55 protein-coding genes, 1 tRNA gene and 4 pseudogenes (2 of these 60 cut by a window edge) are annotated in these 57,439 nt (G+C 38.7%); 28 read left to right on the forward strand and 32 right to left on the reverse strand.

Translation table 11 applies throughout. From position 1 onward, the window contains the following. The 3 genes and pseudogenes from moaA to HPB14_RS02850 all read left to right on the forward strand — a co-directional run. Window positions 1–392, forward strand: the 3' portion of a protein-coding gene (gene moaA / locus HPB14_RS02840) for a GTP 3',8-cyclase MoaA (protein ID WP_014658447.1). 574 nt of this gene lie to the left of the window's left edge; only the last 392 of its 966 coding nucleotides appear in the window; its start codon lies off the left edge, out of view; its stop codon occupies window positions 390–392. A 248-nt stretch (window positions 393–640) separates the two neighbouring features. Then, window positions 641–1,078 (forward strand): annotated as a pseudogene (locus tag HPB14_RS02845) (hypothetical protein); the annotation flags it as partial. A gap of 424 nt (window positions 1,079–1,502) precedes the next feature. Next, window positions 1,503–2,102: an NYN domain-containing protein gene (locus tag HPB14_RS02850; RefSeq protein ID WP_001016948.1), complete on the forward strand. Its 600-nt coding sequence runs from the start codon at window positions 1,503–1,505 to the stop codon at window positions 2,100–2,102. Between the two features lie 219 nt (window positions 2,103–2,321). Here the strand turns inward: HPB14_RS02850 and ftsY are convergent, their stop codons facing one another. Beyond that, window positions 2,322–3,200 (reverse strand): signal recognition particle-docking protein FtsY, encoded by an 879-nt coding sequence (gene ftsY, locus HPB14_RS02855; protein WP_000481593.1) that lies wholly within the window; start codon window positions 3,198–3,200, stop codon window positions 2,322–2,324. 6 nt (window positions 3,201–3,206) lie between these two features. Continuing rightward, the gene (locus HPB14_RS02860) at window positions 3,207–3,764 is read right to left on the reverse strand and encodes a hypothetical protein (protein ID WP_001220405.1); all 558 of its coding nucleotides are present in this window, start codon (window positions 3,762–3,764) and stop codon (window positions 3,207–3,209) included. Window positions 3,765–3,861: 97 nt separating this feature from the next. Between HPB14_RS02860 and HPB14_RS02865 the strand changes: the two genes are divergently transcribed. Both HPB14_RS02865 and rny read left to right on the forward strand, forming a co-directional pair. Beyond that, window positions 3,862–4,530: a 5-formyltetrahydrofolate cyclo-ligase gene (locus tag HPB14_RS02865; RefSeq protein ID WP_080011969.1), complete on the forward strand. Its 669-nt coding sequence runs from the start codon at window positions 3,862–3,864 to the stop codon at window positions 4,528–4,530. Next, window positions 4,508–6,019: a ribonuclease Y gene (gene rny / locus HPB14_RS02870; protein ID WP_041199476.1), complete on the forward strand. Its 1,512-nt coding sequence runs from the start codon at window positions 4,508–4,510 to the stop codon at window positions 6,017–6,019. The genes HPB14_RS02865 and rny overlap by 23 nt, the downstream gene beginning before the upstream one ends. Here rny and HPB14_RS02875 read toward each other — a convergent pair whose 3' ends face one another. From HPB14_RS02875 to HPB14_RS02945, 15 genes are all read right to left on the reverse strand, one after another. Next, window positions 6,020–7,336 (reverse strand): MATE family efflux transporter, encoded by a 1,317-nt coding sequence (locus HPB14_RS02875; RefSeq protein ID WP_267470966.1) that lies wholly within the window; start codon window positions 7,334–7,336, stop codon window positions 6,020–6,022. Then, window positions 7,336–8,649, reverse strand: coding sequence for a Na+/H+ antiporter family protein (locus HPB14_RS02880; protein WP_000892611.1), 1,314 nt, complete (start codon window positions 8,647–8,649; stop codon window positions 7,336–7,338). The genes HPB14_RS02875 and HPB14_RS02880 overlap by 1 nt, the downstream gene beginning before the upstream one ends. 126 nt (window positions 8,650–8,775) lie before the next feature. Beyond that, entirely contained in the window at window positions 8,776–9,654 is an 879-nt protein-coding gene (locus HPB14_RS02885; RefSeq protein ID WP_000562715.1) for a carbon-nitrogen hydrolase, read from the reverse strand. Window positions 9,655–9,657: 3 nt separating this feature from the next. Next, window positions 9,658–9,780: a hypothetical protein gene (locus HPB14_RS08540; protein WP_000656194.1), complete on the reverse strand. Its 123-nt coding sequence runs from the start codon at window positions 9,778–9,780 to the stop codon at window positions 9,658–9,660. A gap of 25 nt (window positions 9,781–9,805) precedes the next feature. Continuing rightward, window positions 9,806–10,465: a tRNA threonylcarbamoyladenosine dehydratase gene (locus HPB14_RS02895; protein WP_001294089.1), complete on the reverse strand. Its 660-nt coding sequence runs from the start codon at window positions 10,463–10,465 to the stop codon at window positions 9,806–9,808. Between the two features lie 52 nt (window positions 10,466–10,517). Further along, the gene (locus HPB14_RS02900) at window positions 10,518–10,757 is read right to left on the reverse strand and encodes a hypothetical protein (protein ID WP_001087775.1); all 240 of its coding nucleotides are present in this window, start codon (window positions 10,755–10,757) and stop codon (window positions 10,518–10,520) included. Beyond that, the gene (gene fliS / locus HPB14_RS02905; protein ID WP_001199084.1) at window positions 10,744–11,124 is read right to left on the reverse strand and encodes a flagellar export chaperone FliS; all 381 of its coding nucleotides are present in this window, start codon (window positions 11,122–11,124) and stop codon (window positions 10,744–10,746) included. Before fliS ends, HPB14_RS02900 begins: the two co-directional genes overlap by 14 nt. A 40-nt stretch (window positions 11,125–11,164) precedes the next feature. Continuing rightward, window positions 11,165–13,222 (reverse strand): flagellar filament capping protein FliD, encoded by a 2,058-nt coding sequence (fliD, locus tag HPB14_RS02910; RefSeq protein WP_014658450.1) that lies wholly within the window; start codon window positions 13,220–13,222, stop codon window positions 11,165–11,167. Window positions 13,223–13,238: 16 nt separating this feature from the next. Further along, entirely contained in the window at window positions 13,239–13,598 is a 360-nt protein-coding gene (locus tag HPB14_RS02915; protein ID WP_000245957.1) for a FlaG family protein, read from the reverse strand. Window positions 13,599–13,690: 92 nt separating this feature from the next. After that, entirely contained in the window at window positions 13,691–14,893 is a 1,203-nt protein-coding gene (locus tag HPB14_RS02920) for a murein hydrolase activator EnvC family protein (protein WP_000277254.1), read from the reverse strand. Then, window positions 14,886–15,692, reverse strand: coding sequence for an FtsX-like permease family protein (locus tag HPB14_RS02925; protein ID WP_001094190.1), 807 nt, complete (start codon window positions 15,690–15,692; stop codon window positions 14,886–14,888). The genes HPB14_RS02920 and HPB14_RS02925 overlap by 8 nt, the downstream gene beginning before the upstream one ends. Next, complete coding sequence (locus tag HPB14_RS02930; protein ID WP_000111126.1) at window positions 15,679–16,350, reverse strand: ABC transporter ATP-binding protein; 672 nt, start codon at window positions 16,348–16,350, stop codon at window positions 15,679–15,681. The genes HPB14_RS02925 and HPB14_RS02930 overlap by 14 nt, the downstream gene beginning before the upstream one ends. Continuing rightward, window positions 16,347–17,528, reverse strand: coding sequence for a tRNA (guanosine(46)-N7)-methyltransferase TrmB (trmB, locus tag HPB14_RS02935; RefSeq protein WP_001119891.1), 1,182 nt, complete (start codon window positions 17,526–17,528; stop codon window positions 16,347–16,349). The genes HPB14_RS02930 and trmB overlap by 4 nt, the downstream gene beginning before the upstream one ends. A 10-nt stretch (window positions 17,529–17,538) precedes the next feature. Further along, a complete protein-coding gene (locus HPB14_RS02940; protein WP_000731295.1) occupies window positions 17,539–18,786 on the reverse strand; it encodes a fibronectin type III domain-containing protein in 1,248 nt (415 codons plus the stop codon). Then, a complete protein-coding gene (locus HPB14_RS02945; protein ID WP_001174333.1) occupies window positions 18,749–19,732 on the reverse strand; it encodes an RluA family pseudouridine synthase in 984 nt (327 codons plus the stop codon). The genes HPB14_RS02940 and HPB14_RS02945 overlap by 38 nt, the downstream gene beginning before the upstream one ends. A 133-nt stretch (window positions 19,733–19,865) precedes the next feature. Between HPB14_RS02945 and HPB14_RS08250 the strand changes: the two genes are divergently transcribed. From HPB14_RS08250 to HPB14_RS02960, 4 genes are all read left to right on the forward strand, one after another. Continuing rightward, window positions 19,866–20,294, forward strand: a complete 429-nt coding sequence (locus HPB14_RS08250; RefSeq protein ID WP_000399491.1) for a GTPase — start codon at window positions 19,866–19,868, stop codon at window positions 20,292–20,294. Window positions 20,295–20,362: 68 nt separating this feature from the next. Then, window positions 20,363–21,064 (forward strand): YcjF family protein, encoded by a 702-nt coding sequence (locus tag HPB14_RS02955; RefSeq protein ID WP_229018045.1) that lies wholly within the window; start codon window positions 20,363–20,365, stop codon window positions 21,062–21,064. 22 nt (window positions 21,065–21,086) lie between these two features. Next, entirely contained in the window at window positions 21,087–22,232 is a 1,146-nt protein-coding gene (locus HPB14_RS07900) for an FtsW/RodA/SpoVE family cell cycle protein (protein WP_014658452.1), read from the forward strand. After that, window positions 22,194–22,270, forward strand: a tRNA-Ile gene (locus HPB14_RS02960). The genes HPB14_RS07900 and HPB14_RS02960 overlap by 39 nt, the downstream gene beginning before the upstream one ends. Before the next feature lie 12 nt (window positions 22,271–22,282). Here the strand turns inward: HPB14_RS02960 and HPB14_RS02965 are convergent. The 6 genes from HPB14_RS02965 to HPB14_RS02990 all read right to left on the reverse strand — a co-directional run bounded on the left by HPB14_RS02965 (window position 22,283) and on the right by HPB14_RS02990 (window position 27,589). Continuing rightward, window positions 22,283–23,239, reverse strand: a complete 957-nt coding sequence (locus HPB14_RS02965) for a ribose-phosphate pyrophosphokinase (protein ID WP_000647438.1) — start codon at window positions 23,237–23,239, stop codon at window positions 22,283–22,285. Between the two features lie 64 nt (window positions 23,240–23,303). Continuing rightward, on the reverse strand, window positions 23,304–23,789 hold the full coding sequence (locus HPB14_RS02970) for an HIT family protein (RefSeq protein WP_001164403.1): 486 nt from the start codon (window positions 23,787–23,789) through the stop codon (window positions 23,304–23,306). A gap of 9 nt (window positions 23,790–23,798) precedes the next feature. After that, a complete protein-coding gene (locus HPB14_RS02975) occupies window positions 23,799–25,280 on the reverse strand; it encodes a Mur ligase family protein (RefSeq protein WP_001191362.1) in 1,482 nt (493 codons plus the stop codon). Then, window positions 25,267–25,992, reverse strand: coding sequence for a lipase EstV (gene estV, locus HPB14_RS02980; protein WP_001129468.1), 726 nt, complete (start codon window positions 25,990–25,992; stop codon window positions 25,267–25,269). Before estV ends, HPB14_RS02975 begins: the two co-directional genes overlap by 14 nt. Beyond that, a complete protein-coding gene (locus tag HPB14_RS02985; RefSeq protein WP_000393672.1) occupies window positions 25,993–27,036 on the reverse strand; it encodes a D-alanine--D-alanine ligase in 1,044 nt (347 codons plus the stop codon). It abuts the gene before it with no gap. Window positions 27,037–27,112: 76 nt separating this feature from the next. Further along, window positions 27,113–27,589 carry a phosphatidylglycerophosphatase A family protein gene (locus tag HPB14_RS02990; protein ID WP_000357307.1) on the reverse strand — a complete coding sequence of 159 codons (477 nt, stop codon included), beginning with the start codon at window positions 27,587–27,589 and terminating at the stop codon, window positions 27,113–27,115. Between the two features lie 146 nt (window positions 27,590–27,735). Between HPB14_RS02990 and HPB14_RS02995 the strand changes: the two genes are divergently transcribed. From HPB14_RS02995 to sabA, 13 genes and pseudogenes are all read left to right on the forward strand, one after another. Continuing rightward, window positions 27,736–28,845, forward strand: coding sequence for a pyridoxal-phosphate-dependent aminotransferase family protein (locus tag HPB14_RS02995; RefSeq protein WP_000924058.1), 1,110 nt, complete (start codon window positions 27,736–27,738; stop codon window positions 28,843–28,845). Between the two features lie 8 nt (window positions 28,846–28,853). Then, window positions 28,854–29,315, forward strand: a complete 462-nt coding sequence (locus HPB14_RS03000; protein ID WP_000559424.1) for a phosphoribosyltransferase — start codon at window positions 28,854–28,856, stop codon at window positions 29,313–29,315. 1 nt (window position 29,316) lies between these two features. After that, window positions 29,317–30,636 carry a 30S ribosomal protein S12 methylthiotransferase RimO gene (gene rimO / locus HPB14_RS03005; protein WP_001165865.1) on the forward strand — a complete coding sequence of 440 codons (1,320 nt, stop codon included), beginning with the start codon at window positions 29,317–29,319 and terminating at the stop codon, window positions 30,634–30,636. A 92-nt stretch (window positions 30,637–30,728) separates the two neighbouring features. Continuing rightward, the gene (locus tag HPB14_RS03010) at window positions 30,729–31,238 is read left to right on the forward strand and encodes a GTPase (RefSeq protein WP_041199477.1); all 510 of its coding nucleotides are present in this window, start codon (window positions 30,729–30,731) and stop codon (window positions 31,236–31,238) included. Further along, entirely contained in the window at window positions 31,235–31,912 is a 678-nt protein-coding gene (locus HPB14_RS03015; protein WP_041199430.1) for a hypothetical protein, read from the forward strand. The genes HPB14_RS03010 and HPB14_RS03015 overlap by 4 nt, the downstream gene beginning before the upstream one ends. A gap of 13 nt (window positions 31,913–31,925) precedes the next feature. Then, window positions 31,926–32,579, forward strand: a pseudogene (locus tag HPB14_RS03020) (apolipoL family protein). Next, window positions 32,576–34,285: a LeoA/HP0731 family dynamin-like GTPase gene (locus HPB14_RS03025; RefSeq protein ID WP_000787443.1), complete on the forward strand. Its 1,710-nt coding sequence runs from the start codon at window positions 32,576–32,578 to the stop codon at window positions 34,283–34,285. Before HPB14_RS03020 ends, HPB14_RS03025 begins: the two are co-directional and overlap by 4 nt. A gap of 115 nt (window positions 34,286–34,400) precedes the next feature. Continuing rightward, window positions 34,401–34,706, forward strand: coding sequence for a hypothetical protein (locus tag HPB14_RS03030; RefSeq protein ID WP_000491652.1), 306 nt, complete (start codon window positions 34,401–34,403; stop codon window positions 34,704–34,706). Window positions 34,707–34,714: 8 nt separating this feature from the next. Continuing rightward, the gene (locus HPB14_RS03035) at window positions 34,715–35,782 is read left to right on the forward strand and encodes an HP0729 family protein (protein ID WP_001016067.1); all 1,068 of its coding nucleotides are present in this window, start codon (window positions 34,715–34,717) and stop codon (window positions 35,780–35,782) included. Between the two features lie 35 nt (window positions 35,783–35,817). Then, window positions 35,818–36,834 carry a tRNA lysidine(34) synthetase TilS gene (gene tilS, locus HPB14_RS03040; RefSeq protein WP_000126878.1) on the forward strand — a complete coding sequence of 339 codons (1,017 nt, stop codon included), beginning with the start codon at window positions 35,818–35,820 and terminating at the stop codon, window positions 36,832–36,834. 90 nt (window positions 36,835–36,924) lie between these two features. Next, window positions 36,925–37,911: a tRNA dihydrouridine synthase gene (locus tag HPB14_RS03045; protein WP_000346151.1), complete on the forward strand. Its 987-nt coding sequence runs from the start codon at window positions 36,925–36,927 to the stop codon at window positions 37,909–37,911. Then, the gene (locus HPB14_RS03050) at window positions 37,881–38,798 is read left to right on the forward strand and encodes an outer membrane beta-barrel protein (protein WP_000532461.1); all 918 of its coding nucleotides are present in this window, start codon (window positions 37,881–37,883) and stop codon (window positions 38,796–38,798) included. The genes HPB14_RS03045 and HPB14_RS03050 overlap by 31 nt, the downstream gene beginning before the upstream one ends. 215 nt (window positions 38,799–39,013) lie before the next feature. Then, a pseudogene (gene sabA, locus HPB14_RS03055) lies at window positions 39,014–40,967 on the forward strand (Hop family adhesin SabA/HopD). 139 nt (window positions 40,968–41,106) lie between these two features. On the opposite strand, the gene HPB14_RS03060 reads toward sabA, so the two are convergent. Next, on the reverse strand, window positions 41,107–42,159 hold the full coding sequence (locus HPB14_RS03060) for a type II asparaginase (protein WP_001242257.1): 1,053 nt from the start codon (window positions 42,157–42,159) through the stop codon (window positions 41,107–41,109). Between the two features lie 75 nt (window positions 42,160–42,234). On the opposite strand from HPB14_RS03060, the gene HPB14_RS03065 reads away from it, so the two are divergent. Next, on the forward strand, window positions 42,235–43,566 hold the full coding sequence (locus HPB14_RS03065) for an anaerobic C4-dicarboxylate transporter (RefSeq protein ID WP_014658456.1): 1,332 nt from the start codon (window positions 42,235–42,237) through the stop codon (window positions 43,564–43,566). 74 nt (window positions 43,567–43,640) lie between these two features. Here the strand turns inward: HPB14_RS03065 and hopQ are convergent, their stop codons facing one another. The 3 genes from hopQ to HPB14_RS03080 form a co-directional block, all read right to left on the reverse strand. Further along, on the reverse strand, window positions 43,641–45,566 hold the full coding sequence (gene hopQ / locus HPB14_RS03070; protein ID WP_041199431.1) for a Hop family adhesin HopQ: 1,926 nt from the start codon (window positions 45,564–45,566) through the stop codon (window positions 43,641–43,643). A 323-nt stretch (window positions 45,567–45,889) separates the two neighbouring features. Then, a complete protein-coding gene (locus tag HPB14_RS03075; RefSeq protein WP_000709616.1) occupies window positions 45,890–46,351 on the reverse strand; it encodes a sialic acid-binding protein in 462 nt (153 codons plus the stop codon). A 28-nt stretch (window positions 46,352–46,379) separates the two neighbouring features. Next, a complete protein-coding gene (locus tag HPB14_RS03080; protein ID WP_001254626.1) occupies window positions 46,380–46,802 on the reverse strand; it encodes a DUF1104 domain-containing protein in 423 nt (140 codons plus the stop codon). 264 nt (window positions 46,803–47,066) lie between these two features. Here HPB14_RS03080 and HPB14_RS03085 point away from each other — a divergent pair, with 264 nt between their 5' ends. From HPB14_RS03085 to HPB14_RS03105, 5 genes are all read left to right on the forward strand, one after another. After that, a complete protein-coding gene (locus HPB14_RS03085) occupies window positions 47,067–47,699 on the forward strand; it encodes a LysE family transporter (protein WP_000498386.1) in 633 nt (210 codons plus the stop codon). A gap of 66 nt (window positions 47,700–47,765) precedes the next feature. After that, window positions 47,766–49,529 (forward strand): DNA polymerase III subunit gamma/tau, encoded by a 1,764-nt coding sequence (locus HPB14_RS03090; RefSeq protein ID WP_001197474.1) that lies wholly within the window; start codon window positions 47,766–47,768, stop codon window positions 49,527–49,529. Continuing rightward, window positions 49,526–49,927 (forward strand): tRNA (adenosine(37)-N6)-threonylcarbamoyltransferase complex ATPase subunit type 1 TsaE, encoded by a 402-nt coding sequence (gene tsaE, locus HPB14_RS03095; protein WP_001202505.1) that lies wholly within the window; start codon window positions 49,526–49,528, stop codon window positions 49,925–49,927. The genes HPB14_RS03090 and tsaE overlap by 4 nt, the downstream gene beginning before the upstream one ends. A 12-nt stretch (window positions 49,928–49,939) precedes the next feature. Next, window positions 49,940–50,662, forward strand: coding sequence for an LPS export ABC transporter ATP-binding protein (gene lptB / locus HPB14_RS03100; protein WP_000353252.1), 723 nt, complete (start codon window positions 49,940–49,942; stop codon window positions 50,660–50,662). 2 nt (window positions 50,663–50,664) lie between these two features. Continuing rightward, a complete protein-coding gene (locus tag HPB14_RS03105) occupies window positions 50,665–51,909 on the forward strand; it encodes an RNA polymerase factor sigma-54 (protein ID WP_000996414.1) in 1,245 nt (414 codons plus the stop codon). 11 nt (window positions 51,910–51,920) lie between these two features. On the opposite strand, the gene HPB14_RS03110 is transcribed toward HPB14_RS03105, so the two are convergent. The 5 genes and pseudogenes from HPB14_RS03110 to HPB14_RS08570 all read right to left on the reverse strand — a co-directional run. Beyond that, on the reverse strand, window positions 51,921–52,625 hold the full coding sequence (locus HPB14_RS03110) for a Fic family protein (RefSeq protein WP_001106872.1): 705 nt from the start codon (window positions 52,623–52,625) through the stop codon (window positions 51,921–51,923). After that, window positions 52,625–53,845: an HD domain-containing protein gene (locus HPB14_RS03115; protein WP_000270555.1), complete on the reverse strand. Its 1,221-nt coding sequence runs from the start codon at window positions 53,843–53,845 to the stop codon at window positions 52,625–52,627. Before HPB14_RS03115 ends, HPB14_RS03110 begins: the two co-directional genes overlap by 1 nt. Window positions 53,846–54,052: 207 nt before the next feature. Continuing rightward, window positions 54,053–56,038, reverse strand: coding sequence for a porin family protein (locus HPB14_RS03120; protein WP_001228467.1), 1,986 nt, complete (start codon window positions 56,036–56,038; stop codon window positions 54,053–54,055). Between the two features lie 233 nt (window positions 56,039–56,271). Then, a complete protein-coding gene (locus HPB14_RS03125; protein WP_000751285.1) occupies window positions 56,272–57,174 on the reverse strand; it encodes an SAM hydrolase/SAM-dependent halogenase family protein in 903 nt (300 codons plus the stop codon). 145 nt (window positions 57,175–57,319) lie between these two features. After that, a pseudogene (locus HPB14_RS08570) lies at window positions 57,320–57,439 on the reverse strand (hypothetical protein); it runs 65 nt beyond the window's last position.

Consider the following 57,439-nt stretch of genomic DNA (forward strand, 5'->3'; position numbering starts at 1 on the left):
CGCATGCTAAAAGTTTGGTTAAAGGCTTGAAAGAGGAAGAAATTTTAGATTTGATCGCTCAAAAATACAAAATAATGGAGACAGAAAAACCCAAACAAGGGTCTTCTAAAATCTACACGCTAGAAAATGGCTATCAATTTGGCATTATCGCTCCGCATAGCGATGATTTTTGCCAATCTTGCAATCGTATCCGCTTGGCTTCTGATGGCAAGATTTGCCCATGTTTATACTATCAAGACGCCATAGACGCTAAAGAAGCGATCATAAATAAAGATACAAAAATGATGAAAAGGCTTTTAAAACAATCTGTCATCAATAAACCAGAAAAAAACATGTGGAATGATAAAAACAGCGAAACTCCCACAAGGGCGTTTTACTACACAGGGGGGTAGGGGAGTAAAATATTTATCATTTTAAACCTTTTTATTAAAAATAAAGCGGTTTGCTTAGGATTTTTGGTTATAGTGGCTAGGATCAAACAATAAGGAGGTCTTTATGGAAAAAATCCTAGCGTTTTTTAGTCCTAGTCTTTTATTTCTAGCTTTTCTGGGGGGGGGGTTACTTATAAGCCTACCCTAAACCTTTTAAAATCCCCAAAATCTCTCGCTTTTTTTAAATCCCTCTTTTTTGGAGTTAGGTCATGAAAAAAGATAGAGAAAAAAAACAAAAATACAACAACATTACAGACGCAACCATCATGGGTTCAACTGGCGAAGAAAGTGCACTTCATGCTAGTGCCAATAGAGAGCATTTTTCTGCCTTTGATAGATTAGAAGAGATCTCAAAAAGGAAGGTAAACCCTAACTATATTAAACAAAATATCAACCAACAGGCGGGGTATTCTGCTGAAATCAAAGAGCAAGCCCATGTTAATGCGCATAATATCCTTGCAGGAAAAAGAGAAAGGATAGTGCAGTATGACAATCTTTCTAGTGGGCAAAAGGCTCAGATTAAGAATCTTTGCCCAAACTATGCCACGCCCAGTAAGAACCACGAAATCGTGGATTATATCAGTGTGGATGAAAAGGGGAATGTCATTCCTGGCACGCTCACGCAGCATCTCGCATCAAGCAGGAATGAACGCCGCACAAAGTCTTATTATTAAAAAAAGGGGTTTTAGTTATTCTATTTTATGATAAAACTCATTCTCTTAAGGGGATAGGGGTATTTTGAAATAATTCCCCCTACAACCCCCAACTAAAAACCCCTAATTCAAGAAGACCGCTTTTTAGAGCTATCACTTGACTAGCATCAAGCTCTTTACTATTGATTGTAAAAAATGCTAATAACTTTTTAAATTTGGTTATTGATACCCTATAAAAACAAACCCTATTTCACCAATGTGTTCTATAGATTATAAGCAATAATTAATTGAAGCATAAAAAATCTATAAGTTTGACTTCTTACAAAAAATTTATTATAATAGACAGCATATTACTCAACTAGGGCATTCTTTCTTTAATCCTGTAACCCTAGTTGTCCACATAAAAAGGATAAAAATTATGAACCATACACAAAAAACAGCAATTTTCGTTGATTTTGAAAATTTGAGAGTAGGTGTTTTTAACAAAACATGGAAAAAGAAAAGACTCTTTTTTGATTACAACAATAATCCACAGAAAGTTGTAGATTTTTGTAATTTATGTGTTTTTGACAGTTACCATGATAAAGACTTGTTAAATCTATATAGAATATTCTTTTACACAGCAAAACCACTAGATAGCCATTCTAAAAAGAAAGATATACTGAATTTTTTGTCAACACTAGAATGTTTAAATCATACTGCTTTGAGACTTGGGAAACTTGTTAAGCGTGGTGATGTGGAAGTTCAAAAACAAGTAGATATGCTCCTTGGGATAGACATGCTAGAAATTTCCTTAAAACATTTTGTAGAAAAAGTAGTTTTAATAGGATATGACTCTGATATGTCTCCGGCTTTAAAATTGGCTAGAACAAATGGAATTCAAACAGAAATTATCCTTTTTGAAGATCTCGAACAAAAAATAGAAAGTAGCCTTACTAAACATTGTGATTTTATCAAAAAAGTAAGAATAGAAAATATATATAATAAATTAGGCATTAAAAACGACAATATTAATTAATAGGTGTTCAGAATAAGGTTATAGGAGTTTAAAACTCCTATTTTACTATATTGGTAATAACTTCTATATTATTTTTGCAATGTTTTAATCTTAATTCTTCGAATAAATCTTTCAAAAGGTGCTTTATCATCGCTCTTATAGAAAACATTGAACTCATCATAAAGTTACTTGACCATACTGTTTATGTTATACTCCATGTTCCTGGCATGGTTGTATTTTTTATTGTTCCACAAACACCGCATCAACCAAGTCTGCTATAAAGCGTTCTTCATCAAAAGCGATCAAATCGTCTTCTTTTTCGCCCATTCCTAAATAAAGAATGGGTAATTTCAACTCATACAGCACGCTTAAAATCGCTCCGCCCTTAGAAGTGCCATCAAGCTTAGTCATGATCACGCCGTCTAACGCCAAAGTCTCATGGAAAATCTTGGCTTGCGTTAGCCCAGAACTCCCTTGCGTACCGTCTAAAATAAGGAATTTATAAAAGGGGGCGTCTTTTAAAACTTTAGAGCAGGTGCGAGCGATTTTAGAAAGCTCGTTTTTAAGGTTGGTTTGGTTGTGCAGCCTCCCGGCGGTGTCTATAAAAACTTCATCTATATTTTTAGCAATCGCGCTTTCTATGGTGTTGTAAGCTAGAGAGCTTGGATCGCTCCCTTCTTTAGCGCTAATGACTTGAATGTTAAGCTTTTCACCCCATAATTGCAGCTGTTTGACTGCGGCCGCTCTAAAAGTATCGCCTGCCCCTAAAAGCGCTTTTTTATGCTGTTTTAAAGAGAGTTTGGCTAATTTAGCGATCGTTGTGGTTTTACCCGCCCCATTAACCCCCACGATTAAGTGCACTAAGGGTTTTGTGGTGATAGTTTTTAGGCGGGTTTTATCATAATAGCTTTCCCCTCGCACAAAACGCAACAAAGCGACTTCTAATTGCTTGGGCGTAATTAAATCGCCTAAATGCTTTAATAGGCTCTCTATCAAATCGTATTGGATGTCAAAGCCAATCAAAATTTCTTCTAATTCCTCTTTAGGGATACTTTCACGCTTTTTTTCTTTCTCTTCGCCCTTAATCTTATTGACAATTTTTTTGAAAAAATTAAACATGGTTTTTTAATCCTTTAAATGGGAAATATCAAATTGGAGCATTTCTGCTGGCACAATCCCCTGATACATTTTAATCAATTGGTGTTTGTCATATAAGAGCATGTTAAAAGAATGGTTTAAAGCGTCATGGTTTAAATGATCAAAAAGAGCGGTATCTTTAGGGTTTAAAATCATCAAATCAGTTTGAGAAGGCGCAATAAAGTCTTTGATTGCATCGCTTGAATAGGGTTTATTGAGTAAAATAAGCACCCTCAAACGATCTTTAAAAGTTTTTTTTAAGATGTTAAAGGTGGGAGAGTAATTTTTTAAAAAATCGTCTAAAGCGCTTAAAACTAATAGGGTAGGGGTGTTGGAATCCGGGCTGATGTTTAGGGAATCTAAATCGCCTGTAATCGTGTATTCTTGGTTATTCAAATCCATAGCGGTGTAGGTTTTAGGGCTATCTTGTTGGGTGGTATTGTTTTGAGAATCTTGAGATTTTTGAGAATTTTTACAAGCGCTAAAACCCAACAAAACGATAAAAACCAGCGCGATAAAACGCAAAAAATAAGCCTTAATTCTCATTATAAACACATCCTTAAGAATAATAAAATGGTAACTAATAACCTAAAATTATACTATAATGTAAGTCTAAAATTTAAGGATTATAACCATTAAAACGATTTTTAGAGATTTTTGTAAAGAACGCTTGAAAAGGGCTAAAGCAAAAAATAAAGTCAGGGATAAATTGGCTTGCAAGCTTTTGTTTTGGAAACTCAAAGATTATCAAAATATTTTATTGTATAGCCCATTAGGGCATGAGCTTGACATTAGGCCTTTGATTTTGAAGTTAAGACAAAAAAATAAGCGCGTGTGGTTGCCTAAAAGCATCAAAAAAGGCACTGATTTTTCTAAAGAGGGTTTTACTATCTCGCCCTTTAGGTTGCCCTTAAAGCGTTTGGGGTGGTTTGATGAGCCGAGTTTATCGCGTTGTTATAAGCGGGAATTAGATTGCATTGTCGTGCCGATTTTAGGAATGGATACAAGCTTTAGGCGCGTGGGTTTTGGGCTAGGCATGTATGATAGGAGTTTGCCAAAATTGCTCAAAAAGCAACTAAAACGCCCCTTAATCGTGTTTGTGAGTAGGGAGTTAGCGATCGCTAATGGTATCCTTACAGACGCTTATGACATTGAAGCGAATCTTTACATGAATGCTCGTATCGTTATGAAGAATGATAAAAGGAAACATTATGAGCAGCGGGTTAATTTACATTTCATTAGAAGTTTTGGTAGCGTGTTTGATCACCGCTCTAGTCATGTATTATGTGATGAAAAAGATCTATTATGCTAGAGGGCAAGCCATTTTAAAAGGCGCTTCAGCTAAAGCCAAATTAATGGAGTTTCAAGCGAAATCTTTTGTGGAAGCTGAAGAGATGCGCATGAAAAGCCAAGAATGCAAGTTGCAACAGCAATATGAAAATAAGAATTTGCAACTCCAAACCCATTTTGATAAAAAAGAAGCGCATTTGAAGCATTTAGAAGCGCAACACAAAGAATTTGTAAGAGATGAAAAACGCTATTTGGAAAAGGAAAAAAAAGAGCTTGAAAAAGAACGCCAAATTTTAGAACAAGAAAAAGAAAATTTTAAAAAACAGCGCGCTATTTGTAAAGAAGCTCAAGCCAAAGCGCTAGACGCAATGCTCAATTACATGGCTTATACCAAAGATGAAATTAAAAGCATGATCTTAGAGCAATTAGAAGAAGAATTAGAAGCGCAAAAAAGCGCCTTAATTAGGCGTTATGAAAAAGAAGCCAAAGAAGAGGGCAAGAAAAAATCGTATGCCATTTTAGCGGAAGCGACAGCCCGTTTTGCGGGCGATTATGCGACAGAGAATTTAACAAGCCGTATCGCTTTGCCTTGCTCAGATTATGTGGGTCGTGTGATAGGAAAAGACGGGAAAAACATTGAAGCGTTTAAAAAGATTAGTGGGGTGGATATAGAATTTAGCGAAGATAGCAGCGAATTGTGCTTGTCCAGTTTCAATATTTATCGGCGTGAAGTGGCGAGCGAGACGATTAAAATTTTAATAGAAGACGGCCGTATCCAGCCTAACAGGATTGAAGAGGTTTATCACAGAGTCGCACGCAACATGGAAAAAGAACTGCTTTTTGAAGGAGAGAGCGTGGTGCTAGAATTAGAGCTTGGGGCTATGGAAGATGAGCTTAAAATTTTAATAGGCAAAATGCGTTACCGCTCCAGTTTTGGGCAAAACGCCTTACAGCATTCTAAGGAAGTCGCTCTTTTAGCCGGCTTGATTGCAGAACAGCTTGGGGGGGATAAAAAGCTCGCTAGAAGAGCGGGTATTTTGCATGATATTGGTAAAGCGCTCACCCAAGAGCTTGGGAGAGACCATGTGAATTTAGGCGTTGAGGTGTGCAAGCGCCATAAAGAAGATCCGGTTGTGATCAATGCGATTTATGCCCACCATGGGCATGAAGAGATTTTGAGCGTGGAGTGCGCGAGCGTGTGCGCGGCTGATGCACTTTCAGCAGGGCGTCCTGGGGCTAGAAGAAAGAGCGATGAAGAATACGCTAAACGCATGCAAGCTTTAGAAGAGATCGCGCTAGAATTTGATGGGGTGGAAAAGGCGTATGCGATGGAGAGCGGGCGAGAATTAAGAGTGATTGTCAAATCCAACCAAGTTAGGGACAATCAAGTGCCTATTATTGCCAGAAAGATCGCTAAAAAGATAGAAGAGAGCGCTCAGTATGTGGGCGAAGTGGGTGTGCAAGTGGTGCGAGAAAGCCGTTTCAAAACGACCGCTACGCTCAAGCAATGATTAAGCCTTTTTCCCGCACCTTTTCCATATGCCTTTAGAAAAAACTTTATAATAGATGAATGAGCGCAAAAAAGTTTCTGATGCGATCACTACAAAAATAAATTCCACCTTAAAATGATGAATTAAAAGCAAGTAAATGGGCATGATCCTTAACCCCCATAAGCTTAGGGTGTTAATATACAGTGAGACTTTAGAAATGCCAGCCCCCCTAAAAACTCCATCTAGCACAAAATACCCAATTAAGGGGGCTTGAGAGAGACCCACAGCGATCAAATAAGATCGCGCCACTTCTAAGACTTCTTCATCTTGAGAAAAAAGGCTCGCAAATTCTTTAGCGAATAAGACTAAAACAATCCCTAAAACCCCCATTAAACCCATAGAGATTTTTAAAATCAAATGCGCGTATTCTGTGGCGATCTTTGGCTTGTTCGCCCCTAAATTTTGCCCTGTTAAAACCATCGCTGCGATCATAAATCCAAATCCGGGCATGAACGAAAAGGTTTCCACCCTAATGCCTATTTGCATGCCCGCTAACACCTTATCCCCATAGCTCGCTACAAATTTAGACAAGAGTATTAAAGAAAATAAGCTCAATAAACGCTCAAACCCGGCTGGCCAACCCACTCTAAACATGGTTTTTAAAAAAGAAAAATGAAAGGTTATTTTGAATTTTAAAGGGATTTTTTTGATTTGTATCCAAAGACTAAGCGCGAGTAATTCCCAATAAGAGACAACCACATTCGCTAAAGCAGAGCCTACAATCCCCATTTCTTTAAAACCAAAATCCCCAAAAATCAAGGCTTGATTCAAAAAAATGCATGCGATGACCATGATGATTTTGACAATAAAGGGGGTTAGGGTGTCTGAAAAACTAGCGAGCGCTGAAACTAAAACATTTTTTAAAAAAATACTCGGTAGCGCGATAACTAAGATTTCTAAATAATCTTGCGTCAATTGGCGTGAAGGATCTTGTAATTGCATCCAATTCAAAAAAGGCTCAATCAAAAAATAAGAAACCAACAGCACGCCCAAACAGATCATAAACGCCCCTATGAAAATACTTGAAAAGGCGTGATTGATTTGAGCAAAATCCCTAGCCCCCACAAGCCTAGAAAGAATAGCGTTAGTGCCGGTGTATAAAATCGTATTGATCCCATAAAAAAGCATCAAAAATTGCAAGCCTACCCCTAAAGCCACAATGTGATGGTGCGAAATCTTACCCACAAAAAAAACCGAGAGCGCGACCACCAGCACATCTAAAAAAGCATTGACCCCAGAGGGTAAGGCTAAAGAAAAGATTTTCTTAACTTGATAGATTAGCCTAATAGTAACGCTCCAACCACCCCAAAAACAATCAAAGGGAGATTATAGACTAAAAAAGTCGGCACGCATGTGTCATAGATATGATTGTGTTGGTTGTCTGCGTTAAGCCCGCAAGTAGGCCCCATGGTGCTATCGCTAGCCGGTGAGCCTGCATCGCCTAAGGCTGCGGCTATGCCGATGAGTAAAATCATAGATTCTATGCTAAAACCTAATTTCGCGCATAAAGGGACATAAAACACAGCGATAATAGGAATAGTGCCAAAAGAAGTCCCTATCCCCATAGTGATAAAAAGCCCTACAACAAGCATTAAAAAAGCCCCTAAAAACTTCCCTTGGATCACGCTTGTGATCGCATTCACTAAGCCATCTATCGCATGCACTTTTTGCAACACTTCTCCAAACCCGCTAGCCACTAGCATCACAAAAGCGATAAACGCCATCATTTTCACACTATCATCCATAAGCGAGTCGGTTTCTTTAAACTTAATACCACGCCCTAGTAAGATGATCGCTAACGCTAAAAAGGCGGCTAAGGGCATCGAATCGGTGGCTAATTGGATCACAAACGCCACGACAATCCCTATAAAAGTCAAATAGTCATGGTAGTTTAATTGAAGCGAGGCGTAATCTTCTATATTAAAAGATTTTTCTTGGTAGTGTCTGGGTTTTTTGTATAGCGTTAATACGGCTAAAAATAGCCCAACGACCATCGCTAATCCCGCTATCCACATCACTCCCGTGATTTGCGCTATGGTGGTGCTAACGCCATTGGCTTTCAATTGCTCTAAAATGGTGGTTTGAAAAATCAAGCCAAACCCTACAGGAAGCACCAAGTAGGGGGCTTGCAAGCCAAAGGTTAAAGCACAAGCGACCGCTCTTCTATCCAATTCTAGCCGGTTCATCAAATGCAAAAGAGAGGGGATTAAAATAGGGATAAAAGCGATATGCACCGGCACTAAATTCTGCGAAAAGCATGCGATGAAAGCGATCAAAAAGCAAAAAGTGGATCGCTTGTAATCCATTAAGCCTATTAATTTATTCAAAGCGACTTTAATGAGGTTGCTTTTAGCGATCGCTACCGCTAAAGCCCCTAAAAGGATGTAGCTTAAAGCGATGTTTAAATTGCCTTTCATACCGTCTATCATCGCATTAAAACTCTCTGTGATTCCAAGCCCTCCCATAAGCCCTGCTATGAGAGTCGCGCTAATCATAGAAAGCATGACATTGAGCCTTAAAAGGCTAAGAACGCACATGCAAATGATGGCCACAAAGGCAGGATTGCTCCATACAGAGCTATTTTCTAGCATTTTTGCTCCTTGTTAAAATGAAAATACCGCGCAAAAATGATAGAATTTTTGCGCTTGTTTAGCGCAAAAAATTGCATCTACCATGTTTAACCCTTTCTAACTTTAAATCTTAAATTGATTGACTGATTAAATATAGCGTTTCAACAAATCGTTATAAAAATCAATGCGCCTGTCTCTTAAAAACGGCCACATTCGGCGCACTTCTTCGGTGCGTTCTAAATCAATTTCCGCATACAAAATCTCTTCTTTATCGCTCGCTTTAGCTAAAAACTCGCCCAAAGCCCCCACCACAAAACTAGAGCCAAAAAAAGTAATGCCCCCCTTAATCGCGCCACTAGGATCTAACTCTACGCCCACTCTGTTAGTCGCAATCAAAGGCAAGCCATTAGCGATCGCATGCCCTCTTTGGATGGTCTCCCATGCGTTTTGCTGACGCTTTTTTTCTTCATTAGAATCTTCTTCTAAAAACCCTATCGCGCTAGGATAGATTAAAATTTCTGCCCCTTTTAAAGCCATGATCCTTGCTGCTTCAGGATACCACTGATCCCAGCACACCATAAGCCCTAATTTCCCCACGCTTGTAATAATAGGCTCAAAGCCCAAATCCCCCGGCGTGAAATAAAATTTTTCATAAAACCCTGGGTCATCAGGAATGTGCATTTTGCGATACACTCCAGCGATTGAGCCATCTTTTTCAAACACAACCGCGCTGTTGTGATACAACCCTTTAGCGCGTTTTTCAAATAAAGAAGCGACAAGCACCACTTGAAATTTTTGAGCTAAAGCGCTAAAAAAAGCCTTATCTTCTTCAAAATACTCGCCCAAATCAAAAAATTTAGGGTTTTCGCTTTGACAAAAATAACTATAAGGGTTCAATTCTTGCAACACCACTAAATTGGTTTTAGGGTGTTTTTTTAGCGCTTGTTCAAGCAAGTTCGCTGTATGCTCTATGGTTTTTTTTCTAGAGCCGCAATAAGCATGCTGGAGGATGCTCGCACAAATCATTTTTCACTCTTCTTCATAATCAGAGTTATAGTCTTCATAATCGTCATCATCATAGACATTCTTATAATCCCCATACTCTTCATCTTCTTCTTCAAAATCTTCCAATTCGTCTTCGTAATCTTTCATTCCACTGCCTTTCGTTGTTAATATCTTATTTGATAATATCTTGCACGACTTCACTCGCTATTTGCAAACCAAAACTCGCCGTAACTGCATTAAAACTCCCAAGCTCTATGCAATGCGGGACTTCAGGGCTAAAAACCACTTTAAAATCCCCTTTAAAACGGCGTTTTTTTAAAAAATCCCTAAATTTACGCCCGAATTTATCGCCATAGCTTTCCCACACGCTCCTTACTTGGATGTGTTTAGGGTTCAAACGCTTCGCACTCCCCATAGAGCTGATAAATTTCCCGTAAGCGAAATTCTGGCATTTTATCGCCAAGCTTGTTTTAATAGGCAAATCGTCCATGCAATCTAAAATGTAATCATAATCTCTAAAATTAAATGAATTTAAAAACGCTTCATCTATGCGATAATTCAAAGCTTGAATGCCCTTATAGAGATCCTGCAACACCAACACTTTAGATTCTCCTATCCTTTCTGAGCCAATCTGGCGGTTTTGATTGGTAACATCAAACACGTCCTTATCAATAATAGTGATTTGCCCTATCCCCACACGATACAAAGCGTCTAGTGCAAAGCCCCCAACGCCCCCCACACCACAGATTAAAACCCTTTGTTGGCGGATTTTTTCAAAATCGTTTTTAAACAACCACCTTATGCGCGTGAATCTATCTATGGGTTCAGACAATCTTTAGCCTTCAATAAAAATAGTGCTTTTATTGTATCGTAGTTTAAAAAATCTAAGACAAAAATTTTTGAATCTTCTTAGCCTTATGCATTTGCGATTGCAGTTCTTCTTTTTCTTTTTCTAATAGTTCAATGCTTTGGGCTATCATTTCCTTAAGGCTTAAAAGCGTGTTTAAATCTGAGCTTTTTATTTGCTCTAAAGAAAGGCGCTCTATCAATGAAAAGGCGAGTTTGGAATCCTTTTTAACAAGAGCGATTTTAAAGGAATCTAATAACGCATCAGGCGAGTTCATCTGAATGGATTTCCCTCCATGCCTCTAACAACCCCCTAGCCACATTCAACACCGAATCAATCTTACTCGCATCATTTTCCACATTGGCCTGCGTTAAAACTTTGATTTGATGGGTGTATAAGCCTGTAAGATACACCGCCACTTCCCCCCCTTTTTCATAATCTAAAATATTCAACAACTCCGTGAAAATATCCGTAACCCTATTAATATAATAGATTTTTTTTTCAATGTCTTCATTTTCAATACAGCGTTTGGCTTGCGAAGAAAATCTCAAAATCCCTTCATAAAGCATTTCAATGAGTTTTGCCGGAGATTCCACACTCACTCTGTTATGCTGGTAGGCTTGATAAGCGTTAGCGTATTGCATAATGTTCCTTTATCCTTTAAAATTGATAACTCTCTGTTTTTTAATTCTTTTTAGCCGCCGCTTGATCGATCATCATTTGCACGGAATTGAATTTTTGATTCGCTTTAGAGATTTGACTATCATAAGCCGCGAAGCGCTCCGCCATGATGTTGTAGCGGGTTTTTAAAAGCTCTTGAGCGTTTTCTTTGTCTTTGGTCAGGCTTTTAGCGTCTCTGTCTAGGGAATCTTCATAAATTTTTAATTTAGCGTTCCCTCCATCTATGAGATTGGCGATGACTTGATTGAATTTAGAAAAAATGCCCTCTTGGTGGATTTCTCTGCCCCCCATATCCTTGCTATCGCTCCCATAGAAAAAATCTTGAGTCGCTTTAGGGTTAGAATTTAGCGCACTTGATAATTTAGCTTCATCCAAACTCATCACGCCCTTATCGTCTAAACTAAGCCCGTATTTCATCAAGCTTTCTACCCCATTATCCGTATGCACGCTATAAGAAAACACATTATTAAGAGAGGATCTAATGGTGCGAATATCGCCCACGCCGTTAAAAATCCCAGCGATTTTAGTGTCAGCGTCATAACGCGTGTCTTCGTCTAATTTAGGGATAAGCTCATTATAAGCTTTGACAAATTCCTTAAGGCTGTCTATAATGGCTTGATTGTCTCTGCTCACGCTGATAATAGCAGGTTTATTAGGCTCTGTGGTTTGCTCTAAAGTGATATTAACCCCGCTAATCACATCATTGACCTCATTAGTGGGGCGCGTGATGCTCACCCCATTATAAGTGAATTCTGAATCGCTCGCTTTTTGCAAATTCTTAGACATAAAAAGCGTGTTTTGTGAAGCTTCATAAGATTGCACCATGCCAGCGCTCAAACCCAAATCCTTCAAACTATTCTTGCCTAAAGCGTCTTCGCCCTTAATGGTGAGCATTCCGGTTTTAGAATTGATCACAAGCTTGCCTTCGGCGTTTTTAAACGCATTCAAGCCTTCTTTAGTGTTGATCGCCTGAATGATAGCGTCTGTGTTTTCTTCGCTGGTGTTGCTCTCTTTGGTTAAGGCTTTTAAATCCAGTTTTTGGCCATTCAAGCTAACCACCCCTTCTAATTTACCCTCTTTTATCGTGCGAGCGCTTTTTAACAAATCGCTTTCTTGGGTGGTGGTTTGCAAAAACCCAAGCTCTTTAGCCTTACTCCCTTTAATTTCAATGTTTCCCCCACGCCTGTCATTAATGATTAAAGATTCCCCCCCATGAAGAGTGTCTATGGAAATATCCCCATTAGCGATCAAGTCTTTAAAATTAGGGTCGTTTTCTAAAGCCTGCTCCATAGCCTTTTGGATCGCCGCGTTTTTTTGCTTGATAGAAGTGCTTTCAGGGAGCTCTAGCATGATAGGGACTTCATGCATGCTCCCATCAGCCCCCTTTAAATTCAAACTCACTTCACTTTTCCCGCTTCCATCAACCCCCAAAGAAAGGGCGTTTTTGTTAGTGAGCGTGGATTGGAGATGTGAGCCAAAATAGACTCGGTTGTCTTCGCCGGTGTTTTTGGTATTCACCATTAATTGGTAGGGGTCATTCCCTCCTGTTTTCATCACAATGCCCATCACTTCGCCATTGGTAGCGTCCGTGATGCTTTGAGCCACATCGCCTAAAGTCATTCCTGCTTTAATATCAACGGCGTAGTCCTTGTTTTGCGTGTAAAATTTGAGCGTGGTATCCACTTGGCTAAAAATATCATCTCTTGAAGAAAATTTCGCCCCTAATTCGTTAATATCGCCTTGCGCTAAATTTTGCACATCCACTTTAATATCTTGAATAGGCACGCCAGCCCCCACGCTCGCGCTCAACGCATCGCCTGTAACATTGCTTTTTCGGCTGATATAAGTGGAATAATCTGAAAGCGTTTTAACCGGGCCTTTTAGAGATGAAAGGAGCGTTTTAATTTCTACAAGGGCTTTTTGTTTTTCAACATTTTGCTCCATTTTCTTGTCTAAAGGGGCGATTAACGCTTTTTCATCAGCATCCTTAAGCTTGTCAATCACATCGTAATTCAAAACCTTACTGCCAAGCCCTAATGAGCTTAATGAACCTATTGCCATGTTTTACCTCTAATGTTTAGCCTCTCTTATCAAAGATAATGCCTATCACATCGCGCATTCTTTGCATAAGCTCCACGGCTTCTTTAGAGGGTATTTCTCTTATCACTTTATCCCCATTAGCGTCTTTGACTGAAACCACTAACCCTTTGATCGTATCGTTATAACTAAAATTAATATCCGTGCCAATGCGTTTCATTTCTTCATTCAGACGCTCGCTCAATAATTCTAGCTTGGGTTTGTATTGATCAGGGTCTATTGTTGTCTTAGATTCATCAATAGTGTTTATCGTATTTGTGCGACTGATCTCTTTTGTGGGGGTTGTTTGAACGCTTGTGTGAGATGTGGGAATCCCAATCCCTTGAACTTCATTGACCATAAAAACCTCCAAATTTTTCCATGCCTACAAGTATAATGATTTATTTGTTTGCATAAGCTCTTTAGCCAATATCGGCAATAAAAATGATTTGTTTAATTGCGTGCGATGAGTTCTAAGGGGTTAATGTGCTTTTCTCTCATGGTAACTTCAAAGCCCAAGCGTTGATCAATGCGCCCTAAAACATAGCCTTTTTGGATCCGCATGCCGCTTTTAATGGTGGGGGCGATTTTATCCAATTGAGAATAAATCGTGCGGATGCCGTTTTTATGCTCAATGATAACGACTTTTTTAAGCATGTTGATTTCTTTAGCGAACACGATTTTTCCGTCTAAAACATTACGCACCAAAGCGTTTGGGGTTTTTGACACTAGCGTAATAGACTCGCTAAAAATTTTTAAATTATAAACTGGGTCAATATAGGGGCCAAATTTTTGCACCACTTCATAATCGTTCAAAGGAGCGATCGTTTTTGGTCCGTTATAGCTCGTGGTGTTGATATTTTGATAAGAGCTAGCCACTTGTTTGACTTCTAAGGCTTGAGAAGATTTTTTCAAACTGACCCTCTCTTCATTTTCCCTATTTTGTTTGATGATATTCAAGCGTTTTAAAAGAGCGTTTAAATTTTGGCGCTCTTTTTCTAAAAGGGTTAATCGTTGGTTATAGATCGCATAGTCTTTTTGCATGCTCAAAATGAGCTTATTTTGTTCGGTTTGCAAGGATTTTAAGGTTATTTCACGAGTTTTTTGCTCATCTATGACAGATGAGATTTTTTGAATACTGCTTTTGACTTTTAAAGCTTGCGTATTGAGATCTTTTTCTTCTTGGCTCAATTGCGACATTTTAGACAGAGTGCTTTGGTGCAAGTTTTCAAACGCCACTTGCAAAATCACATCATTAGAAGAGGCTAAATTCTGCCCCTTTAGGGCTTGTGAAAAAAGAAAATCCTCTAAAAGCGTATCAAACACCCTCTTTTGTAAAAACGATCGTTGTTTTTGCAAATGATCTAAAGACTTGCGGTAGTTGGTTAGGACTTTTTCTTGCGCCAAACTTTCGTTACGATTTTTTTCAAGACTCTTTTTTAAGGCAACCATTTGGCGCTCCATCTCAGCTTTTTGAAGCTCTTTAGATCGGATCGCTTCACCTAAAGAACTCAAACGGCTGTTTAGTTGGTTTTTTTCTTCATGGGTTTTTTTTAAAAGGGTTTCTTTGTGCTGAATGTCTTTAGCAATATCGCTCACTTTTTGCGTGTTAGCTGATAGTAAGATGGCTAACAAAAATATTCCTAATTTATACATGTCTAGTCCTCCAAGCTACAAGTAAAACAGAAACAAATGAGACCACAAGGCTAAAAAGCAGTCCCCATAAAAAATGGTTTAAAACAAACACGCCTCCTATAATACCCAAAGTATCCATCGTTTTTTCAAAACCTTTTTGCGAAGTGATATAAAGCATGAGCATGGGGGCTAAAAAACTAGCGATTAAAGAATCCATTAAAGCTATTTTATACAAAAACCCGTTTTTAAAAGACACCGAAGCCCCTAATAAATCCATGATCTCCAACCTCTCATGGTATTGATAGATCCAGATGCGGACTTGCTTAAACATCAATAAAACCGATAAAACAAAGACCACTAACGCAAAGATATAGACCGCTGCTTTAATAAAACTCAAGAGATCATACACTTGCATGTAAGTTTTAGCAAAGACTTCAACTTTTTGAACGCCAGGGATTTTGAGCAATTTTTCTTTAATGTTTTCTAAACGCTCTTGAGTGGGGAATGTGGAAAGTTGTAAAGAATAAAAAAAGGGTAAATTCTTTCTTAATTCCTTAAGCCCGTCTGTGCCTAAAGTTTTTTGAAGAGGCTCTAAAGAATAATTAGGATCAATCTCTTTTAAAGCCGTGATTTCACTAAAATTTTGACGCAACAATTCCAAGCCTAATTTTTGCGTGCTGGCCAACACGACTGAATAATCTTCAATCAATTTTTTTTCTTTCTGTTCGATCGCTTGATTGATAAATAACACGCACTCCAAGCTAAACAATAACGCCACTAGGGGAATGATAAAGGCTAAATGCTTTTTAAGAGTATTCATAAACTTCCCCATCTTCTATGTAAAATTTTCGGTGATAAGCGCTAAAATTTTTAGGGAATTTGTGCGTAACCACCACGATCGTAGCGTTTAATTGCGTGTTCATGCCCCTTAACAAGCTCCAGATTTTATCGCTAGAATAATCGTCTAAATTCCCGGTAGGCTCATCGGCTAAAATGAGTTCAGGGCAGTTCGCCATAGCCCTAGCCATAGCCACTCGCTGTTGTTCGCCCCCACTGAGCTCTTTGGGGTAGCGGTTAGCCTTATGGCGTAAATCAATATGCCCTAAAAGTTTTTCCAGCTGCAAGTGGCATTCTTCTTTTTTAACGCCACAAATAATCATCGGTAGTTTGATGTTTTGCTCAATCGTGTAATCTTGGATCAATTTATAATCTTGGAAAACCACGCCAATATTTTTACGCAAATCCAAAATTGTCGTTTTTGAAGCGTTGTTCATGTTGATATTGCAAACTTCTAATTTACCGCTAAAAAGTTTTAAATCCCCATAAAACGATCGCAAAAGCGTGCTTTTACCGCTCCCGCTAGGCCCTGAAATGAACACAAAATCCTTCCGTTTGATGCGTAAATTAGCATGCTTGATAACCGGTTCGTTTTGCTGGTATTGTAAGCATAGATTATTCGCTACGATGATCACACTCATCCAATTCCCTTTTGGCTTAGGATATTTTGAAGCAAAAGATGCGCTTTGTGGTTGTTTAAGGTTTTTAAGGGGCTTTTATTGAGGTAAAAAATCTGATTTTCTGTTAATAAAACAAACAAACGCACAGGCCAATCAAAATCCCCCATGCTCAATTCCACTAAAAAATCCCCCTTATTCTCATAAATATTACAAACATGCACAAAATACCCCTCTTGGATGATTTTTGGGGTTTTTAAAATCGTTTTAACGCTCTTTTTACTCATTGTTATTGTATCAAAAGAAAAATCAAATGCATGGTTATCAAAAGGGGTTTCATTTAATTCTAAAGAATAAATCCTTAAATCATAAATATCTTTTTTGAGTTTATTCCAACGCGCTTCATACTTGCTGACCACCGGGATTTGAGCGTTTTTTTTGATTTCTATCTCGCATTGAAGGTTTTTTAGGGCTAATTTTAGGCTGTCTTCAAAATAAAGGCTATCATCGGTTCGTAATTCCAAAAACCCTCTAGGCTTTAAAACCCTTAAAGCTTCGTTTAAAAATTTTTCGCTTAGCACCCGGCGGTGTTTTTTCTCATTCCATGGCACAGGGAAATGCACAAAAATTTTCTCGCACTTATAATTTGGCATGCTCTCTAAAATCAAACGGCCATCGCCTTGCAAGATGTGCAGATTTTTTAAATCCAACAATTCAATTTGCTTTAACGCTTGCGCGATAGAGGGGGTGTGAATCTCTATCCCTAAGCATGTTTTAGTGGGGTTGTTTTTGGCTAATTCTATCAAATGCCTCCCGCTCCCAAAACCAATTTCGGCTAAAATAGGGGCTTGATTTTTTTGAATAAAGTCTTCAAAAGTTCCTAAATCAAGGGCTTTTTTTTGGCTCGCATGTTTAGAATTTTCTTGCAAATTATGCGAAATGACTTCAAAAGATTGCGAATAAATCCTTAAAGCTTGTTTTAAAACCTCTCTTTTTAAGGGCGTCGCTTTTTCGCTTTTGATTAAAAAATCATTCGATCGCCTGATTTTTTGCAATAAAAAAATATGATCCTTAAAACTCGCATACACACAGCTTTTAGTGGGGTGTTTTAAGCTTAAAAATTCCTTATGAAAACAAAAATCCCCCTCAATTAAGGGGTATTCTAAAGGTTTAAAATCCAGCTTGGCTAAAAAATGGGGCATTAAAACCCTTTTAGCGCTCTAAAAACAAACGCACTTCTTTGCTTGGGTGCGACTCTAATCCATCTTTATCCACGCTCACCACTTGATAGCGATAAGCCACACCCACTTTCATGTCCTTATCCACGAATTGGTTTTTGGTGATATTCCCAAAGCGCAAAGGGGTTTTAGAATTGGCTTCAAAGCGATACACCGCATAAGTGGCTATCTTAGCGCTCGGGTTATTTTCCCACTGGATCAAGGCCGAAGAGTCTTGAATAGTCCCTTTAGTGATGATAGGGGCTTCAGGCCTATCAGAGGTCTCACCCATGGCAGGCTCTTTGGGTAACGCCCCTTCAAGATGCGTTTTATCAAGGGCGACGACTTTATAATAACGAGTGAGGTTGTCTTTTTCTATCTTATCCACATAGGAAGTGTTGGTGGTTTGAGCGATGAATTTGTATTTATCGTTGCGGTTATTGGAAGCGTAAATACGATAAGCCACCACATCCGCTTGAGAGGATTTATCCCAGCTCAATTCAATTTGTCGTGTGAGGTTTTGGCTCACTCTAACGTTAGTGATTTCTTTGGGTAAGTCTTTGGTTTTTCCCTCCACTATGACGCTAGGCCTGGATTTATCCCCCATGAAATTTTCGGCGACGACTTGGTAGCGGTATTTTTGCCCATCTTCTAAATCTTTATCAAAAAACTCCACGAACAAGCGGTTTTTTACAGCCCCTACATTTAAAAATTTGCCGTCTTTATTCTGCCTTTGAATGATGTATTTAGAAACGCTGGGATTTGGGTGCGGACTCCAAAAGACTTTCACGCTTTTAGGGTATTCAAGGCTTGCAAACACGCTTTCTACAGGATTGATAAAAGAGGTTTTTACTAAAATGGGTTCTGAAAGTTTAGAAATTTTATCGCCCTTGTAAGTAGCGAGCTGGTAAGTGTAAGAACTCTCTGTTTCTAGCCCCTCATCATAATAGTGGGTCGCATAAGGGTTTTTAATCGTGGCGATTCTTTTAAGCTTGGAGTCTTTTTTCAAACGATACAAAATAAACCCGTCAATGTCATAAGCGTCAGCGATTTTAGGCCATTCAAAACCCACTGAACTCACATCGTTAATGGTTTTAACAGAATGGACTACCGGAAGCTTTGTGTCTATATTTTCTTGATTATTAAGGGCTGAAAAAGTATGATTCCTGGTAGAAGAGCACCCTATAAAAACCGCTAATACCACACTACTTTGCAATAAAAGCGTGAAGTATTTTTTCTTCATCCAAGACCTCATCTAAATTCTCCTTGTCAAAAACTTTTTTAAGGTATTCTAACATATCCTTTAATAGGGGAACTTTAAAGCGCAGTTTTTGCTCACTTCTAGGGTGTTTGAACTCTATCAAATAGGCATGCAGCATGATTCTTATTTCTTCTTTAGGAAGCGCTCCATTAAGCCCGTAAAGATTATCGCCTATGATGTGTCTGTTCAAATATTCTAAATGCGCTCTGATCTGGTGCGTGCGCCCGGTGAATAGTTTAGCCCCTATCAAATCCATGCCATTTTGAGAAGTCAGCAAACTGATAAATTCGCTTTTAGAATAGCGGCTTTTTTCTTTTTTGGCCGCTTTGAGCGCTATCATTTTTAAGCGGTTATTGGGGTTTCTTGTCAAATAGCATTCCACGCTCATTTTTTCTTCTTTTAAGGGCGTTGAAAGCAAGGCGATATAATAGCGCCCCATCATTTTAGTTTTGAGTTGCTCGCTCAAATGAACATGGGTAAAATTGTTTTTAGCGATGACAATCCCTCCGCTCGTGTCCTTATCCAAACGATGCACAATCCCATAGCGCTCTTTTAATCCCAGATTAGAAAGCTCGTAATTTTGAGATTTTAACCAATCCACTAAAGTAGGCTCTTTCACGCTTGGGGCTTTATGAACGACTAGATTAGGGGGCTTATTTAATACCAACAAATCTTCATCTTCAAAAATGACTTCTATTTCTAAATCAAGCTCTTTTTTTAAGGGTTTGGGTGCGATTTTGGGCGTTAAAAGCGTGATTGCATCGCCCTCTTTTAAGGCTAGCCCCCCTTTTTTGACCTCCTTTTTTTGACAAAACACTAACCCCTCTTTAATCAAATTCAATACCTGGTTTTTAGAAATTTGCAATTCTTTGGCTAAAAATTCATCAATGCGTTTGTAATGGGTAGGGGCGATGAAAACTTTTTGCATTCAAACTCTTTTTTGCATTTTTAAAAACCATTATTCTACTCAAAACCTTAAAAAAATCCTATTTCATTATTTGAATACGCTATAATCGGTGCGACAACATTTTGTGGCTCAAATCATTTTAAAAGGGGTTCTAATGGAACACGATAACTCTTTAGGCGGTGCGTTCAATAAAGAAACGGGCGAATTAAATACGGATAAACTTCTTAAACACTTTAAAAATCTCAAAGGCATTAAAGAGAGCAAAATGAATGTTTTGCTCATGGGGGCTACTGGGGTGGGTAAAAGCTCGCTCATTAACGCTCTCTTTGGTAAAGAAATCGCTAAAGCAGGCGTAGGAAAGCCCATCACTCAGCATCTTGAAAAATACATTGATGAAGAAAAAGGCTTAATTTTGTGGGACACTAAAGGCATTGAAGATAAAGATTACCACGACACCATGCAAAGCATTAAAAAAGAAATGGAAGATTCTTTTAAAACGCTTGATGAAAAAGAAGCCATTGATGTGGCGTATTTGTGCGTTAAAGAGACTTCTGGTAGGGTTCAAGAGAGAGAGAGTTATTAAGCTTCGCTAAAGATTGGAATATCCCAACGATTGTCGTTTTCACACACACTTAAGCCGAAGCCGGCGAGATGTTTGTCCAAGAATCTAAAGCGATCATAGACGAAGAATGGGGGTTTAAAGGTTTTGTCAGAGATTATGTGAGGGTCAATTCCGTTGCATTTTCATTTAGAGGTATTGAAGTCCCCGTTGAAGGTTTAGAAGAGTTGGTAGCTGAAACAGAAAAATGTCTTTCAGACGCTAAAGAAAATAAGAAAAAGCATTTCTTGAGTATTCAAAAAGCTAATATTCAAAAAAGAAAACAGGCTATGATAGAGGAATGTAAAACCATTATCCATGTTGCATCAGGCGCTGCAGGAGGGGCTGGGCTTATCCCCATACCCTTTAGTGATGCGCTCGCTATCGCGCCCATTCAAGCAGGGATGATTTATAAAATGAATGACGCTTTTGGAATGGATTTGGATAAATCTGTGGGCGCGAGTTTGATCACAGGATTGTTAGGCGTAACCGCTGTCGCGCAAGTGGGGAGAACGCTCGTTAATGGTTTCCTTAAATTCATTCCTGTTGTGGGGAGTGTTGTAGGGGGTGCAATTTCTGGCATAACCGCTGTTGTTATCACTGAAGCTCTTGGGTTTGCGTATTTGAAAGTGCTAGAAAAGTGCTTTAATGATGAGACGGGCGAAGTCAATTTGCCTGGTGAAGTTGGCATGATAACTTCTCTCTTTAAGGAGAATTATCTCAACTTGGATACAATCAAAAAATTAACGCAATAAGATTAGGGGTTATGAAAAACGCATGGCATTAGACAAAAGGATTTGGATGCATTTTGATCTTTTGCCTTTTGTGTTTATTATCCCCTTGTTGGTGGTTTCTTTTTTATTGATTTTTGAGAGCAGCGCGGTTTTGAGCTTAAAGCAAGGGGTTTATTATGCGATAGGGTTTCTTCTCTTTTGGATCGTGTTTTTTATCCCTTTCAGGAAGCTCGATCGGTGGCTCTTTGTGTTTTATTGGGCGTGCGTGATTTTATTAGCGTTAGTGGATTTTATGGGATCTAGCAAGCTTGGGGCGCAACGATGGCTAGTCATTCCCTTTACTTCTATCACTCTACAGCCTAGCGAACCTGTGAAAATCGCTATCCTTTTGTTATTAGCGCATTTGATTAAAATAAACCCACCCCCTTTTAAGGGCTATGATTGGGGCATGTTTTTAAAGCTCAGTTTTTACATTTGCTTACCGGCGGCTTTGATTTTAAAACAGCCCGATTTAGGCACGGCTCTTATTGTACTCATCATGGGTTTTGGGATTTTACTTATCGTGGGTTTAAGGACTAGGGTGTGGCTCCCTCTTTTTATCGCTCTTTTAGTGGCTTCGCCTATCGCTTATCATTTTTTGCATGATTACCAAAAAAAGCGCATCGCAGACTTTCTTTCTGAAAAGCCTAATTACCATGTCATGCAATCCATTATCGCTATAGGATCGGGCGGGTTTTTAGGCAAATCCAAAGAAGCCTCCACCCAAACCAAATTCAAATTCTTGCCTATTGCAACGAGCGATTTTATCTTTGCTTACTTCGTGGAGCGTTTCGGGTTTTTAGGGGCTATGTTGCTTTTTGCGATTTATATAGGCTTGAGTTTGCATTTATTTTTTTATCTGTTTGAGAGCAACAGCGATTGGTTTTTAAAGATTGTAGCCCTTGGGATTTCTATTTTAATCTTTGTTTATTCTAGCGTGAATATCGCCATGACTTTAGGGTTAGCCCCTGTGGTGGGGATTCCCTTACCCTTATTCAGCTACGGGGGGAGCAGTTTTATCACTTTTATGATCCTGTTTGCAATCCTAGAAAACCTGCTTGCTTTTCGCTATATTTTTGGATACAATAGCAAACCATCCTTTGGGAATTTTGGATTCTTAGCTCAGCTGGTCAGAGCGCTCGGCTCATAACCGATTGGTCGTAGGTTCAAGTCCTACAGAATCCACCACTCCCGCTTTTTTTAAGTGAAAAGCGATTGGACGCTTTCGTTATGATAAATCCTTCTGATCACTTCCGCAAATAAGGGCGCTACGCTTAAGGTGGTGATTTTATCGCATTTTTGAACTAAAGGGATAGAGTTAGTTACCACCACTTCATCTAACGCACTTTCTTTAATGTGCTTGATCGCATTCCCGCTCAAAACCGCATGCGTGCCTAACGCCATGACAGAAGTCGCCCCTTGCTCTTTTAAAGCCAAAGCGGCTTTACAGATCGTGCCTGCGGTATCAATCATGTCATCCACTAAAATCACATCGCGCTCCTTGGCTGAGCCGATAATATTCATCACTTCGCTTTCATTAGCTTTTTCACGGCGCTTATCCACGATGATCAAATCCAACCCCATTTGATTAGCGAAATACCTGGCTCTTGTAACCCCACCCACATCAGGGCTGGCGATTATAGGGTTTTTTAACGCTTTAGAGCGGATATAGTCTCTAAAAACGATAGATCCGTATAGATTATCCACCGGCACATCAAAAAAGCCTTGGATTTGCCCGGCATGCAAATCCATCGTAATGATCCTTTCAATCCCCACTTCTTGCATCAAATTAGCGACCATTTTAGCCGTGATAGGCACTCGTGGAGCCGCTTTTCTGTCCTGTCTGGCATAGCCAAAATACGGCAACACCGCTGTGATAGAATTGGCCGAACTGCGCCTTAAAGCATCTACCATGACTAACAACTCCATTAAATTGTCATTGACCGGCACGCAAGTGGGCTGGATGATAAAAATATCTTTACCGCGCACCGATTCGCTGATTTGGATATTGATTTCGCCATCGCTGAATTTGCCTATCACCGCTTTGGATAAGGGAAAGCCTAAATGCTTTGACACTTCTTTACCAAATGCAGGGTGAGCGCTCCCTGAAAAAATCTTAAAACCACGCATCTTTGTCTTAAAACCACGAGCCTTCATCGCTGACACTCCCTAAAATGAATTAAAAATAATTGTAGCGCACCCAAATTAAAAGCGTTTGTTTTCAATGAAGCTCCTTTTCTAATAAGTTTTTTAAGGTAAGATAGGTTTCATTTAAATCAATCCCGCACACCCTAGTTTGAGCGATAACGCTTATAAAATTGCTATCGCCTAAAAACCTAGGCACTAAATGCATGTGCAAATGCTCAGGAATCCCTGCTCCGGCGTTTCTGTGCAAGTTCAAACCTAAATTAATCCCTTGAGCGCCATAAGCATACAACGCTTTTAACACTTTAGGCGCTAATTTATTCATGTTCAGCCAAGTATTCATTTCTAAAAGTTCCACGCTAGCTTGATGCGCATGAGGAACGATCAATAAATGCCCCGGGTTATAAGGGTAGGCGTTCATCACCACAAAGAGATCGCTATTTCTATAAAGCACTCTGTTTTCTGAATCTTTTGTAGGGTTTTGAGAAATTTCACAAAAGACACAACTCTTATTTTTCTCTTTCAAATAACTTTCGCGCCAAGGAGCGTATAAATGTTGCATGTTCATTTCCTAAATGTAATTAGGGGCGTCATTAGCAAATAAAATCAAATCGCCTTGAATCGTGGTGGCTTGTAAGATATTTTCCAATTGCGCCTTATCCTTGAGTAAGATTTTTTGGGGGGTTTTCAATTGTGAAGCAATCGTTTTGGAATTCAACTCCCCTGTGATGATAGCGACATCAAAAACCCCGTCTATTTTTTGCGCTAAAGCTTCATTGCTTTCTGTATTGCTTTCCACTAAACCCGGTGTTACAATAACCTTACGCCCTTGATGCAAGCTCGCTAAACGAATGCTCTCTAACATGCCCTTTAAATTCCCGTTAAAGCTATCGTCTATGATGATTTTTTGATTCACTTCCAACAGTTGCAAACGATGGTTAATAGGCTTAAGCTCAAAAACAAGCCGTTTGATGCTTTCTGTCTCTAAGCCTAAATGCTTAGCGATTAAAATGGCTGAAGCGATATTGTAAGCGCTAAACTCCCCTAAAACCTTCGTTTCAAATCTTTCCCAAACGCTACCTATAAGCATTTCAAAAGAAGTGCCTTTTAAAGTGGATTGGATGTTTTTAACTAGGCTAGAAACATCTATTAAAGGGCTATCTTTAGGGGCGTAGGGCTTGATTTTTTCCACAGAGTAACAAAAGGCTTTTTCTAAGCGCTTGGAATCCAATAATTCCGCTTTAGTTTCGCAAATATTTTCTAAAGTTTTAAAATATTCTAAATGCTGTTCGCCCACTTCTGCGACCACAACAAGGTGCGGTTCAATAAGGCGGGTGATTTCTTTAATATCACCCTTATTCCTTGCCCCGGCTTCAGCGATATAGATTTCACTCTTATCATCTAAATTCTGGTTAATATCATTCGCAAGCCCTAAAAGGGTGTTGACGCTTTTGGGGCTTGCATGCGCGTTGAATGTGGTTTGTAAGATTTGAAGCAAGAAATTTTTGGTGCTGGTTTTCCCAAAGCTTCCGGTAATGGCGATGACTTTTAAATTATTTAAAGAGGCGATTTTATCTTTAGCGGTTTGCAAATACTGCTTGGATAAGACTTTTTCAAAGATTAAAGAAGCGCTTAAAACGAATATAAATAAACACCAATAGCCTAGCGCGAGCGAAATCCCATCCAAAGGGACTAATTCTGTATTTAAGATTTCATGCAAGATTAAAAATAGCAATAAGAAAATAAAAAAGCGCTTCACCCTTGGCGTGAAAACTAAAGGCTTGTCGTTGCGTTTGGCCCAGATAATGAGCATGGGCATTTGAATCACGCCGCAAAAGAAATCAAAAACAAACGGCATTTTGAAAGCATACGATAGGATAAACACCCCTAAAGGCAAGAGAAAATAAATCCCATGCCAACGCATTTTGTGGTGCTTGGTTAAAATCCTAAGCACGCTGTAATGATACCATTGCAATAAAGTCATCATATAATAGCCAAGCCCTGTTATAAAGAGCCAACGAAACGCTAAATTCAGCCAACTAAGACTTTGCATGATGATATTTCTCCACTAGTTTTTCAATCTCTTTTGCTTGGTTTAAAAAAAAGAAATGATCCCCTTCTAAAACGAATAATTCGCTTCTTTTCAATAAGGTTTGCATTGTTTGAGCGGAGCTTAAGGGGGTTGCTTTATCATCTTTACCCCAAAATAATAAAACTTCTTTCTCGCATCGTTTGAAATGCTCGCTAAAGTCTTCGCTAATTACTTTTTTAAAGGTTTCATACATCGCTTGATTAAGCCCCATAGCGTCCTTACTCCTCAAAAACCCTAAATTCAAGCCTAATTTTTTAAAGATTTTAGCTAAAAGGATTTTACAACGCACTTTTAAGGGTTTTGGCTCTAAAATCCCGGCGCTACTCAATAAAACCATCCGTTCGTTTTCACACAAAATCGCCACTTTCCCTCCAAAACTATGCCCAAAAACGACATGCGCTTTTTTACCCACGCTTTTTAAGAATAAATTAATGATATTAGCATAATCTTTGGTCTCTAAGACTTTTTCATCGTTAGGGCTTTGATTGAAACCGGGCAAATCCACATATAAATGGTTGTAATTCAAAAAACAGCTTTGAAACGCTTGCTGCATGATTTCCTTAGAACTCCCCCAACCATGCAAAAACAAGGCGTTTAAAGGGCTATTGTGGTCTATAAAAGTGTAGGAAATGTCAAAAACGCTATCCAAATAAACGATACTGCGTTTGGCCATTTATTTATTCTTTTGGATTTGCAACAAATAAGAGTTTTTGATTTGGATTTTAGGGGGTTTGGGTAATGATTGCACTAAATTTTCTAGCGTTATTTTAAAATCATCAAACAAATAATTGGCCAAACTGCCAGGAATGGGGTTGATCTCATTAAGATACACTTCATTTTCTATGACAAAAAAATCGCAACGGATGATCGCGCCATCAAACAAATCGTTATAGAGTTTTTTAAAATTTTCTTTTAATTGTTCTTCTAAAGCGTTAGAAAGGTTCGCTTTAGGGGCTTTATTGCGTGAAAAATCCAAATATTTTTGTTTGAAATCTAAAAATTCCTGTTTGTTAGGCTCTTCCACATAAGAAAAACAAAAATCCTTTTTGATCTTACAGCCGGCCAAATTGTATTCTTTCACGCCCTGAATGAAAGGCTCTATTAAGACCTCTTTAGAATATTCAAACGCGCTGTCTAAAGCGTAAATCAATTCTTTTTCTTCTTTCACAACGCTCACCCCTAAGGAGCTTCCGGCGTTACTGGGCTTGACAATGAAAGGGAAATTAAACCCAATCAAATCCAGGGCGTTAGCGCGGTTTTTTTCATTCAAAAGCACATAATCTAAAGTCTTTACCCCTAAATCTTTGGCGTAAAGTTTGGTTAAATATTTGTTGTAACTCAGCACGCTCGCTTCAATCCTAGGGCCTATAAAAGCGATACGATAAAATTCTAACAAGCTCGCTAATTTCCCGTCTTCGCCATCGCCCCCATGCACAAGATTGATCACTAAAGGCAATTCTATTATCTTAGTGCCTAAAAACGAGTTCTTAAGCAAGCCATTGTGCGTAAGGATTAGGGGGGATAATTTTTTTTCTTTGATTTGAGCGAAGTATTTTGAATGCATGTTGGATTCTTCAATCAAATAAAAATGATGGTTTTCGTCTAAAAAAATAAAATATTTAATCCTATCCTTTAACACTCCTTTAAGCGCGATCGCGCTCACAATGCTGATTTCATGCTCAAAACTCGCCCCACCAAATAAAACGCAAAACTCCACGATCAAACTCCCTAAAAACGATTGCAATCAAGTCTATCTATTTTACCTAAAAAAAGGCTTTTGAATTTTCTTAAAATTAAAGTTTAATGTTAAAAAATCCTAAAACATTGATGACTAATAACACGCTCAAGCCGGCTAAAACACCCGCTAAAGCGTCATCAGCCACAACCCCTAAGCCCCCTTTAACTTCTTTGTCTATTCTACCAATGAGTGAGGGCTTAGTGATATCATAGATCCTAAAAAAGATAAAACTCAAAACCACGCCCGCTAACGATAACCCGCTAACCGCCATCGCCAACCACATGCCCACTAATTCGTCTATCACAATGTAAGAGCTGTCATGCCTCTTAGTCTCTTCTTCTTCCTTATCTATTTGAGCGATAGCGATAAGCCCAATGAAAATCGCCCCTAAAAACAAAGTGTTAGCCGAAAAAGCTAAAACGGGTAAGCCTAGTAACAACGCTACTAAACTCCCTATCGTTCCTGGAGCTTTTTTAGAATACCCGCTAAAAAAAAGGGTTAAAAAACACGCGCGAAGACTAAATTTATCCAATCATTGCCTTAAATTCTTTTTAAACCATGGCATTTTAGCATTTTATTTGCATTAAAAAGCGATTTTCTTAAACAATAAGGCTTAATTTTAAGCGCGTTTTAGTATGATAACTTTTAAATTCTCTCAAAAATTAAAGGTTAATTTTAATGTTGCTTTTCACTCCAGGCCCTGTAGCCATTAATGAAGAGATGCGCTCAAGCTTTTCTCAGCCAATGCCCCACCACCGCACCAAAGATTTTGAAAAGATTTTCCAAAGCGTGCGAGAAAATTTGAAAAAAATGACCGGTTTAGAAGAAGTTTTGCTTTTAAGCAGCAGCGGGACAGGGGCTATGGAAGCGAGCGTGATTTCCTTGTGCCAAAAAGAGTTGCTTTTTGTTAATGCGGGTAAGTTTGGCGAAAGGTTTGGCAAGATCGCTAAAGCCCATTCACTCAAAGCCCATGAATTAGTCTATGAATGGGACACACCGGCTCAAGTGGATGAAATATTAAACGCGCTTGAAGCCAACCCTAACATTGATGCGTTTTGCATTCAAGCATGCGAGTCTAGTGGGGGGTTACGACACCCTGTAGAAAAAATCGCTCAAGCGATTAAAGAAACTAACCCGAATGTTTTTGTGATAGTAGATGCGATCACCGCTTTAGGGGTTGAGCCTTTAGAAATAACGCATGTTGATGCGCTCATTGGGGGGAGTCAAAAAGCGTTCATGCTACCCCCTGCGATGAGCTTAATCGCATTGAGCCAAAAGGCGATTGAACGCATAGAAGAACGCAATGTGGGGTTTTATTTCAATTTAAAGAGCGAATTGAAAAACCAAAAAAACAACACCACGAGCTACACCGCTCCTATTTTACACACTTTAGGGTTGCAACGCTATTTTGAATTAGTGCAGAATTTAGGGGGCTTTGAAGCGCTCTATAGAGAAACTAAAAAAGCCGCTTTAGCCACTCAAAAAGCCGTTTTAGCGCTCGGTTTAAAGATTTTCCCTAAAAGCCCGAGCTTGAGCATGACAACGATTTTTAGCGAGCATGCCAAAGAATTGAGAAACCTTTTGAAAGAAAAATATCAGGTGCAATTTGCGGGCGGTCAAGAGCCTTATAAAGATGCGTTCATTCGCATCAACCACATGGGGATCATTCCTGTTTATAAAAGCGCTTACGCCTTAAACGCCCTAGAGTTAGCCCTAAACGATTTGAATTTAAGGGAATTTGACGGCGCGGCGAATACAACCTTTTTGAAGCAATATTACGAAATTTAAGGATCACAATGCATTATTCTTATGAAGCCTTTTTGAAAGACAGCCTGGAATTAGTCAAACAAGTGGAGCAAATTTGCAATGTCCCAGAAGCCCTTGTGTGCGTGATGCGAGGGGGCATGACTTTAGCGCATTTTTTGAGTTTGCACTGGGATTTAAGGGAAGTTTATGGCATCAATGCGATTTCTTATGACACCACCCACCGACAAAACGCCCTAAAAATTGAAAATATCCCCACGATCAAAGATCATTTAAAAACCATTTTAGTGGTAGATGAAATCGTAGATAGCGGTAATTCTTTAGAGGCGGTGCTTAAAGTGTTGCAAGACAAACACCCTGATAAAAAGTTTTATAGCGCGAGTTTGTTCCAAAAGACAAGCGCGAAATACAAAGCCGATGCGTTTTTAAAAGACGCTCCTGAATGGATTGATTTCTTTTGGGAAGTGGATTTGAAAAACTTAAAAAGCCATTAACATGCAAATTAAAGAAAACAAACAACTCTGCCTGATCTCATTAGGTTGCTCTAAAAATTTGGTGGATTCAGAGGTGATGCTAGGCAAGCTTTATAACTACACGCTCACTAATGACGCTAAAAAAGCCGATGTGATTTTGATCAACACTTGCGGGTTTATTGAAAGCGCTAAACAAGAGAGTATCCAAACCATTCTCAACGCCGCCAAAGACAAAAAAGAGGGGGCGATTTTGATTGCGAGTGGGTGCTTGAGCGAACGCTATAAAGATGAAATCAAAGAATTGATCCCTGAAGTGGATATTTTTACCGGCGTGGGGGATTATGACAAGATTGATATTTTGATCGCTAAAAAACAAAACCAGTTCAGCGAGCAAGTGTTTTTAAGCGAGCATTATAACGCGCGCATCATCACCGGATCGAGCGTGCATGCTTACGTTAAAATTTCTGAGGGCTGTAACCAAAAATGCTCTTTTTGCGCTATCCCTAGCTTTAAGGGGAAATTGCAAAGCAGGGAATTAGACTCCATTTTAAAAGAAGTGGAAGATCTGGCTCTTAAAGGTTATAAGGATATGACTTTTATCGCTCAAGACTCTAGCTCGTTTTTATACGATAAGGGGCAAAAAGACGGCTTGATTCAGCTCATTAGGGCGATTGACAAACAACAAGCCTTAAAGAGCGCTCGCATTTTATACCTCTACCCTTCTAGCACCACTTTAGATTTGATTAGCGCGATTGAAGACTCGCTTATTTTTCAAAATTATTTTGACATGCCCATCCAGCATATCAGCGACTCCATGCTTAAAAAAATGCGCCGTAACTCCAGCCAAGCGCACCATTTAAAGCTTTTAGATGCCATGAAACAGGTTAAAGAAAGCTTTATAAGAAGCACGATCATTGTAGGGCATCCGGAAGAAAATGAGGGCGAATTTGAGGAATTGAGCGCGTTTTTAGACGAGTTTTGCTTTGACCGGTTGAATATTTTTGCTTTCAGCACTGAAGAAAACACGCATGCCTATTCTTTAGAGAAAGTGCCTAAAAAAATCATCAACGCCCGCATTAAAGCCTTGAATAAAATCGCTTTAAAACACCAAAACCATTCTTTTAAGGCTTTGTTAAATAAGCCCATTAAGGCGTTAGTGGAACATAAAGAGGGCGAGTATTTTTACAAAGCAAGGGATTTGAGATGGGCGCCTGAAGTGGATGGGGAAATTTTAATCAATGACAGCACCTTAACCACCCCTTTACAACCCGGGCATTACACGATTATGCCTAGCGCCTTTAAAGACAATATCTTACTCGCTAAGGTTTTAAGCCCTTTTTAAAAGTTAGGGCTAAAAGCGCGGCTAGAGCGTGGGGATTTGCGTTTTTTTTTTTTTGTTAAAATGCGTCAGAAAAGTTCGGCATGAGGGCAAAAATGAAAAACATTTATCTTGGCGTAGAAAAGAGTATTAAAGAACTTCAGAGTATTTTTAAAAACACTGATGATAAAGATGAAAAACTAAAGCGATTCAACCAAGAAGCGTTAAAAGTATTCCAACAATTAGAACTTAAAAGTTTAAAAGAGCTTGAAAGTTTAAAAAATAATGAAGAATGGGAAAATTTTACCATTGCCTTTTATGGGGAAACCGGTGCGGGGAAATCAACCCTTATTGAATGTTTGAGGCTGTTTTTTAAAGAACAAAGCAAAGTAGTTCAACAAGAACGATTCAAGCGGCTTTATTCCAATTACCAAAACAACTATCAAAATGATGAACGCAAAAAACAAGCTATTTTAAACGAACTTCATTCATTGCAAGATGGAGCGACTATAGGCGATGGGAGGAGCGATTTCACTTTAAAAATGCGATCTTATCCTTTCCAATACAATCATCAAAACTTTATTTTGCTGGATGTGCCAGGGATAGAAGGCGACGAAAAAAAGTGATTGATCAGATTTCTAACGCCACACAAAAAGCCCATGCTATTTTTTATGTTACCAAAAAGCCCACTCCTCCGCAAAAAGGAGAAGAGAGGAAAGAAGGGACGATTGAAAAAATCCAAAAACAGCTTGATTCGCAAACAGAGGTATGGACGATTTACAACAAACCGATTACTAGCCCAAGAGCTTTTAAAGATGATCTTATTGATGGAAGCGAAAAAGAAAGCTTAAAAATTTTAAATAAAGAAATGAAAAACATTTTAGGCGAGCACTACAAGGGCTATAAAGCAGTGAGCGCCCAAATGGCTTTCTATGGCCTTTCATCGGCGTTGCTGCCAGAGAGCGATTTTTACAAAAACAAACAAAAATTTCTAGAAATTTTTAAAGTAGAAGAATTATTGTATAAATCCCGTTTCCAACAATTAAGAGAATTTATAACCGAAGCGCTTCTTAAAAACTCACGCAACAAAATCATAGAATCCAACTGCAACAAAGCCTTAAAAGCGATAGAAAAATTACAAGAAGCGATCAAAACCACGATTGACAGACAGATAGATCCAATCATCAGAGAAATAAAGAACCACCACCAAGAAGTTTGTGATAATTTGGATCGTTCTAAAGAAAAATATATATCCAATTTAACAAATTCAGTATTCACAGAAACAGCGATTCAGATCTGATTTTAGAGAAGAAATGCATGCACATATTGAAAGAGACATTGAAAATGATGAACTTAAAACAATGTTTAAACATGAACTCCAAAAAGGCATGGAAAAATCGGGTGAAAGCATAGAACGGCGTTCTAATGAATGCAAGGAACGATTCATTGAAGAGATAAAAAAGATATTGAACAATTTCAAGAGAGGCTTAAAGATTCTCTAATAATGTTAAATCGCATCAACATTGATAGTGGTTTTGATTTTAGTTTCAATATTGATAGCGGTATTAATAAAATAGGCTTATTCGCTTCAATAGGAGGTTTGGTTCTACTTTTAGCGGCACCTATAGTAGGTGATTGCACTATTTGGAGGATTGGTTTTAGGAGCAATCGGGATAGTTAAATCAGTGTGGAGTTTTTTTGATTCAGACTATAAAAAATCCCAACAAAAAAAAGAAGTGGATAAAAATTTAGATAAAGCTTGTGAAATAATTACAGAAGATGTGAGAAACCAAATTGAAAGTGGCAAAAAAGGCGCATCTGAAATGATTGAGAATTTAAAAGCCGGGCTTAACGATCTCATTGTTTGTTACGAGTGCATGAGGGAATGGCTAATAGAAGCCGGTGAAGACTTATCACACTTAGCTGATTGCATCAAAACCACATTAAAACAAAGGATCGCGCAATGAAGAATGAAACGCTAGAACAATTTAAAAGAAATCAAGAGAGGAATCAAGAAATTCTTAAAAAATTACTTGATTTTGTCCATACTGGGGAAGAATACGGCATCAAGGTTGAAGAGTCTCTCAAAGACAAGATCCGTAATGCGATGAAAGATGTTTCTGGTCAAAAACTGAAAGTGGCTTTGGTGGGAGGTTTTTCTTGCGGGAAAACCTCCATAGCGGCAGCTTGGATCGAGCGGCTGGACAAGAGCATGAATATAGACCATCAAGAATCCAGCGATGAAGTTAAAATCTATGACATAGACAATGAAATTGAGCTGGTTGACACCCCGGGACTATTCGGGTTTAAAGAAAAAACACACGATAGCGGCGAAATAGAACGCTATAAAGATATTACAAAAAAATATATCAGCGAAGCCCATCTCATTTTATACGCGCTCAACCCGTCAAACCCCATCAAAGAAAGCCATAAGGACGATTTGAACTGGTTATTTAGGACGCTCAATCTTTTATCCAGGACGATTTTTGTCATCAGCCGTTTTGATGAAGAAGCGGATATTGAAGATGAAGAAGATTACAACAAAAGATTTAAGATCAAAAAAGAAAACATTCAAAACCGACTGAATGAGCTGATTTCTTTAAGTGAAGAAGAAAAAGAAAGTTTGATTATTGTCGCTGTTGCGGCAAACCCTTTTGATTTGGGGGTGGAACACTGGCTAAAGCATCAAGAAGAATTCCAAAAACTCTCACACATCAAAGCCTTGCAAGACGCGACGCAAAAAAAGATTAAAGAAAATGGCGGGAAATTAACCATCATAGAAGAAGCCAAAAAAAGCGTCATTCAAGATATGGTCTATAGGCAAATGCCACCCGCAAAACAAGCGTTGCAAGATATTAATAGAGAAATGGAATATTTGAATAAAACGCTTGAAAAAAGGCGAAAGGATATTCAAGATTTAAATAAAGAAATTTCTCAAGTCCGCATTCATTTAAGAGAATTTATAATAAGGTATTTTAGCGATCTCATCCTTCAACTTTCTGGCACCAGCCTAGAAACCTTTAATGATTTTGTTATTAGAGAAATAGGCGATAAAGGTATCAATATAGAAACAAAAGTCCAAAATGAATTTGAAAGACAAACGCAAGGGATTGTAAATGAAATCGCTAAAATTGAAACCGGTTTTAATGCCGATATGGGTCTTTTTGAAAAGCATGCCGGAACATTGGGGAAAATTGGAATCGATCTTTTAAAACAAAGCGGTTTTATCAATGCGACTAACATCAAACTGGCTAGAGACACGATAGCGGCTGTGGGAAAATTTGTGGGCATGGATTTGGCTTTTAAATTCAAACCTTGGGGCGCTGTAAACTTGGCAGGCAGCATAAACAAAGGTTTACCGCTTATCGGTCTTGCTTTTGAAGTGTGGGATTCTTGGAAAGAAAGCCAAAAAATAGAAAAACTTGAAAAAGCTAAAGAAGAAATGAAATCCCATTTTGACGGACAAAAACAAGAAATATTAGCTCTCATCAACGATGAAACCAGATTCAAACAAACATGTTTCCCAATGGCGTTGAAACTGGAAGAATGCATTCAAGCATGCGAAGAAAGCGTTAAAAAAACGCAAGAGTGCGCTCAAGGTTTGGAAAAATGGATTCAAGCTGGCGAAGATTTTATCAAGGGCGAAGATTTTATAGATGTTGAGCCTGAATAGGAATGAACTAAAATTGTGTTAAAATTTCAAAAACGCATCAAAAAGGCTTTTTGGCTAGGCTTGAAACGGGCTAAGCCAACAAGCGGCATTTTAAATCTTTCAATAAGGAAAGGCGATGTTTTCTAAAATTTGCCCAACTCTTAAGCTTTTAAACGCGTTTAAAGGCTCTTTATTCAAACGCATTTCAAGCCCTGGGCAAAGCACTCGCATTACCAAGATGGTTTTGGGTATCAAAGACGCTTTCAATGACGATAAAGACCCATTGAATAACGCTTGTGAAGCTTTGGATTTAGTAGTGAAGTTTAAAAAAGAGCACCCGCAAGATTTTAACGAATTGTTTGAAATTTTAAAAGATCTCATTCAAGAATACGAACAAAATCCTGACGAGATCAAGCAAAACCTCAAAGAAATCCTAAAATAAGACAAGGCATGAACCACCTTTTAATCCTTTATAACCCTTACTATCAAAAAGATGTGATCCAACAACATTTAAGCGTTTTACAGGAAAAATCCCAAGTGGGCTTTGGTAAAATCCGATCAAAGCTCAACGATCAAGAAAAGCAAGACTCTTTAGAAGAGGTTTACAAAGCCACCAATGAAGAAAATTTTTTGCAGCTTTTTTTGACCGATTACGCTAATTTATTTGCCGCTAAGGTGATAAAGGTTTCTAAAGAGATTGATGGGGGTTTGATCCCTAGCTATTATAAAGAAAAAAATCTGGAAGTGGAAGACTTTTTTATTATCAGCGATTTAAGGGAATTAGTCAGGGAAGACTTCAGCCTTTTAAGGGATCAATTTTTAGCCAATTTCATCGCGCCCAATAACTACACTTACGCCATTTATGGGAATAATTATGTCTATCCTTTGCCGGTGAAATTGAAAGAAGAGCGTTCTTATTTTTTAGGCGATGAAAAGCACTATCTGAGCGTGTATAAAAGCAAAGAATATTTAACCATGCAAGAAAATTTCATGCGTTTTGTTTTTGGCAAAAGGCTTTTTTACCTCTTACACCCTGATAGCATCAATAACATCATTCATGCAGAATTAGAGCTTTTACAAAGCGAAAACGATCTTTTGAATGATTTTACCAGTATCATCGTCAAATACTCCAAAACCTTAGAATACGAAATTTATACTTTTGCTAAACAAGTTCTTTTAAAGGCTTGCAAAAACGATCCCAGCCTTTATGATTTAGCTTATAAAGTCCAAGGAAAATCTCTTACGCTTAAAGATTTTTTCACTAAAAAGCCCAATCTTGGGAGCGTTAAATTTTTACTCAGACACGAAAAAGTCCAAGACCATTTAGAAGAAAATTTAAATAGATTCATCAATTATCCTTTTTCAAGAAGCCTAAGCCTTATTCAAAACATCCGCAATGAAGCCGTTCATCAAAAAGCTCCAGGTTTGAATGAAGTGGAAAAACTCAGGAATGAAATTTTAGGCATAGAAGGCGCGAGCTTACTCAAAGGCGTTTTAACCCACAAGGAAACTTCATAAAAGCACAATCTATTCAGCATGCATTTAACACCGATTTGACAGCGCGAGATTTTAAAAATTATTTAGAGCCTTTAAGAGAGGGGAAAAATTTATTGGGTTTTTCGGGTGGGTTGGATTCCACTTGTTTGTTTCATCTTTTAGTTGGAGAAAACATCGCTTTTGACATCGCTTTAGTGGATTATAACACGCAAAAACAACGCCTTGAAATCATCCAGCACGCTCAAAAACTCGCCCAAACACACCATAAAAAATGCCATATCCATTACGCTCCAAAGATTGAGCGCAATTTTGAAATGCAAGCGAGAAAGATCCGTTATGATTTTTTTGAAACCCTAATCAAAGAGCATTCTTACAAGCATTTGATTTTAGCGCACCACTTGAATGACAGACTGGAATGGTTTTTGATGCAACTAAGCAAAGGAGCCGGATTAAACACGCTTTTAAGCTTTCAAGCTTATGAAAAAAGAGAATCTTATGCGATTGTTCGCCCCTTGCTCTACACCCCTAAAGACACCCTTAAAACGCTCGCTAAAGATCGGGAATTTTTTGAAGATGATTCTAATTCTTCTTTAAAATTCAAACGCAATTTTTTCAGGAAACATTACGCTAACGCCTTGATGCAACATTATTCTAAGGGCATTATCCAAAGTTTTAAATTTTTGGATCAAGAAAAAGAGCGGCTTTATCCTTTGACGATTGTTTCACAAATGCATGGGATCACTTTTTTTAAGCATTCGCAAAACGCGCTGTTTATGGTGGATAAAATCTTAAAGCAAAAGGGGTATGTGTTGAGTTTTTCTCAAAAAGAAGAAATCAAACGCTATTTTTTTAGCTTAGAAATCGCTCAAAAATTCATCATTGAAAGCGATAAAGAGCATGTATTTATCGCTCTTAAACCCCCAAAAACTTTAAGCATGCCAAAGGATTTTAAAGACAGGGCTAGGAGGTTGAATATCCCCAAACGCTTACGGCCTGTTTTATACGCAGAGTTTTTAAAACAACCAACGCATGATTTTTTAACCCGTTTCAAACAGGGTTTAATGGATCTATAAAAAGCTTGATTTTAATCAAACACTAATTTTAAAGCGCTTTTTAACCTTGATTGTGTCAAAATACAGCAAAAAACTTTGATATGAGAGCGGATGGACTTTAAAAATAAAAAATGGCTTTTTCTAGCCCCTCTAGCAGGCTATACGGACTTGCCTTTTAGGAGCGTGGTAAAAAAATTTGGCGTGGACGTTACCACAAGCGAAATGGTGAGCTCGCATTCGTTAGTGTATGCGTTTGATAAAACTTCTAAAATGTTAGAAAAATCCCCTTTAGAAGATCATTTCATGGCACAAATTTCAGGCTCTAAAGAAAGCGTCGTCAAAGAAGCGGTGGAGAAAATCAACGCTTTAGATCATGTGAGTGGGATTGATTTTAATTGCGGTTGTCCTGCTCCTAAAGTGGCTAATCATGGTAATGGGAGCGGGCTGTTAAAGGATTTAAACCACTTGGTGGAGATTTTAAAAGTGATTAGAGAAAACACCAATAAAAAAATCACAAGCGTGAAAGTGCGTTTAGGCTTTGAAAAGAAAATCCCTAAAGAAATCGCTCATGCCTTGAATGATGCGCCGGTGGATTATGTGGTGGTGCATGGGAGGACACGAAGCGACAAATACCAAAAAGACAAAATAGATTATGAAAGCATCGCTTTAATGAAAGGGATTTTAAAAAAGCCTGTGATAGCCAATGGCGAAATTGACAGCGTGAAAAAAGCTTTTGAAGTCTTGCAAATCACTCAAGCGGATGGGCTAATGATAGGGCGAGCGGCCTTAAGAGCCCCATGGATATTTTGGCAAATCAGAAACAACACCACAAAATTGCCCGCAGTCGTGAAAAAAGACCTGGTTTTAGAACATTTTGATAAAATGGTGGAGTTTTATGGGGATAGGGGGGTAATCATGTTTAGGAAGAACTTGCATGCTTACGCTAAGGGCGAAATGCAAGCGAGCGCGTTTCGTAATTGTGTCAATACCCTTACAGAAATAAAGAGCATGCGAGAGAGTATAGAGGAATTTTTTAATCAAGAGATGCTACAAAGTGAAGTGCCATTATGGGTAGAATTGAATCAAAAAAGCGTTTGAAAGCGTTCATTTTTTTAGCCAGTTTGGGGGTTTTGTGGGGCAATAGCACTGAAAAAACGCCTTTTTTTAAAACGAAAAACCACATTTATCTAGGTTTTAGGCTAGGCACAGGGACTAATACGCGCACAAGCATGTGGCAACAAGCCTATAAAGACAACCCCACTTGCCCTAGCAGCGTGTGTTATGGCGAGAAATTAGAAGCCCATTATCAGGGGGGTAAAAACTTATCTTATACCGGGCAAATAGGCGATGAAATAGCTATTGATAAATACCATATTTTAGGCTTAAGGGTGTGGGGGGATGTAGAATACGCTAAAGCGCAATTAGGCCAAAAAGTGGGGGGTAACACCCTTTTATCCCAAGCGAATTATGACCCAAGCGCGATTAAAACCTACGATCCTGCTTCAAACACTCAAGGCCCTTTAGTTTTGCAAAAAACCCCAAGCCCTCAAGATTTTCTCTTCAATAACGGGCATTTCATGGCGTTTGGTTTGAATGTGAATGTGTTTGTTAATCTCCCTATAGACACCCTTTTAAAACTCGCTTTAAAAACGGAAAAAATGCTGTTTTTTAAAATAGGCGTGTTTGGTGGGGGTGGGGTGGAATACGCGATATTGTGGAGTCCTAACTATCAAAACCAAAACACGAAACAAGACGATAAATTTTTTGCAGCGGGTGGGGGGTTTTTTGTGAATTTTGGGGGTTCTTTGTATATAGGCAAGCACAACCGCTTCAATGTGGGGCTAAAAATCCCTTATTACAGCTTGAGCGCGCAAAGTTGGAAAAATTTTGGCTCTAGCAATGTGTGGCAGCAACAAACGATCCGACAAAACTTCAGCGTTTTTAGGAATAAAGAAGTTTTTGTCAGCTACGCGTTCTTGTTTTAGTGTGGCTTCACTCCCATTAAACACTGATGATAAAATTCAAAAGATCATTTTATCGTTACAAAAATCAACGCTTCAAAGATAAATAGGTTAAAATACTCCAAAATCTTTTTTTTTTTTGAAATCCAATCAATTTATAGTAAAATTAGGTTCATTGTAAATATATTATCACTTCATGATATTCTTACAACAAAAAAATTACTTTAAGGAACACTTTTATGAAAAAACGATTTTTACTTTCTCTATCCCTTGCAGCGTCATTACTTTATGCTGAAGACAACGGCTTTTTTGTGAGCGCGGGCTATCAAATCGGCGAAGCGGTGCAAATGGTCAAAAACACCGGTGAATTGAAAAACTTGAACGAAAAATACGAGCAATTAAACCAGTATTTAAATCAGGTGGCTTCGTTGAAGCAAAGCATTCAAAACGCCAACAACATTGAGCTGGTCAATAGCTCTTTAAACTATTTAAAAAGCTTTACCAACAACAACTACAACAGCACCACCCAATCGCCCATATTCAACGCCGTGCAAGCCGTTATCACTTCGGTATTGGGTTTTTGGAGTCTTTTATGCGGGGAACTATTTCACTTTCTTTGTGGTCAATAAGAATGCTCAACAACCCGCTAATGTTCAGGGTAACCCTCCTTTTAAAACGATTGTCAAAAACTGCTCAGGAATTGAAAATTGCGCTATGAATCAAACCACTTATAATGAGATGAAAAAACTCGCTGAAAGCCTCCAAGCAGCCCAACAAAACGCTACCACTAAAGGCAACAATCTTTGCGCTTTATCCGGATGCACCACAACAGAAGGTTCAAACTCGCCAAGCTCAACCGTAAGCAGCGCTCTTGAAACCGCGCAAAAGCTTATGGATTTAATCGCAAACACTAATACGGCTATGATGTGGGAAAATATCGTCATCAGTGGTGTTTCAAATACATCCGGCGCTATCAAATCCACTGGTTACCCAACGCAATACGCGGTGTTTAACAACATTAAGGCGATGATACCTATCTTGCAACAAGCGGTTACGCTTTCTCAAAGTAACCACACCCTATCTGCTAGTTTGCAAGCTCAAGCTACAGGATCTCAAACAAACCCTAATTTCGCTAAAGACATCTACAATTTCGCCCAAAACCAAAAGCAAGTCATCTCTTACGCCAAAGACATTTTCAACCTCTTTAGTTCTATCCCTGCAGAGCAGTATAAGTATCTAGAGAAAGCTTATTTGAAAATACCCAATATCGGTCAAACGCCTACTAACCCTTACAGACAGGAGGTGAATTTGAACCAAGAAATTCAGACGATTAAAAACAATGTGAGTTATTATGGTAACCGGGTGGATGCGGCTTTAAGCGTGGCTAGAGATGTTTATAACCTAAAATCCAATCAAGCAGAGATTGTAACCACTTATAACGACGCTAAGAATTTGAGTGAAGAGATTTCTAAACTCCCGCACAATCAAGTCAATACAAAAGACATTGTTACACTACCTCACGATAAAAACGCCCCAGCAGCGGGCCAATACAACTACCAAATCAACCCAGAGCAGCAATCCAATCTTAACCAAGCTTTAGCGGCGATGAGCAATAACCCCTTTAAAAAAGTGGGCATGATCAGCTCTCAAAGCAATAACGGCGCTTTGAACGGGCTTGGCGTGCAAGTGGGTTATAAACAATTCTTTGGCGAAAGCAAAAGATGGGGATTAAGGTATTATGGCTTCTTTGATTACAACCACGGCTATATCAAATCCAGCTTTTTTAATTCTTCTTCTGATATATGGACTTATGGCGGTGGGAGCGATTTGTTAGTGAATATTATCAACGATAGCATCACAAGAAAGAACAACAAGCTCTCCGTGGGTCTTTTTGGAGGTATCCAACTCGCAGGGACTACATGGCTTAATTCTCAATACGTGAATTTAACAGCGTTCAATAACCCTTACAGTGCGAAAGTCAATACTACCAATTTCCAATTCTTGTTCAATCTCGGCTTGAGAACCAATCTCGCTACAGCTAAGAAAAAAGACAGCGAGCATTCCGCGCAACATGGCATTGAACTAGGCATTAAAATCCCTACCATTACCACGAATTACTATTCTTTTATGGGGGCTGAACTCAAATACAGAAGGCTTTATAGCGTGTATTTGAGTTATGTGTTTGCTTATTAAAAAATCTCCTTTTTAAAATAGGGGGAGCTTCATCAAAATCTATTTTGATAGTTATCAATATTTGATGAAAATAAAGTCAAAAACAAAATAAACCAAATCACCCAATTATCTTTATAATTGGGTGATCTAAGAGAATCGTTCAATACTCTTCAAACATTTCTTGGATTTTTGCCTTATCATTTGTTTTAGTTAGAGCGAGTTGTAAAAGCACCCTAGCTTTTTGAGGGTTTAAATTGTCGCTTGTGATAAAGCCATAAGCCTTGTCATCAATCTCACCTGAAGTAACCTCACCACTGCCTACCCTGCTAGAACGAACGATTAAAACCCCCATTTGGCTCGCTTCTTGCATCGCTTTTAAAAACCCAGCGCTCACATTCCCGTTACCCACCCCAGCTATCACAACGCCTTTTGCATGCGATTTCAGGCTCGCTTGGAATAAATCGGGTGTCATGCTAGCATGCGTGTAAATAATATCCACTTTAGGCAGGGGGGTTTTGAGTTGTGAAATAGAAAATTTGCTCTCTATGGTGTGTTTTCTTAAAGGCTGCATGTAATAGCGCACTTTACCATAATACACGCTCCCTATCGCACCGCTGTTTAAAGCTTTAAAGGTGGAAGTGTGGGTGGTGTGCGTTTTAATCGCTTCTCTAGCGCTAAAAATAGTATCGTCCATGACCACCAACACGCCCTTATTTGCGCTTTTTTCATCGATCGCTACGCTCAGCGCATTATACAAATTCAAAGCCCCATCCGCGCTCAAAGAAGCAGCGTTACGCATCGCCCCCACTAACACCACCGGTTTTGTTGAGTGTAAAACCAAGTTTAAAAAATACGCGCTCTCCTCTAAAGTGTCCGTGCCATGCGTGATGACCACGCCTTGAATACGGCTATCATCTAGCAACTCTTGGGTGCGTTTGGCGAGCTTGAACCATATTTCTTCATTCATGTCTTGTGAGCCGATGTTAGAAACCTGCTCCCCTTGAATGCGGGCGATCTTGTTGAGACTAGGGATAGCCTTCAAAAGCTCTATGATACCCAACTCACCGCTTTTATAACTACCCGAACTCGCGCTCGCACCGCTCCCTGCAATCGTCCCCCCTGTCGCTAATAAAGCAATGGTAGGTAAATTTTGAGCCATGACTTGCCCTTTCAAACAAAGTAAAAGAATCAACAATTTCAAAAACATTCTCATTATAGACTACCTTTTGAAATTTAAAAGATTTTATAGTATAGTGAATCGTTGTTAAAATAAATTTAAAAAGGGTTAATGGTGGATGCCTTTTTTCAAATTGTAGTGTTACTTTTTTCGCTTTTTTTAGGGGCAAGGTTAGGGGGCTTGGGAGTGGGCTATGCGGGGGGCTTGGGCGTGCTTATTTTATGCTTATTTTTGGGGCTAAATCCGGGCAAAATCCCTTTTGATGTGATTTTAATCATCATGGCAGTCATTAGCGCTATTAGTGCGATGCAAAAAGCGGGGGGCTTGGATTACTTAGTCCAAATCGCTGAAAAAATTTTAAGAAAACACCCCAAGCAAATCAACTATTTAGCGCCAAGCGTGGCGTATTTTTTAACGATACTGGCCGGCACCGGGCATACGGTTTTTTCTTTGATTCCGGTGATTGTGGAAGTGAGCCAGAGCCAAAACATCAAACCCAAAGCGCCTTTAAGCTTAGCGGTAGTCTCTAGCCAAGTCGCTATTACTGCAAGCCCGGTGAGTGCGGCGGTGGTGTTTATGAGCGGTATTTTAGAGCCTTTAGGGGCGAATTACTTGACCCTTTTAATGGTTTGGATTCCTACGACTTTTTTAGCATGCATGCTCACAGCGTTTATGATGGGTTTTACTGATTTGAAATTAGACAGCGATCCGCATTATTTAGAGCGTTTGAAAGAGGGCAAAATCTCGCCCCCTAAAATCAAAGAAGAAAAAGAAACCTCAAAAAGCGCGAAATTATCGTTATGGATTTTTATCGGTGGGGTTGTAGCGATCGTTTTTTATGCGAGCGCGATTTCTAAAAATATCGCTTTTGTTAGCCCGGTGGTTTTAGGCAGAGATTACGCGATTGTGTCTTTCATGTTGAGCGTGGCGACTCTCATTGTGCTTTTTTGCAAAATTAACGCTAATGAGATCGCTCATTCAAGCGTGTTTAAATCCGGCATGCAAGCGTGCGTGTGCGTGTTAGGCGTGGCGTGGCTAGGCGATACTTTTGTGAGCAATCATATAGATGAAATCAAGCGATACGCTTCTTTTTTGATCGCTGATTACCCGTTTTTATTAGCCGTAGCGCTCTTTTTGGCTTCCATGCTTTTGTATTCGCAAGCCGCCACCTCTAAAGCGCTCATCCCAAGCGTGATCACAGCCTTAGGCATTAGCGCTAACCACACGGAGCATTTGTATATTATCGTGGCTTCGTTTGCGAGCGTTTCGGCGTTGTTTGTGTTACCCACTTACCCCACTTTACTAGGAGCGATCGCTATGGATAACACCGGCACCACTAAAATGGGCCGTTATGTGTTTGATCATGTGTTTTTGATCCCTGGGGTTTTAGTCGTGTCTTTGAGCGTAGCGTTAGGGTTTGTTGTCGCACCGTTGGTTTTGTAGCTTTTATCATCAACGATAAAAAGCTTGATGTTGCGATTTTTCTAAACCCCCTTAAAAAAGAGAGCTTGAATCACTCAGTAAGCAAACACATAATTGAGATACACGCTATAAAGCCTTCTATATTCTAGTTTAGTGTCTAGAAAAGAATAGTAATTCGTGTTAATGGTAGGGATTTTCACGCCCAATTCCATGCCATGTTGAGCCGCATGATGGCTATCTTTTTTCTTAGGCCTAGCGAGATTGGTCCTCAAGCCCAAATTGAATAAAAATTGGAAGTTAGCCGTATTCACTTTAGCGCTATAGACATTGCTGATGGTTTTTAAATTCACAAATTGAGAATTAAGCCATGAAGTCCCTGCTAAGGCGATTCCTCCAAAAAGCCCAAAAGAAATCTGGTTATTCTTGCCTAAAAAGTTGGTGTTTTTATCATTGATGAAATTAAACAATAAATCGCTACCCACCCCATAAGTCCACACATCAGAAGCCGAGTTAAAGAAATTGGATTTGATATAGGCGTGGTTGTAATCAAAGAAACCATAATACCTTAACCCCCATCTTTTCTTTTCTCCAAAAAATTGCTTATAACCCACTTGCACCCCAAGGCCGTTCATCGCCCCGTTATTCGTGGTTGAAGAAGCGATCATGCCCATATTCCTAAAAGGGTTGTTGCCAAGTTCTTGAATAAGGGTGTTGGCTAGGTTTTGCGCTTGATTGATTTGAGGCGTTTGGTTGTTAAAATCAGCGGCGCTTGTTTTTAATAAATTCAGAGTTTCTTCCACGCCAGCACACCCGTTCCCCCAATTGTTCTTTTGATTTTGCATTGTCATATTCGCGCTGCTTATAGCGCTCGCATCGCATTTCCCTATGTAGTCTTTAAGATAGCCTGAAGAAAGTTTGTTAAAATCGCTCTCCACTTGATTGGCTAGTTTTAAAATTTCTGCTTGAGATTGCGCGTTTTTAAGCATTTTTTGAGCTAAAGCCGTAAGACTGCTAGGGGTGTTAAGGTTGAGATTTTGGGGTTGTGTGATATTTTTTGGTTGGTTGGCGCTGAGTTGTTGGGTTCTTTTAACGATTTCTTGCGCATTATTAATCATGTCTGAAGCGGCACTAAACTCCGCACCAAAAGTCGTGCATGAATTTTTGCTGCCACCGGCTGTTTGCCATGAAGGGGCGTTTGTAGTAGCTCCGCCACTACTTCCACTACTAGATTTCGCTATCAACATGGGGCAATAATCTTTAAGGGTATTGACAATCGTTTGCGCTTGAGTCAAAAGATTTTGCGCATCATTAGTCGTATCAATAACAGAAGTTGTCGTTTTAGTTTGATTATCTTGTTGATGCTTTGATGTGGTTACATGCGCTTTTAATTTTTCCCCTTTGCTATTTAAAGGAGCAAGCCCAGCTTGTTTTAAAGCTTTTGAAAGAATCTGATAAGCTTCATGGATTTTTTCATATTGCTCAATAGATAGAGAAACATTTTTGTCTGCTTTTAATGTATTTGTACCATTAGAACTATGAGTGCCATTACTATTTGTGCTCCCACCGCAATTGATTGTAGTGCCGTTGCCATTCTCATCGGTGTAGTGGAAATCTTTTTGATTGTTTTCGCCTGGACTTTTGGTATAGCCTCCGCATATGACCGCATAACCCATGCTATTCCATAGCCCTAACACCGATCTCAACGCTAAAAGCGTGGCTTGATAGGCAGGGGAATTGGTTGTCCCACCGGCTAAAGTTTTTGCGCGTTCGTTCAAATTATTAACCGCTTGGTTGATCGCTTGCGCGCTTGTCTTTGAGTTTGTGCCACTATCGTTGGTTAAAAGCCGGCTTAATTGTTCATAAGTGTCTGAAAGTTTTTGCACCTTGTCGGCGTTTTTCACTTTTTGAACCGCTTCACCGATTTGATAACCCACGCTTAAAAAAACGCCGTTGTCTTCAGCATGGAGCAATGATGACGCAAGAGTTAGAGAAAGCAGAATTGTTTTTTTCGTTTTTTTTATAAGATGTTCCTTAAAGTAATGTTTTTATTGTAAAAAATGTATCAAAATGAGAATTTATTTACAATGCGTTTAATTTTATCACAAATTTATTGGATTTCCAAAAAAAAAAAAAAAAAGGATTTTGGGGTATTTTAACTTATTTATCTTTGAAGTGTTGAATTTTGTAATAATGAAACCATCTTTTGAATTTTATAAGCAATATTTAATGAGAATAGAATTTTGATAACGCTTAACAGAACGCATTTATCCCAAACGCTCAAAGCGTTTAGGATTCTGCTTAAAGAATTTGAAGCTTTGATAGAGAAAGGGGTGTGGTTTAAGCTTTATTTTTCATTTTCGCCATGATCATTGTGATCGTGGTCTTTTTTGCCTTGTTCTTTGTCATGCCCTTTGCCATGTTTATCATGACCACCGTGTTTATGGTGTTTGTGCATTTTCCCATGCTTGCATGATCTCAACCCAAAATCATCATCCATGTCTTCCATGTTGCCTTTTTTAAGCGCTTCTTTAATGGCTTTTTGGCGGGCTTCAAAATCCGCCACGGTCATTTTGTCTGTGTTTTTAGTCGCATATTCATGCAATTGTTTATGGAACGCCTTTCTCTTGTCTTCAGGCATCTTTTCCATGCGCTTTTTCAACTCTTTTGTGTAATCCACAATATCCTGCGGAGCGACAACGCCAGCCATTTTAGCCAAATCTTCATCGCTTGTTTTGCTGAAATCTTTGGCGTTCAAAGCTACAAATAACAACGCACTAACAGAAAGTATTTTCAACGCTTTTTTCATGTTTTATCCTTTTAAATTAAATTTTATCTCACTTAGGAGAGCAATGTTCGTCTTTTTTCTTAACAGCCCTACACCAAACTTTTCTCGTATCGCCGCTGCAAACGCTCACATTAAGCCCTTTTGCCTTAATTTCTTCAGCACTTAGACCTTTAGTTTTTTCTTCTAATTCTTTACGCACTTCTTCACGCATTTTTTTGAAATCCTCTTCACTCATTTTGGAAAGATTCTTCCTAGCGATCCGGCTGAAATTCGCACGGAATTTCTTAGCGTCTTCAGCTTTTAAAGCTTTAAGGCGTTTAGACACTTCCATGCGATAATCAATCGCCTCATTAGAAGGCAGAGTGCCTGCTAATTCTAAAAGCTCCTTATCTTTGAGTTGCGAAAAATCCCTAGCGCCTAAAACCTGTAATCCAAGCAAAGCTAATAGGCAAAAAGCCAAACTCCTTCTCATTCCCAATCCCTTGTTGTCTAAATTTTTGCCGCATGACGACAGCAAATTTCGGCATTCTACCATGTTAATTTTAACTTATTCTCAAACGCCACTAAGATTCGGTAAAAATGGGGTTTTTAAATTTCGCGCAAGCCATCGTGCATCATCATTTAATTTTTATTTATAAAGGTCGTTTTAAACCCTAAAATTTTAAAATATCGTTTTTGAATTTTTGATGGTAGCGTTATGATTTTAGCTTATTTTGAGTGAAAGGATTTAAGCAAGATGTTTGTGGTTTTTATAGAAGGTTTTGGTTTAGCGATTTCTTTGTGCGCGGCTGTGGGAGCGCAATCCTTGTTCATTGTAGAGCGAGGCATGGCTAGGAACTATGTGTTTTTGATTTGCGCTTTGTGTTTTATGTGCGATATTGTCTTAATGAGCATGGGCGTGTTTGGCGTGGGGGCTTATTTCGCTAAAAACCTTTATTTGAGCTTGTTTTTGAATTTATTTGGGGCAGTTTTTACCGGATTTTACGCTTTTTTGGCTTTAAAAACCCTTTTTCAAACCTTTAAAAAGAAGCAAGTCCAAACCCCCAAAAAATTATCCTTAAAAAAGACCTTATTATTCACTTTAGGCGTTACCTTACTCAACCCTCAAGTGTATTTGGAAATGGTGTTTTTAATTGGCGCGAGCGCTTTATCTTTTAACTTAGCTCAAAAATTTGTCTTTTTAGCCGGCACTTTATCGGCTGCCCTTTCTTGGCTTTTATTGTTATGCACCCTATCCTTACGCTATGGCTCTAAACTTTTGAACAACCAAAAAATCTTTATGGGCGTGAATCTCTTTGTAACCGCTATCATGGGAACGCTCAGCGTTACTTTATTCAGGGATTTTTTAGCGCTATTGAGTAAAACCTAAAAAGGGGCTAGTTTTAAGTCATTTTGCATTACAATACTCCTAAATGAGTTTTAAGGATTAGGATCAATGCAAGTTTTAGCGTTAAAATACCGCCCCAAACATTTTAGCGAGCTAGTCGGTCAAGAGAGCGTGGCTAAAACGCTTTCTTTAGCCCTAGACAACCAGCGTTTGGCTAACGCTTATTTATTCAGCGGGTTAAGGGGTTCAGGGAAAACCAGTTCTTCTAGGATTTTTGCTAGGGCTTTAATGTGTGAAGAAGGGCCAAAAGCCGTGCCTTGCGATACTTGCATTCAATGCCAGAGCGCTTTAAACAACCACCATATAGATATTATAGAAATGGATGGGGCGTCTAATAGGGGGATTGATGATGTCCGTAATCTCATAGAGCAAACGCGCTACAAACCAAGCTTTGGGCGCTATAAAATCTTTATCATTGATGAAGTGCATATGTTCACCACTGAAGCGTTTAACGCGCTTTTAAAGACCTTAGAAGAGCCTCCTAGCCATGTGAAATTCCTTTTAGCGACAACGGACGCTTTGAAATTGCCCGCTACCATACTCAGCCGCACCCAGCATTTCAGGTTTAAAAAAATCCCTGAAAATTCCGTTATTTCTCATTTAAAAACCATTTTAGAAAAAGAACAAGTGAGTTATGAAAGTAGCGCGTTAGAAAAACTGGCTCACAGCGGGCAAGGGAGTTTGAGGGACACGATCACTCTTTTAGAGCAAGCCATCAATTATTGCGATAACGCTATCACAGAAAGCAAGGTGGCTGAAATGTTAGGAGCGATTGACCGGAGCGTTTTAGAAGATTTTTTCCAAAGCCTAATCAACCAAGATGAAGCGCGATTACAAGAGCGTTATGCCATTTTAGAAAATTATGAAACCGAGGGCGTTTTAGAAGAAATGATGCTTTTTTTGAAAGCGAAATTGTTAAGCCCTGATTCTTATTCCATCCTTTTAATAGAGCGCTTTTTTAAAATCATTATGAGCAGTTTGAGCCTTTTAAAAGAAGGGGCAAATGCCAGTTTTGTGCTGTTGTTATTGAAAATGAAATTCAAAGAAGCTTTAAAACTCAAAGCCCTAGACGATGCGATTGTAGAATTAGAGCAAACCCCTTTCAATCAAAGCCCTAGCATAAGCTATAACGCCCCTAAACAAGAATCTAAAGGCACAGAAAAAATAGAACAAGCAGAAAGGATAGAGGGAACAGAAAAAAGAGAAAAACTAGAAAAAAGAGAGAACGCAGAAACCCCACAAACTCCCATGCTTTCAGCTAAAGATCGCATTTTCCACAACCTTTTCAAGCAAGTTCAAACATTGGTTTATGAGCGCAACTACGAATTAGGGGCGGTGTTTGAAAAAAATATCTGTTTCATTGATTTTGACAGCCAGACTAAAACCTTGACTTGGGAGTCTTTAGCCGCTGATAAGGATAAAGAGCTTTTAAGAGAGCGATTTAAAATCGTGAAAAGTATCGTTGATGGGGTTTTTGGTAAGGGCGAAAGTATCAAAATCGCTTTAAAAAATCATTTGGAAAATAAAAGTGCTAGAGAAGAAACTAAAGAGGTTAAGGATTTTAAAATTTCTTCTTTAAGGGAAAAAATCTTACCCAAACCAACCACCGAAACGACGGCTGAAATGAAAGAAAAAGAGGTTCAAAAAAACGAGATTAAAGAAAAAGAGATTAAAGAAAACGAGATTAAAGAGACTAAAGAAACCCAACCAAAAGAAGCCCCTACAACGTTGCAAGAATTTATGGCTAACCATTCTAATCTCATTGAAGAGATTAAGAGTGAGTTTGAAATCAAAAGCGTGGAATTGTTATGAGAGCGAATTTAGACGAGTTAGATAAAGTGGCGGCTGCAATTTTAAAAGATGATTTTAAGGGGGTGGTGCTTTTAAAAGGCGTTGTGGGGAGCGGTAAAACGACTTTAGTTCAGGCGTGCTTGAAACACTTGGGTTTAGACATTCAAGCGACTTCGCCAACCTTTAGCTTGATGCATGCTTATAGCGAGAGCGTGTTCCATTATGATTTTTACATGCGCGATTTAAAGGCTTGCTTGGAGCTTGGCATGTTGGAGTGCTTGTTAGAAAAGGGGATTCATTTTGTGGAATGGGGCGATGAAAAATTAGAAAAAATTTTAAAAAAATACGATTTAGCTATTAAGGTTGTGGAAATTAAAACCGAATCAACTAGCCGTTTTTATACAATAAAGATCGCTTAAAGGGCCGCTTGAATGGATATTTTAAAAGCAGAGCATTTAAACAAACAGATTAAAAAAACCAAAATTGTTTCAGATGTTTCTTTAGAAGTGAAAAGCGGCGAAGTGGTGGGGCTTTTAGGGCCTAATGGGGCGGGTAAAACCACCACCTTTTACATGATATGCGGGCTTTTAGAGCCTAGTGGGGGGAGCGTTTATTTAAACGATGTCAATTTAGCTAAATACCCTTTACACAAGCGTTCTAACTTAGGCATAGGCTACTTGCCCCAAGAATCTAGTGTTTTTAAAGAATTGAGCGTGGAAGAGAATCTAGCCCTAGCGGGGGAGAGCACTTTTAAAAACTCTAAAGAGAGCGAAGAAAAAATGGAAAGCTTGCTAGACGCTTTTAATATCCAAGCCATAAGAGAGCGCAAGGGCATGAGCTTGAGTGGGGGGGAAAGAAGGCGCGTAGAAATCGCTAGGGCTTTAATGAAAAACCCTAAATTCGTATTATTAGATGAGCCTTTTGCGGGCGTGGATCCGATTGCGGTGATTGACATTCAAAAAATCATTGAAAGCCTGATTGGATTAAACATCGGCGTGTTGATTACTGATCACAATGTGCGAGAGACTTTGAGCGTGTGTCATAGGGCGTATGTGATTAAAAGCGGCACGCTTTTAGCGAGCGGGAACGCTAATGAAATTTATGAAAACGCTTTGGTGCGCAAGTATTATTTAGGGGAAAATTTTAAGGTATAGACATGGCGATCTTACGCGCAAACCTTAGCCCCAAAAACAAATTAAACGCTACCTTAAAAGGGTGGCTCCCCATTTTACAAAGCGAGCTTGAAGATTTAGAAGAAGTGTTGAAACAAAACGCCCTAGATAATCCCTTAATCAAAATTGAAAACAAACGCATCAAAAATTTTAGCGATCGTTTTAGCGCTAAAAAGAGCAGCGATCATTTAGAAAATTTTGCAATCGCATCTAAAAGCCTTTTTGAAACCCTAGAATCTCAAATCATTCCCCCTCTCTTTCCCACTGAAACCTCTCAAAAAATCGCTATGGATATTATCAGCGGGCTGGATAGTGAAGGGTATTTTGAAGAAAACATTGAAGAAAGGGCTAAGATTTTAGGGGTAGAGAGCGAAGTTTATGAAAAAGTGCGCAAGCGTTTTAGTTACCTTAATCCCGCTGGCATTGGCGCTAAAGATGTGAAAGAGGGCTTTTTATTTCAGTTAGAGGGTAGGGAATTAGACGATAATGAACTTTATGAAGAAGCGCGAAAAATCATTTTAAATTTAGAAAAACACCATGAATTTTCTAAAGATTTTTATTACGAAAAGGCTTTAAAGATTTTAAAATCCTTTAAAAACCCCCCGGCCATTGAGTTTTTAGAAAAAGAAATAGAAGTCATTCCTGAACTTTTTATTGTAGAAGTGGATAATGAAATCATCGTGCGTTTGAACGATGAGAGCTACCCAACGATCAGTTTAGAAGAAAATCGCTTTAAGGATAGCGATTATTTAAAAGAAAAATTAAAAGAGGCTAAAGATTTGATTGATGCACTAAATTTGAGAAAAGCCACGATTTATAAAATCGGCCTCATGCTTTTAGAGTATCAATACGATTTTTTTAAGGGTAAGGAATTACGCCCTTTAAAGCTATTAGATTTAGCCAATGAGTTTAATCACTCTGTAAGCACGATTTCAAGGGCCATTTCTAATAAATATTTGGCATGCGAAAGGGGGGTTTTCCCTATTAAACATTTCTTTAGCACCGCCTTAGACAATAGCGAGACTTCAAACGCTGTGATTAAAGACTATCTTTTAGAATTGATTAAAAATGAAGACAAAAAAGAGCCTTTGAGCGATGCTAAGATTTTAGAACTCATTGAAGAAAAATTCCATTTGAAAATGGTAAGAAGAACGATCACCAAATACCGCCAATTGCTCAACATCGCTTCTTCAAGCGAAAGGAAAAAGCTCTATTTGATGCGTGCTTGAAAACCATGATTTTAGGGCTTATTCTTATTGAGTATCATTTGTCCTTGTATGCGTGTGAGTTCAAACTCCTGGGATACTTTGGCGAGTTGGTATAAGCTTTCTGTATTATGCGTGTCTAAAGCCTTAATGTAAGCCTCTTTTTGTTCTTTGGTGATCACAAATGGTATTAAGTTTTGCTCTAAAACGCTATAAAAGATTAGCATTCTGCCCACCTTACCATTACCATCGCTAAAAGGGTGTATCCTTTCAAACAAAATGTGTTGTTCTAAAATAGTTTTTAGTTTTTCTTCTTTATCTTGTAAGGTTTTCATCTTATAATTGAGATTATCGCACCATTCTTTCATAGCCATAGGCACTTGAAAATGGGGGGTCGTTTCAAAACTAACTCCTAAAATGGTATTATCAGTCGTTTTGAAAGCCCCCTTATTGGGGAGTAAAAAATTCATTAAAATCCCATGCAACTCCCTTATAAAAAAACTATCCATGCTTTGTCTTTTATTCAGGTTTTCTAACAGAAAGAAGAGCATGTTTTGATAGTTTTTCACTTCAAAGAAGGCTCTTTGGGGCATTTCTCTAGGAATGTATTCGGTGGTTAAAATACTTATGGTTTCAGCAAGGCTCAAAGGATTGTTTTCAATAGCGGTGCTATGATGAGCCATGCGAATGGTTAAATCCATAGCGTAATCGTTAAATTCTAGTAATTCTTTATAGTTCATTATTTAAAATCCCTAAACAACTTCCCTAAGTCTAAATCAAGCAATTCCGTTTGGGATCGCAATTCTAAAAGGTTTTTAGCCCCTTTAATCAAATCGTTACTGGAAATGCCATGAGAAAGAGAGATTTGAGCTTCTAAAAACGCGCTCAAATGATCGCACACCTTCAAAAGCTCCCCACAAACCCCAAGATATTCATCGCTGTTATAAAGCGTGAACAATTCTTCAGCGTCTTTAGTGAAAATGATTTTGTGAGACTTGTCTTTGTAGCGGTTTTTGAACTCGTTTTCGGTGAAATATTTCAAATCTTCTTGAACGCCCAAAGAAACAAAGGAATAGACTTTGTTTTGCATTTCCTTTTTTTCAATTTCTTTAATGCAGTTATCAAGCCCCGCAACGCTTTGTTTGATGGGCGTGATAATGTCTCGGGTTAAAATCTCGGGCAAATCATGGAAAAGCCCGCCCAAAAAATGATTGATCCGCATGCTTTTACAAGCTTTTAAATCAAAGCTTAATAAATACCCCATAATCGCCACGCATAAGGTATGCCCTAAAACGCTGGTTTGCGGCACTCTTGGGGTCTGGCTCCAGCGCTTTTGGAAACGCAACTGCCCAAACATGCTCACCAATTTTTTCAGATCTTCTTTTTCCCCAAAAAGCCCTTCAAACAAATGCTCGTTATTGTGGAGTTGCTTGTCAATTTTATCTTTAATCTCTTTCACGCCATACATGTTGGGGTTAAAATGATAGATAATATCAAATTCCCATTTGGACGCATAAAAATGCGCGCTCTCTAAAATTTGAGTTTCTAAAATTTGGGGTCTGTGGCTTAAATACTCTTTGAGCTCCTCTAAAGAAAAATACGCGCTGATTTCATCTTGCAAACTTTGCACGACATAGGAGGCTAATTCTTGGCTGTGCGTTTGTTGGAGGGCGTAAAAAATAGGGGGTTTAATATCGGTTAAAACCAAGCGTTCCAAAAACTCAAAGCAAAAGAACTTAATCAAAAGATCCAAATCTAAATCTTTACCCCTGTCTTTTGAATCTTTAGCGAGCAGATACGCAATCATCGCTTTATGGGCTTGCTTGTCTAGTTCCACAAATTCCAAAGGGCATGCTTGGTCATTCCAACGCCTAATGGACGCGCCCGCAAACACACGCCTTAAAAATTGAGATTTGAGTTTAGGGGCTTTTAGGGGTTTAATAGGATGAGCCGCATACATGACTTTCCTTTTTATACTATTTTGAATGTTTAAAACTATAAGCTTATTAAGAAGCGTTGATTTTATCGCACAAGATTGAAAAGCCTTAACGCACCACTATCAATACTAACTTAAATCTTATTATACGAAAAAAAGACAAAAATAAGGCTTTTATTTAAAAAAATATTATTTCTGTCAATGGATTTCGCGCTTAATGGATTTTATACTCTAAAACACCCACCCGTAATTAAAAAACACCTTAAAATGGCTAGCCCCTTCATTGAAAACAAAAGAGTTCGTGTAATCGCTACCACTAGAAACGACGCTAGCTTTTCTTTGGATTAAAGGAACGCTAATCCCTACAGAATATTTAGAATGCTTATAGCGGTAGTTCAACCCGGTAGCCACATCTAAATTACCGCTCCCTTTGACTTTATTGAGCACATAATAGCTGTTATACAAGCCCCTTAACCCCCCAAAGATACCAAAAGATGAAGAAAAGTTTCTTCTGGTTTGAATATCTATAGGGCTATTTTTATTAGAGTAAGTGGTGATGAAATCCAATAACAAATCTAACCCCCCACCATAGCTCAATTGCTGGACTTTTTGGTTAATAGCTTTAGCGTAATTGTATTTGATGATGCCATAATAAGCCAACCCTATGAAATCATTAAAGTAGTTTTGATAGCCTATTTTAGCGTTAACCCCTAAAATAGGACTTCTAAAACTTTGCGACGCACTTGAAGTGTAATGGTTAGTGACGCTAGAAGTCAAAAAGGTCTTTTGAATGGTGCCAAGCATGGAATTGGCTAAATCTTGCGTGTTCAAACTAGCGTTTAGATTGTAGTTTGTTTGAGCGCTCAAATTCGCGTAATCTATAGGTAAAGCGTTTTGATTAATAAGCTGCTGCCAAACCGCTGCTGTTACCCCTAAAAAGCCAGCTGGGACATCTGCGCAATTGTGATAGATGGAATTAGGGTAGTTGCTAGGGAAAGCTGGCTGATTGGAACCCCCATAAAGCGAACACACATTATAGGGGAGACCATCAGAATCTTTTGGCTTGCCATTTTCAGTTTGACCGGTTGGCACTCTTTGGTAAGTCATGTTCCCATTATGCCCATAGCCTTTAGTGTGGCTGAATTCATGCAAAATGGTTCTTAAATCAGCCAAATTGATAGTTTTAAGGTCATTGCCAAAGAGTTTTTGGGGTTCTAAGGCATAGGCTTCTACCCCTAATGTGCCATATTCACCATCATTACCATATCCATTGGCTAACCCTACAACCCCTGAATTTTTTAAAACAACCGCATCAATTTCTATTTTTTTTCTAAAATTATTAATAATACCTTGTTTGTTGAGTATATATTGTTGATCGACTTTAGTATCAACACGCCCATTTACTCCGGGATTTACGCATTTTGAAGGATTATTATCGCAATCTGTTGAGCTGTTAGTGAATTCAAAAGGAGCGTTTAAAATCGCATCGCCCCAAGATTGGGAGTCTAAGACAGCGATCATGTTCAACATTAAATTGGTGAATTCTTCTGCGGTTTGCGGGGTGAAATTTTGCCAACAATCATTTTTTGTATTACCATTATTATTATAAGGACAAGTGTTGAAATTGCTTGGATTTTCATTACTATATTTCATTATCAGATTTGTCTTAATGTTATTGAGCGTTTCAAACACCCTCTGCGTGTTAGCGTCAGAAACAGAAGTGCTAGTGGTTTCAAATTTTGGAAAAAAGAAAGTATAGGGGCTAATTTTATCAAACGCCTCTTTTAGGCTATCAAATGCCTCTCCAGGCAAAACCATCTTAGAGTGTTTGGGGATGGTCTCTATCACGCCTAGATCGATCGTGTTGCCTTGAGCGTCCTTAAAACTAAGCTTCACATTGCTTAAATTATAAGGTAGGAAATTTTCTATAGTTAATTTACCACCAATATACAATACTTTAATAGGGGATAAGGATGAAAATGTTAATTGTGATATGGATTTAGCGTCTGTGAACAAATTAGCCGCTCTTTTTAAAATCGTGTCTGTGGGTAAATAATTGTAAGTTGCGTAAGTGTTTTTTGTGGTGGTGTGTCTTTTTTCTTGCGTTTGCGTGCCTTCTAATAGCCCGGTTTCAAAGCCGGCTTCTATGAAAAAGCCATTTTTCTCGTTCGATTCTAAAGCGCTGAATAATAAAAGTGGGATGAATAGTTTTCTCATGGTTATCTCTTTTTAGTTTATAGTGCCTTTATTATACAATTTAAGGGGGTTGTTTGTTTGTTTTTTGAAATTTAAAGTTTTTACAAGGGATTAGTGTTTCATATTAAAACAAATTTTTAAAAACAAGCGTTCGTTTTAGGGCTAATTTAGCGTTAATTAGGTCGTGTTAATCAAAGTTTGATAGTTAAAAACCTTTAACCCCCCTATAACCCCTTAATTTTCTAAAAAGCACCTTATTTAGCGCACTTCTTTATATCAATATTCCAATCAGCGCCAGATTTAATTTGATGTTTTTGCGCGAAATTATCCATATTCAACGCCACAGAAACATTCAACAAGCTGTTTAAATAAACTAACGGCTGGCCTTCTGGCACATCGCCAAAGCTCGCAACATACGGCATTTTCCCTTCGTATTGTTTCTTAGAACCCTTAGAAATAGTTACACACAATATATCGTTGCGTTTGATTTTTGCTTGATTGAGTAATTTATCGCTGATATTGCTCCAAACATTGCCATATTGAATATCCAAAATCGGGATATTGCCTTTCACTTCCCCTTTTGTGGCTTTCGCTTTTTGGTAAGGAATTTCAATAACTTTTGGGGGAAGCTCTGGCCCGACCTGCTCAAATGTGATCGCCCCAGAAGCTAGGCGTGCCCCAGTGTAAGCATACACATCACGACCATGGAAAGTATAGGATTTTTCAGAACCTTTCAAGCGGTTAGCTTTTTCATCAATTTCACGCACGCTATCAATCCCCAAAGTTTGCGCCACCAAAGTCAGCGTGCCGTTATCCGGCGAGACGAAATACTGGCCGTTTTTAGTTTTCAATACCACCGATTTACGATTAGTGCCTACGCCCGGATCCACTACGCTCACAAATACCGAACCTTTTGGCCAATAACTAGCGGTTTGATACAAGCGGTAAGCACCTTCCCAGATGTTATATGGGGGGATTTCGTGCGTTAAATCAAAGATTTTAAGATGGGAATCAACGCTGAAAGCGACGCCTTTCATCGCCGAGACGGCCCCATCTTTTAGGCTAAAATCGGTTTGTAAAATCAAAGCGTTATCTGCATGAACAGACGATAACCCTATACATGCTGATAAAAACAACGCTGAAATCGTTTTTTTCATCTGTATTTCCTTATCTGATGTTAGTGTTGTGTTATATACTGAATAACAAAAGCGAAGTGAATATTTTTTATGGTTGCTCCTTGATTAACTTTTATGGGCTTTTAGAATTTCTATTATACTATTTAAGAGGGGTTTTTCCTAAAAATCAAGGGTTTAAAGGGGCTTTACATTTCATATTGAAACAAATTTTTAAAAACAAGCGTTTGTTTTAGGGCTAATTTAGCGTTAATTAGGTCATTTTTAATAAAAACTTGACACTCAAAAC

Source organism: Helicobacter pylori HUP-B14 (assembly GCF_000259235.1).
GTDB classification, from domain to species: Bacteria; Campylobacterota; Campylobacteria; order Campylobacterales; family Helicobacteraceae; genus Helicobacter; species Helicobacter pylori_CU.

What these genes read in the sequence shown, in the direction of transcription:
- HPB14_RS03115 (WP_000270555.1), bottom strand. Translation starts at nt 53,845, where the DNA reads ATGTATGCGGCTCATCCTATTAAACCCCTAAAAGCCCCTAAACTCAAA.
- rny (WP_041199476.1), top strand. Translation starts at nt 4,508, where the DNA reads ATGAAAAAGATCTATTATGCTAGAGGGCAAGCCATTTTAAAAGGCGCT.
- HPB14_RS02975 (WP_001191362.1), bottom strand. Translation starts at nt 25,280, where the DNA reads ATGCAAAGTCTTAGTTGGCTGAATTTAGCGTTTCGTTGGCTCTTTATA.
- fliS (WP_001199084.1), bottom strand. Translation starts at nt 11,124, where the DNA reads ATGCAATACGCTAACGCTTATCAAGCCTACCAGCATAACAGAGTGAGT.
- HPB14_RS03105 (WP_000996414.1), top strand. Translation starts at nt 50,665, where the DNA reads ATGGCGATCTTACGCGCAAACCTTAGCCCCAAAAACAAATTAAACGCT.
- ftsY (WP_000481593.1), bottom strand. Translation starts at nt 3,200, where the DNA reads ATGTTTAATTTTTTCAAAAAAATTGTCAATAAGATTAAGGGCGAAGAG.
- HPB14_RS02945 (WP_001174333.1), bottom strand. Translation starts at nt 19,732, where the DNA reads ATGCAAAAAGTTTTCATCGCCCCTACCCATTACAAACGCATTGATGAA.
- HPB14_RS02970 (WP_001164403.1), bottom strand. Translation starts at nt 23,789, where the DNA reads ATGCAACATTTATACGCTCCTTGGCGCGAAAGTTATTTGAAAGAGAAA.
- HPB14_RS03090 (WP_001197474.1), top strand. Translation starts at nt 47,766, where the DNA reads ATGCAAGTTTTAGCGTTAAAATACCGCCCCAAACATTTTAGCGAGCTA.
- HPB14_RS03125 (WP_000751285.1), bottom strand. Translation starts at nt 57,174, where the DNA reads ATGAAAAAAACGATTTCAGCGTTGTTTTTATCAGCATGTATAGGGTTA.
- HPB14_RS03065 (WP_014658456.1), top strand. Translation starts at nt 42,235, where the DNA reads ATGGTGGATGCCTTTTTTCAAATTGTAGTGTTACTTTTTTCGCTTTTT.
- HPB14_RS02880 (WP_000892611.1), bottom strand. Translation starts at nt 8,649, where the DNA reads ATGCTAGAAAATAGCTCTGTATGGAGCAATCCTGCCTTTGTGGCCATC.
- HPB14_RS02900 (WP_001087775.1), bottom strand. Translation starts at nt 10,757, where the DNA reads ATGAACTCGCCTGATGCGTTATTAGATTCCTTTAAAATCGCTCTTGTT.
- HPB14_RS03120 (WP_001228467.1), bottom strand. Translation starts at nt 56,038, where the DNA reads ATGAGAAAACTATTCATCCCACTTTTATTATTCAGCGCTTTAGAATCG.
- rimO (WP_001165865.1), top strand. Translation starts at nt 29,317, where the DNA reads ATGCAAATTAAAGAAAACAAACAACTCTGCCTGATCTCATTAGGTTGC.
- HPB14_RS03110 (WP_001106872.1), bottom strand. Translation starts at nt 52,625, where the DNA reads ATGAACTATAAAGAATTACTAGAATTTAACGATTACGCTATGGATTTA.
- lptB (WP_000353252.1), top strand. Translation starts at nt 49,940, where the DNA reads ATGGATATTTTAAAAGCAGAGCATTTAAACAAACAGATTAAAAAAACC.
- HPB14_RS02930 (WP_000111126.1), bottom strand. Translation starts at nt 16,350, where the DNA reads ATGAGTGTGATCATCGTAGCGAATAATCTATGCTTACAATACCAGCAA.
- estV (WP_001129468.1), bottom strand. Translation starts at nt 25,992, where the DNA reads ATGGCCAAACGCAGTATCGTTTATTTGGATAGCGTTTTTGACATTTCC.
- HPB14_RS03000 (WP_000559424.1), top strand. Translation starts at nt 28,854, where the DNA reads ATGCATTATTCTTATGAAGCCTTTTTGAAAGACAGCCTGGAATTAGTC.
- HPB14_RS03050 (WP_000532461.1), top strand. Translation starts at nt 37,881, where the DNA reads ATGGGTAGAATTGAATCAAAAAAGCGTTTGAAAGCGTTCATTTTTTTA.
- HPB14_RS08250 (WP_000399491.1), top strand. Translation starts at nt 19,866, where the DNA reads ATGGAACACGATAACTCTTTAGGCGGTGCGTTCAATAAAGAAACGGGC.
- HPB14_RS02920 (WP_000277254.1), bottom strand. Translation starts at nt 14,893, where the DNA reads ATGTATAAATTAGGAATATTTTTGTTAGCCATCTTACTATCAGCTAAC.
- HPB14_RS03010 (WP_041199477.1), top strand. Translation starts at nt 30,729, where the DNA reads ATGAAAAACATTTATCTTGGCGTAGAAAAGAGTATTAAAGAACTTCAG.
- HPB14_RS03045 (WP_000346151.1), top strand. Translation starts at nt 36,925, where the DNA reads ATGGACTTTAAAAATAAAAAATGGCTTTTTCTAGCCCCTCTAGCAGGC.
- HPB14_RS02940 (WP_000731295.1), bottom strand. Translation starts at nt 18,786, where the DNA reads ATGAAGAAAAAATACTTCACGCTTTTATTGCAAAGTAGTGTGGTATTA.
- HPB14_RS08540 (WP_000656194.1), bottom strand. Translation starts at nt 9,780, where the DNA reads ATGAAAGATTACGAAGACGAATTGGAAGATTTTGAAGAAGAAGATGAA.
- HPB14_RS03035 (WP_001016067.1), top strand. Translation starts at nt 34,715, where the DNA reads ATGAACCACCTTTTAATCCTTTATAACCCTTACTATCAAAAAGATGTG.
- HPB14_RS03085 (WP_000498386.1), top strand. Translation starts at nt 47,067, where the DNA reads ATGTTTGTGGTTTTTATAGAAGGTTTTGGTTTAGCGATTTCTTTGTGC.
- HPB14_RS02860 (WP_001220405.1), bottom strand. Translation starts at nt 3,764, where the DNA reads ATGAGAATTAAGGCTTATTTTTTGCGTTTTATCGCGCTGGTTTTTATC.
- HPB14_RS02995 (WP_000924058.1), top strand. Translation starts at nt 27,736, where the DNA reads ATGTTGCTTTTCACTCCAGGCCCTGTAGCCATTAATGAAGAGATGCGC.
- HPB14_RS03025 (WP_000787443.1), top strand. Translation starts at nt 32,576, where the DNA reads ATGAAGAATGAAACGCTAGAACAATTTAAAAGAAATCAAGAGAGGAAT.
- HPB14_RS03030 (WP_000491652.1), top strand. Translation starts at nt 34,401, where the DNA reads ATGTTTTCTAAAATTTGCCCAACTCTTAAGCTTTTAAACGCGTTTAAA.
- HPB14_RS02850 (WP_001016948.1), top strand. Translation starts at nt 1,503, where the DNA reads ATGAACCATACACAAAAAACAGCAATTTTCGTTGATTTTGAAAATTTG.
- HPB14_RS02885 (WP_000562715.1), bottom strand. Translation starts at nt 9,654, where the DNA reads ATGATTTGTGCGAGCATCCTCCAGCATGCTTATTGCGGCTCTAGAAAA.
- HPB14_RS02965 (WP_000647438.1), bottom strand. Translation starts at nt 23,239, where the DNA reads ATGAAGGCTCGTGGTTTTAAGACAAAGATGCGTGGTTTTAAGATTTTT.
- HPB14_RS03080 (WP_001254626.1), bottom strand. Translation starts at nt 46,802, where the DNA reads ATGAGAAGGAGTTTGGCTTTTTGCCTATTAGCTTTGCTTGGATTACAG.
- tsaE (WP_001202505.1), top strand. Translation starts at nt 49,526, where the DNA reads ATGAGAGCGAATTTAGACGAGTTAGATAAAGTGGCGGCTGCAATTTTA.
- HPB14_RS02915 (WP_000245957.1), bottom strand. Translation starts at nt 13,598, where the DNA reads ATGGTCAATGAAGTTCAAGGGATTGGGATTCCCACATCTCACACAAGC.
- HPB14_RS02955 (WP_229018045.1), top strand. Translation starts at nt 20,363, where the DNA reads ATGTTTGTCCAAGAATCTAAAGCGATCATAGACGAAGAATGGGGGTTT.
- HPB14_RS07900 (WP_014658452.1), top strand. Translation starts at nt 21,087, where the DNA reads ATGGCATTAGACAAAAGGATTTGGATGCATTTTGATCTTTTGCCTTTT.
- trmB (WP_001119891.1), bottom strand. Translation starts at nt 17,528, where the DNA reads ATGCCCCATTTTTTAGCCAAGCTGGATTTTAAACCTTTAGAATACCCC.
- fliD (WP_014658450.1), bottom strand. Translation starts at nt 13,222, where the DNA reads ATGGCAATAGGTTCATTAAGCTCATTAGGGCTTGGCAGTAAGGTTTTG.
- HPB14_RS03075 (WP_000709616.1), bottom strand. Translation starts at nt 46,351, where the DNA reads ATGAAAAAAGCGTTGAAAATACTTTCTGTTAGTGCGTTGTTATTTGTA.
- HPB14_RS02925 (WP_001094190.1), bottom strand. Translation starts at nt 15,692, where the DNA reads ATGAATACTCTTAAAAAGCATTTAGCCTTTATCATTCCCCTAGTGGCG.
- HPB14_RS03060 (WP_001242257.1), bottom strand. Translation starts at nt 42,159, where the DNA reads ATGAGAATGTTTTTGAAATTGTTGATTCTTTTACTTTGTTTGAAAGGG.